Source organism: Flavobacterium sp. HTF (genome assembly GCF_003105115.1).
GTDB lineage: Bacteria > Bacteroidota > Bacteroidia > Flavobacteriales > Flavobacteriaceae > Flavobacterium.
Genome location: NZ_QETH01000037.1, coordinates 1 through 41520 on the forward strand (window position 1 = coordinate 1; position 41520 = coordinate 41520).

Annotated in this window: 25 protein-coding genes; 9 read left to right on the top strand and 16 right to left on the bottom strand. The window is 38.3% G+C overall.

Annotation, left to right across the window (positions count from 1 at the left end; translation table 11 throughout):
* The first annotated feature begins 513 nt into the window (after positions 1 to 513).
* A complete protein-coding gene (locus DCO46_RS12565; protein WP_116752875.1) occupies positions 514 to 1497 on the top strand; it encodes a hypothetical protein in 984 nt (327 codons plus the stop codon).
* A 74-nt stretch (positions 1498 to 1571) separates the two neighbouring features.
* Here the strand turns inward: DCO46_RS12565 and pdeM are convergent, their stop codons facing one another.
* The 4 genes from pdeM to DCO46_RS12585 all read right to left on the bottom strand — a co-directional run bounded on the left by pdeM (position 1572) and on the right by DCO46_RS12585 (position 7489).
* Positions 1572 to 2207, bottom strand: a complete 636-nt coding sequence (pdeM, locus tag DCO46_RS12570) for a ligase-associated DNA damage response endonuclease PdeM (protein WP_116752876.1) — start codon at positions 2205 to 2207, stop codon at positions 1572 to 1574.
* Positions 2208 to 2213: 6 nt separating this feature from the next.
* Positions 2214 to 4673, bottom strand: a complete 2460-nt coding sequence (locus DCO46_RS12575; RefSeq protein WP_116752877.1) for a ligase-associated DNA damage response DEXH box helicase — start codon at positions 4671 to 4673, stop codon at positions 2214 to 2216.
* A gap of 55 nt (positions 4674 to 4728) precedes the next feature.
* Positions 4729 to 6330 (bottom strand): ATP-dependent DNA ligase, encoded by a 1602-nt coding sequence (locus DCO46_RS12580; RefSeq protein ID WP_116752896.1) that lies wholly within the window; start codon positions 6328 to 6330, stop codon positions 4729 to 4731.
* Between the two features lie 142 nt (positions 6331 to 6472).
* Entirely contained in the window at positions 6473 to 7489 is a 1017-nt protein-coding gene (locus tag DCO46_RS12585) for a ligase-associated DNA damage response exonuclease (RefSeq protein WP_116752878.1), read from the bottom strand.
* Positions 7490 to 7735: 246 nt separating this feature from the next.
* Between DCO46_RS12585 and DCO46_RS12590 the strand changes: the two genes are divergently transcribed.
* On the top strand, positions 7736 to 8107 hold the full coding sequence (locus DCO46_RS12590) for an STAS/SEC14 domain-containing protein (protein WP_116752879.1): 372 nt from the start codon (positions 7736 to 7738) through the stop codon (positions 8105 to 8107).
* A 16-nt stretch (positions 8108 to 8123) separates the two neighbouring features.
* Here DCO46_RS12590 and DCO46_RS12595 read toward each other — a convergent pair whose 3' ends face one another.
* The 6 genes from DCO46_RS12595 to DCO46_RS12620 form a co-directional block, all read right to left on the bottom strand.
* Positions 8124 to 9347, bottom strand: coding sequence for a response regulator (locus DCO46_RS12595; protein WP_116752880.1), 1224 nt, complete (start codon positions 9345 to 9347; stop codon positions 8124 to 8126).
* 25 nt (positions 9348 to 9372) lie between these two features.
* Positions 9373 to 15741 (bottom strand): HAMP domain-containing protein, encoded by a 6369-nt coding sequence (locus tag DCO46_RS12600; RefSeq protein ID WP_116752881.1) that lies wholly within the window; start codon positions 15739 to 15741, stop codon positions 9373 to 9375.
* An 83-nt stretch (positions 15742 to 15824) separates the two neighbouring features.
* Positions 15825 to 16256: a response regulator gene (locus DCO46_RS12605; protein ID WP_116752882.1), complete on the bottom strand. Its 432-nt coding sequence runs from the start codon at positions 16254 to 16256 to the stop codon at positions 15825 to 15827.
* Between the two features lie 3 nt (positions 16257 to 16259).
* Positions 16260 to 17702, bottom strand: a complete 1443-nt coding sequence (locus tag DCO46_RS12610; protein ID WP_116752883.1) for an ATP-binding protein — start codon at positions 17700 to 17702, stop codon at positions 16260 to 16262.
* 156 nt (positions 17703 to 17858) lie between these two features.
* Positions 17859 to 18245 carry a response regulator gene (locus tag DCO46_RS12615; RefSeq protein ID WP_116752884.1) on the bottom strand — a complete coding sequence of 129 codons (387 nt, stop codon included), beginning with the start codon at positions 18243 to 18245 and terminating at the stop codon, positions 17859 to 17861.
* A 257-nt stretch (positions 18246 to 18502) separates the two neighbouring features.
* Entirely contained in the window at positions 18503 to 19159 is a 657-nt protein-coding gene (locus DCO46_RS12620; RefSeq protein WP_116752885.1) for a DUF6766 family protein, read from the bottom strand.
* A gap of 273 nt (positions 19160 to 19432) precedes the next feature.
* On the opposite strand from DCO46_RS12620, the gene DCO46_RS12625 reads away from it, so the two are divergent.
* Both DCO46_RS12625 and ligD read left to right on the top strand, forming a co-directional pair.
* Complete coding sequence (locus tag DCO46_RS12625; RefSeq protein ID WP_116752886.1) at positions 19433 to 19915, top strand: hypothetical protein; 483 nt, start codon at positions 19433 to 19435, stop codon at positions 19913 to 19915.
* On the top strand, positions 19902 to 22490 hold the full coding sequence (gene ligD, locus DCO46_RS12630; protein ID WP_116752887.1) for a DNA ligase D: 2589 nt from the start codon (positions 19902 to 19904) through the stop codon (positions 22488 to 22490). The genes DCO46_RS12625 and ligD overlap by 14 nt, the downstream gene beginning before the upstream one ends.
* Here ligD and DCO46_RS12635 read toward each other — a convergent pair.
* From DCO46_RS12635 to DCO46_RS12655, 5 genes are all read right to left on the bottom strand, one after another.
* The gene (locus DCO46_RS12635; RefSeq protein WP_116752888.1) at positions 22487 to 23257 is read right to left on the bottom strand and encodes a Ku protein; all 771 of its coding nucleotides are present in this window, start codon (positions 23255 to 23257) and stop codon (positions 22487 to 22489) included. The two genes, ligD and DCO46_RS12635, sit on opposite strands and share 4 nt — an antisense overlap.
* Before the next feature lie 193 nt (positions 23258 to 23450).
* Positions 23451 to 23885, bottom strand: coding sequence for an META domain-containing protein (locus tag DCO46_RS12640; protein ID WP_116752889.1), 435 nt, complete (start codon positions 23883 to 23885; stop codon positions 23451 to 23453).
* 108 nt (positions 23886 to 23993) lie between these two features.
* Complete coding sequence (locus DCO46_RS12645) at positions 23994 to 24380, bottom strand: DoxX family protein (RefSeq protein WP_207784968.1); 387 nt, start codon at positions 24378 to 24380, stop codon at positions 23994 to 23996.
* Positions 24381 to 24470: 90 nt separating this feature from the next.
* On the bottom strand, positions 24471 to 25574 hold the full coding sequence (locus DCO46_RS12650; protein WP_243416307.1) for a PepSY-associated TM helix domain-containing protein: 1104 nt from the start codon (positions 25572 to 25574) through the stop codon (positions 24471 to 24473).
* A gap of 57 nt (positions 25575 to 25631) precedes the next feature.
* On the bottom strand, positions 25632 to 28019 hold the full coding sequence (locus DCO46_RS12655; RefSeq protein WP_116752890.1) for a TonB-dependent receptor: 2388 nt from the start codon (positions 28017 to 28019) through the stop codon (positions 25632 to 25634).
* A 438-nt stretch (positions 28020 to 28457) separates the two neighbouring features.
* Between DCO46_RS12655 and DCO46_RS12660 the strand changes: the two genes are divergently transcribed.
* The 5 genes from DCO46_RS12660 to DCO46_RS12680 are packed head-to-tail and all read left to right on the top strand — an operon-like array spanning position 28458 to position 39677.
* The gene (locus DCO46_RS12660; RefSeq protein WP_116752891.1) at positions 28458 to 29036 is read left to right on the top strand and encodes a phage tail protein; all 579 of its coding nucleotides are present in this window, start codon (positions 28458 to 28460) and stop codon (positions 29034 to 29036) included.
* 39 nt (positions 29037 to 29075) lie between these two features.
* Positions 29076 to 29666 carry a phage tail protein gene (locus DCO46_RS12665; RefSeq protein ID WP_116752892.1) on the top strand — a complete coding sequence of 197 codons (591 nt, stop codon included), beginning with the start codon at positions 29076 to 29078 and terminating at the stop codon, positions 29664 to 29666.
* 58 nt (positions 29667 to 29724) lie between these two features.
* Positions 29725 to 30861, top strand: coding sequence for an ABC transporter substrate-binding protein (locus DCO46_RS12670; RefSeq protein WP_116752893.1), 1137 nt, complete (start codon positions 29725 to 29727; stop codon positions 30859 to 30861).
* A 14-nt stretch (positions 30862 to 30875) separates the two neighbouring features.
* Positions 30876 to 38777, top strand: a complete 7902-nt coding sequence (locus DCO46_RS12675) for a T9SS type A sorting domain-containing protein (RefSeq protein ID WP_165828934.1) — start codon at positions 30876 to 30878, stop codon at positions 38775 to 38777.
* 54 nt (positions 38778 to 38831) lie between these two features.
* A complete protein-coding gene (locus DCO46_RS12680; RefSeq protein WP_116752894.1) occupies positions 38832 to 39677 on the top strand; it encodes an outer membrane beta-barrel protein in 846 nt (281 codons plus the stop codon).
* A gap of 105 nt (positions 39678 to 39782) precedes the next feature.
* On the opposite strand, the gene DCO46_RS12685 is transcribed toward DCO46_RS12680, so the two are convergent.
* Positions 39783 to 41357: a Na+/H+ antiporter gene (locus DCO46_RS12685; RefSeq protein ID WP_116752895.1), complete on the bottom strand. Its 1575-nt coding sequence runs from the start codon at positions 41355 to 41357 to the stop codon at positions 39783 to 39785.
* Positions 41358 to 41520 lie beyond the last annotated feature (163 nt).

A 41520-nucleotide genomic window follows, 5' to 3' on the forward strand; every position in this document is an offset into this window, starting at 1 on the left:
ATTTAAAAACCTATCGAGGGGGGAATTGTGTGTAGGTTCAAAAAAGAGATTGTGTTATCTATAAAAGGAGTTTAAATAATTTTATTTTTCTAGTGCTCATATAATCTCTTTTTTTAAATGATGATAACAGAGAATGTTCCTATTATCGGAAAATAAATTATGTGGATATTGTGCAACTTTTCAAAAGGAATTAAGGCAAATTAAATGGGTACAAATAATGCTTCTTTACAGTGTTTTTTCTTTAACCATTTGTGAGCTAAATAATTACCTTCTCTCAAATATACGAAAAATATTGCTATTTTTTTTCGCATGTCAAAAATTAACTAAGTTATTTCTTATTTTTCATAATTGCTTTTTTTTTATCCATATGTTAAAATTTTAAAACACCTCAAACAGAAACATTTAATTATAAGTTATTTCTTATGATAAATTGGTAAAAAAGCGTGATTTTACTCTTTTGTAAGATTATACATTGACTTAAGTTTACTCTTCAACCTAAACAACCAAAAAGTCATGCAAAACAATCAAGACTCCTGCATCCCTAATGGATGGATTGGCGGATTCCCACCTGCAAATTCACCTATGCAATATCCCACAAGAGACCTGACCTCATTACCAATGTTGGGCAATATGGATAATATTAATTTTCTTCAGCGTCAGCTTGGGGTAAAATGGCCGGAATTTAGCTGGGAAACACAAAAAGGAAATGTCAATCCGCAAAGATGTTATCAGAAATTTGCGCCTTACATATCAAGAGTTGGTTATACCGACGAAGGAAGGGTTTACTCTGTTATTTGTCCTCAGCAGGGAATCTGGCTTAAAGATGAGATTTGCCTAAATGTAGAAGTAACCGTTACCGGGCAAAGAGGCTGGGTTAATGAAACTACAAAAGAAATTGCAGTTGATATGACTGTCGAAGGCAAAATTTGGTTTACACCAAGCGAACATCAGGGCGACAAAATAAAAGAAATATGGCCGTTACTGAGATACAGTCTTCCAACATTTCCTTTGGATAAAGAAAATGCGATCAGGGTGATTACCCATCTTCCGGGAAATCCAGATCAGCCGATTTTTCCGGTAAACAAAGGAATATCTCCTGAATTTATTAACCCGCCATTTGCATTACACGAAAGTGAAGCTTTTTCAACCGGATATATTGCCGTTGAAATTGGCGATATTAAAATGACTAAAGATCCTGTCGTTGACGATTTTAATAAAATCATCATGAGAGCTTTTAATCTGGGATCAGGAAATATGCTCCAACCGGGAAATATACTGTCGTGGAATCTTTGGTTTACCGAGCCTGCATTGGTCAACAAATTAGAATGGAAAAACCATGCAGAATACTGGCGAAAATCGATTGACGCGCATCATGGTTCGCCAGGAGGTGACGGCACAAACGCCAGATATTTTGATGGTACTTATTTTAATCCTGAGCAATATGCAATCGACGAAATTATTGAGGAGATTATTGCATATATCAAAAGCCATCTTTAATTTCCCTAAGAAATTAAACTAATAAAAAACGAGGTATTTCTAAATCTGGAAATACCTCGTTTTTTATTAGTAAGTTATTTTTTATTGACCAGAACAACTTCTTCATTAGCAATAGCATAAATAATATCTTCCTGAGAAGGTTTTACAATATGCTTGCCCGTAAATTCACCAAAAGCAGGCAAAATCATCTGATCATTATTCTGATAAAAACAGCGCAGTTTCAGGGATTGACCGCCCAGACCCCTCAAAATAACACCGGGATGAATGTGACCTGAAAAATTGAAAAAACCTTCTTTTGTTGTTGGATGATGTGTCAGCAAAAAAGCATCGATTTCCAGTAATGGTACAACATTGATTTTGATTTTCTCATAATGTTTTTTATTAATAATATCATGATTTCCGGCTACCAGCGTAATTTCACTAACGCAGCAGGAAACCCACTCTTCAAATAAATTCCATTCCTGATTTTTTGAACTGTGAAATAAATCGCCCAGAAAAATCAATTTTTCAGGAGCAAAGACTTCCACAATAGCGCTTAGTCTTTTAAAATTCTCTACAATGGCATTATTCGGAATGGCAACTCCGTGTTTCCTGAAATGGGAAACTTTTCCCAGATGCACATCAGAAATCAAAAGAAGATTCTTTTCTTTCCAGAATAGAGCACCGCTTGGATGCAAAATAAATATTTCGTTTTGTATGGTTGCAATCATATTCTATTACTTCATATAAGAAGCTGTCATTTTTTTTATTCGTTCTGCCAATGTTTCGCTCGAAAGCTTTTCCCTTAAACGGTCCGTAATGACCGGAAAACTAAACGGGGTCGGTTTTTTGCAGGCTTTCCAGACAATTTCCTGATTTTGGATGCGCTCCAAAGCCATAATCAAACGTCCTTCTTCCAGCTGATGCTCAAAGGTCTCGCGATACGCCTGTTGGAATAATAAATTATCGGGTTCATAATCCCTGAATACTTCAAACAAAAGCTGCGAACCGCTCTGAAGATGTTTTGCCTTGACCATTTTTCCGGGAAAACCGGTAAAAACCAATCCGGCAATTATGGCAATATCCCTGAATTTTCGTCTGGCCATTTCGGTGGCATTTAAGCTTTTCTGCAAATCATGATGCACATATTCCGTTGAAAACAGATTGTTATCCAGAACATTCTGCATGTCAATTTCCTGATCAGAAAGCAATTCAAATCCGTAATCATTGTATGCCAGCGAAAAACTGATAGGTAAAAGCAAACTGATTCTGTATGCCAGTAAACTTGCTAAAGCTTCATGTACAAAACGACCTTCAAACGGGTAAAAAATAGCGTGATAACCTTCTCTGGTTTTAAAAGTTTCAATCAGGAATTCATCTGCATTCGGCACAATAGATTCTTTTCTTTGTCTTGCAAATAACGGCTGTAAGGCTTTTAGTTCGGGAGACAAATCATCCGTATTGGCCCTGTATAATTCCTGACGCATCAACTCACTCATCTGGGCCGAAAGTGCCATTCGGCCGCCCATCCAGCTTACTATTTTAGAAATCTTTTTGGGATCTGCTTTTCGTACCAAAACCTGCATATTCCTGATCTTAAACAATTCAAGTCGTTTTCCGGCAAAAATAAAAGTATCACCGGGCTTTAATTTGGTTATAAACCATTCTTCAATAGTTCCCAAATAACCTCCGGTCATGTATTTTACATTCAGCACCGAATCTCCAATTATAGTTCCGATCTGCATTCTGTGGTGCATGGCAATCAGGCGGCTGTTAATTTTAAAACGGCCGTTTTCTTCAATTTCTACTTTTTTAAATTCATCATAAGCCTGAAGGCTCTGGCTTCCGTTGGTAATAAAATTAAGGATCCAGTTCCAGTTTTCTTCGGTCATCGCCTGATAACAGAAAGTTCCTTTGACTTCTTCAAAAATTTCATCAGGAAAAAATCCATCTGAAACGGCGAGTGTATTGAGGTACTGCACCAAAACATCCCAACTGTTCAGGTACGGAATTCTGTCTTCGATAATATTGTGTTCCGCTGCTTTTTTTAATGCAGAAGCTTCAATTAGTTCAATAGCATGTGTTGCCAGAAAATAAATGACACTTTCTTTTCCGGGCTGGTGACCGCTACGCCCTGCCCTTTGCATAAAACGCGCCACTCCTTTTGGGCCTCCAACCTGAATAATAGTTTCTACCGGAGCAAAATCTACTCCCAAATCAAGGCTTGAGGTACAAACGACAACTTTTAATTCTTCATCCCGAATTGCCTGTTCTACCCAAAGTCTTGTTTCCCGGCTTATACTTCCGTGGTGCATGGCCATTTCTCCCGCAAATTCAGGATACTTTTCCAGCAGTCTTTGAAACCAAATTTCGCAGGCCGAACGCACATTGGTAAAAATCAGTGTTGTTTTACTGGCTTTTACAATTTTGGCAACTTCATCAATCAAATGCAATCCCATATGTCCGCGCCACGGATAAGTTTCCATCTTGTCGGGAATTATAGAAACCACTTTTATTTTTTTATTGATAACTGCCTTGATCAAAACCGAATTCCGATAGGCTTCAGAATCAATTCCGAGTAAAACTTCCTGTGCCTGCTGTAAATTTCCTATGGTCGCCGAAATACCCCAAATACGCAGATTCGGAGCGATTTTTTTTAATCTTGACAAAGCCAGTTCGGTTTGTACACCCCGTTTGGTTCCCAATAATTCGTGCCATTCATCAATTACAATCGCGGTGCAGTTTCCAAATATTTTATCATATCCTTTGGCTGCCAGCAATAACTGTAAACTTTCAGGAGTTGTTACCAGTAAATCCGGCATTTTTTCTTTTTGCTTTGCCCTTTCTCCGGCTGTGGTATCTCCGGAACGAATTCCGACCGTCATTTTAATATCCAGATCATTTACAACACGTTCCGCAGCCTGTTTTATTTCTACTGAAAGTGACCGTAATGGTGTGATCCAGATCGCTTTTAGTCCGGGAGTATGTTTGGTTTTATAATTTGGATTTTTCCGGATGTAATTCAAAATAATCGGTAACCAAAGCGCATAGGTTTTTCCGCTTCCGGTTGGAGCATTTAATAAGCCGTTTTTACCCTGCAGAAAAGCTGTCCAGGTTTGGGTCTGGAAAGGAAATGGTTTCCATCCCTGCTGATGAAACCAGTCATTTGCTATCGCAAAAAGTGCTTCTCTGTTCATTTTATATTTTTTATGCAATTTTGTTATTATCCTTCTTTAAAATATAAAAAAGGGTTTAAACAATCATACTTTTCAAATCTTCTATCGAATTGGCTTCGTCAATTTTTTTGTCATGCCGCCATCTTAGGATTCTCGGAAAACGGGTGGCAATTCCGCTTTTGTGCCTTTTGGAAAGTGCGATTCCTTCAAAACCAATTTCAAAAACTAATTGAGGCGTCACACTTCTTACGGGGCCAAATCTTTCTAATGTATTTTTTTTAATCCAGTCGTCCACCATTCTGAATTCGGCATCGGTTAAACCGGAATACGCTTTTGCGAAAGTGACGAGTTCGCGCTGGTTATCTTCATTTTGCTGCCATAAGGCAAAAGTATAATCGGTAAATAAATTAGAGCGTCGTCCATGTCCTCGCATCGCATAGGTCAACACGGCATCTATCGCCAAAGGTTCAATTTTCCATTTCCACCAGTCGCCTTTTTTTCTTCCCACCTGATATGGAGAGCCTTTTCGTTTAATCATTAAACCTTCGCTTCTCATTTCACGTGAGCGTAATCTTTCTTCCGTCAGTTCTTCCCAGGTAGAAAATTGTACCCTTTCTGAAAGCTGCAGCGGAATATCATGATGTTTGATATCCTGATATAATTTCTCCAATAATATACGTCGTTCTTCAAAAGGCAGATTTCTGATATCCTCACCTTTCCATTCTAATAAATCATATGCTTTTATAATTACAGGTGATTTTTTTAGAATGGCAGCCGAAACGGTTTTTCGTCCTATTCTCGTTTGCAGATCGTTAAAAGTTCCAATTTCATTTTCTATAAAAGGGAGAATTTCGCCATCTATAACCGTTCCATCGGGAATAACACCAATAAAAGAACCAAATTCAGGATATTTATCTGTAACTAATTCTTCACCCCGGCTCCACACATAAATTTCATTTTCACGAATAATCGTCTGGGACCGAATGCCGTCCCATTTATGTTCGGCGCTCCAGTCTTCCGGATTTCCTAAGTCTGACGGCTCTCCTTCAATGGGATAAGCCAGATAAAACGGATAAGGTTTTGATAAATAATCGCTGCTTTTTTCATCCAGAATTAATTCCTGAAACGTAATGGTATTGGGATTCCAGTCGCCCATTAATTTATATGCCAGGGCATCTTCATCGATATTTTCTGCTTTAGAAAGGGCTCTGGTCATTAACTTTTGACTCACCCCAATCCTGAAACTTCCGGTAATTAATTTAGTAAAAACAAATCGTTCGTAATAATTCAGTGCCAGCCAGTTGGTCTGCAGGTATTCTTTTTTTTCGGTATCGGTTTTCTTTTTTAAAGCAATGATTTCCTGCAAAAATTCAGTCAGGCTCCTGTCAGAATGTTCTTTTGTTGTCGGAATCACCAGGGCAATGGTTTCTGCCAGATCGCCTACGATATGATAACTTTCTTCAAAAAGCCATAGTGGAATACCAGCCAGTTCATTGGCCCATAAACGCAGTAATGTAGTATTGACTGGTCTTGGCGGCCGCCGGTGCGACAGAATGGCTATAGTCCATACCTTATCTTCATCGCTTGCATTCCGAAAATAATTCGTCAACGCATCGACCTTTACCGACGTTTTATTAGAACTATCCAGTGTTTTTATGAGTTCGGCAAAGTTTTTCATCTTTACTGTTTTTCTGTTGAGTTTATATTGGTACACTGATGAAACGGATTCGCTATCGCGAAAACGCGGATAAAAACTGATTTTTATTTATTCTGAACAGATAGAATCCGTCTCATCTGCGTTACAATTACGCAGTTTGAAATTATTCTTCTTCTTTTTTACTATCCATTTCGCCGGATTCACCTTCGTATTGTGTATGGGCTGTTCTGGCGTCGTAACCCAGTTCCTGTAAGTATTTTGAAAAAATATCAGAATAGCCGTGTGTACAGATTACTTTTTCAGCTCCGGTTGCTTTTATGCTTTCCAGTAATCCGGTCCAGTCGCAATGATCGCTTAAAACAAAGCCGCGATCTACGGCACGTCGTCTTCTGGCTCCGCGAAAAGCCATCCATCCGCTTGCTGAACCTGTGACAAAAGGTGTCATTCTTCTAATCCAGGTACTTCCGTGTGCGCTGGGTGGTGCGAGGACAATATTTCCGAGTAAATCTTCTTTTTTCGTTTCGGGGGTTACGCGAATTGTTGGAGGAAAATCAACCAAAGGCCGTAAAACCTGAGTCATATTTTCGATGGCTCCGTGCGTGTAGATCTTTCCGATATCGGTATCTAAATATTTTAATAATCGTTGTGCTTTTCCCAGTGAATACCCAAAGAGTATCGATGTTTTTCCTTCGGCACGGTTTTCTGCCCACCAGTTATTGATATCGGTGATAACTTCTGACTGCGGAAGCCATTTAAAAGCCGGCAATCCAAAAGTACATTCGGTTATAAAGGCATGGCATTTGACGACTTCGTAGGGTACCGAAATTCCGTCATCTTCTGTTTTATAGTCTCCTGTAAAAACCCATACTTCTCCTTTATACTCTACCCTAATCTGTGCTGAACCTATAATATGCCCGGCAGGATGAAGGGAAAATTTAACTCCGTTGATGGTAAAGGTTTCGTTCCAGTCTTTGCCTGTAACACTGATATCTCCAAGACGATGTTTTATGATGGGAACATTGGTGTGATGCGTGATATAATTTTGATGTCCCCAGCGCGAATGATCGGCATGCCCGTGTGTAATAATGGCGTTGGTAACCGGACGCCACGGATCGAGGTAAACATCTGCCTGCTGGCAATAGATTCCTTTGTCGTTGAATGCTAATAGCGGTGGGGTCATATATCTGATTTAATTTCAGCATTTTGCAATTTGGTACAAATAGCCATTTTTGTGAAGATTAAATTTAGTTCAGATATAATAAAAAGAATTACACGATTAAAAGTTGTTATTACAAAACTTCAATCCGTAATTTCAGGAGAGTTAAACGAAAGGCCAGGTTATAATTTTATAAGATTCCGGGGCTTTAAATATAAAATCAGAAAAAGCTTATAACCTACTTTTATATAAACTTTAAAAGCAGATATAATGATACAATTAATACCTAATACGCCAAATAATATTGTTGCATTCCGCGCTACGGGAGAAATTACAAAAGAAAATTATCAAAATGTTGTTTTCCCGGAAATAGAACGTTTACTAAATCACATTAACCACATAAATTTTCTTTTGGTCCTGGATACCGAACTGGAAAACTTTACAACCGGGGCCTGGATTCAGGATGCCCTTTTAGGACTAAAAAATATTGCAAAATGGAACAGGGCGGCCATCGTAACTGATTCTGATACCATTATTTCTTTTACGAACGGATTTAGCTACATCGTTCCGGGAGAATTCAAAGGTTTTAAAAAATCTGAATACGACGAAGCCATTACCTGGGTTTCTGAAGAAGCGCTTTAAAAATTAATTCTTACTTTCAATAAGGGATATAAATATTAAAGGTAACCCCTTTCATGGGTTCTCCGATAGCATCAACATGGCCATTGTGATTGTCAACTATTTTTTTGACAATCGCAAGCCCGATGCCGGTACCTTCGTATAAATCACGTCCGTGAAGTTTCTGAAAAACACCGAATATCTTTTCGTTATGCTGTGGTTCAAAACCTATTCCGTTATCCCCAAAACTAATATGGCAGTAATTTACCTCTTTAGATAATTTTTCAATCTGAATATCATCACCATTCACCAGACGGCTTTTTATTGTGACTTCCAAAGGCAATTCCGGTTGCGAAAACTTAATGGCATTATGAATTAAATTTTCCATAAGCTGTATAAACTGAAAGGGAATCACTTTGGCTTTATCATGAAAATCGGTTCTAATAACGGCCTTTTTTTCCAATAAGTTTTCATGTAAAGCTTCTTTCACATCATCAATAATGGCATTAAGGTCAATACTTTCAAACTTTCTGTCCACAAGGGTTGCCCTTGAAAAAGTAAGGAGACTATTGATCAATTCGCGCATCCTGTTAGTCGCATACAGGATTCTGTCAAACTTTAACCTGCCATTTTCGGATAAATTCGGATATTCATTCGAAAGTATCAAATTGGTAAAGGTTTGTATTTTTCTGAGAGGCTCCTGAAGGTCATGACTGGAAATATAGGTAAAAGCATCAAGCTCCATGTTCTTTTTCCTAAGTTCTTCCGCATGTTTTGCTATTGCAGCATTTTGTACGGCAAGCTCATTATTCGCTTTTAAAATAATCTCGTACAGTGCGTTTGTCTCTTCTTCTTTTTTCTTTAATTCCTGATTTTTCCTGAACAATTCCGTAAAAACCATGACTTTGGCCTGCAATATTTCAGGAGATAAAGGTTTAATCATATAGTCCACCGCTCCGGACTGATATCCTTTAAAGATATATTCTGTGGTGTTCATATTCGCCGTAAGGAAAATAATCGGAACATGTTTAAGTTTATCACTCTGACGGATAAGTTCAGCGGTTTCAAAACCATCCATTAATGGCATCTGAACATCCATCAGTATAATGGCAAAATCCTGATTTTTCAGAAGAATCCGCAAGGCATCCTTTCCGGATGTTGCTTCAACAAACTGATAACCACGATCAGCCAGGACGACTTGCAAAGAAAGTAGGTTTTCTTTTTTGTCATCGACCAGCAGGATTTTAATTGCATTGTCTTCCATTACATTTTAAATTGAATTAAAATTATTATTTAAGCCATACACGCATGAGCGAAGACAATTGCTCTACGTTAACGGGTTTTGTCATATAATCTGAGGCTCCTGATTCTATACAACGCTGCCTGTCACCTTTCATAGCTTTTGCTGTTACTGCAATAATAGTTAAATCTTTATGTTTTTCATCTTTTCGAATACGTTTCATGGTTTCGTAACCGTCCATTTCCGGCATCATAATATCCATAAGGACAATATCAATCGATTTGTCTTCATTTAAGATGTCTATAGCTTCCTGACCGCTTTCTGCACTGATAACGTCCAGTCCGTAACGTTCGAGGGCAGTTGTCAGGGCAAAAAGATTACGGACATCATCATCGACCAGTAATACTTTTTTGCCCGGAAGAACATCTTCTTTTAAATAAAACGATTCTATGGTCTCTTTCATTGTATCAGGTAATTCTTTGTGTATACGGTGCATAAACAAAGCGGTCTGATCAATCAGTTCATCCAGAGAATTGGCACTTTTGGTAATAATGCTGTGAGCAAATCTGTTTAGTTTTATTTTTTGCTTTTTGGTGACATCTCCGGCTGAATGTATAATAATCGCTGTTTCCTGTCCTGCCAGGTTATTTTCCAGATCGGTTATAATGTCAAGACCATCTGCATCCGGCAATTTTAAATCTAATATAATACAATCAAACGAATGTTCACCTATCAAAGCAACAGCTTCTGTAGCCGTTTTGGCGCTGTAAACCGAAATATCATCTCCATTTACGGCATTTAATATTCTGTCAAGTTCTGTCTGATTGTCGTCTACTACAAGCAGGTTTTTTGTTTTTTTGTTTTTAAAGTCATGAATGTCATTGAACAAATAAGTCAGTGAATCATTTTTTACGGGTTTAAGGAAAAAGTTTCTTGCACCGCGCTTCAGTCCTTTATTTCTTTCGTCTTCTCCGGAAATAATATAAACCGGAATATGGCGAAGGTTGAAATCGGTTTTTAGCCTGTCCAGGATTTTCCATCCGCTGGTATCCGGCATATTCAGATCCATTGTTATAGCATCGGGATTAAACTGATTTATAAAGTCAATTACATCATTTCCTTTTGTGGTTACAATGGCTTTAATTCCGTTGATATGAGCCTGTTCCAGCATAATTTTTGCAAAAGTCAGGTTGTCTTCGGCAATCAGTAATACTTTGTCGTCCGGCTTAATATCAGTCCTGTCATCGCCTAACTCATCTACAAAGAATAAATCAATATCGGATCGGTTGAATTTTTCTGAAGGCAGTGATTTTATACGTCCTTTTACATCTGTTTCTTCATTTACATCAATATTTTCTATTTCAGAAAGACGAACGTATTTCAGAGGAAGGAAGAGTGTAAATTTACTTCCTACATTGGTCTCACTTTCAAGTTCGATGCTTCCTCCCAATAAGTCGGAAAGTCCGCGGCTGATGGATAATCCTAATCCCGTACCTCCGTATTTACGGCTGGTAGAGCCTTCTGCCTGTTGGAAAGCTTCAAAAATGATGTTTTGTTTTTCTTTGGAAATACCAATACCGGAATCTGAAATTTCAAAAGCTACTACGGCTTCTGCATTGTCAAGACTTGCATTTGCGGTCTTCCAGTTATTATTTGCTTTGTATATTTTAAGCTGAACTTCTCCTTTTTCCGTGAATTTAAATGAATTTGATAAAAGGTTTTTCAGAATCTGATTTAACCTTTGTGAATCGGTTTCTATCTGCTCCGGAAGCTGGTCATCCATGGTAATTTTAAAGCGGAGGTGTTTCGCTTCAGAAATTGGATTAAAAGTAGATTCTACAAATCGGCTGATTTCATCAAAACTAATTGGGTTGTAATCTACAGAAATATAACCTGACTCAATTTTAGACAAATCGAGAATGTCATTAATTAACTGAATAAGGTCATCCCCGCAAGAGTTGATTGTTTTTGCAAACTGGATTTGTTTTTCGGATAAGTTTCCGTCTCTGTTTGCAATCAGTTCGTTTGCCAAAATCTGCAAACTGTTCAGTGGTGTACGAAGCTCGTGCGACATATTTGCCAAAAACTCCGATTTGTATTTGGATGTTAAAGTCAGCTGATCGGCTTTTTCTTCCAAAGCTTTTCTCGCTACCTCAACCTCCTGGTTTTTCAACTCTACTTCTTCTTTTTGGTTGGCGAGTAAGAATGCTTTTTCTTCCAGTTCTTCGTTGGTATTTTTCAATACTTCCTGCTGGCTTTTCAGCTCTCCTGCCAACGATTGGGATTGTACCAGAAGTTCTTCTGTTCTTGAATTCGATTCAATCGTATTCAATACAATACCGATACTTTCTGTCAGTCCCTCAAGGAAGTCTAAGTGTGTCTGACTGAATGTATCAAGTGACGCTAATTCAATAACGGCTTTAAGTCTTCCTTCAAACAAAACAGGAAGGATAATCACGTCCTGTGGTTTGGCATCTCCCAATCCTGAATTGATTCTGATATAATCTTTTGGAACATTACTCAAAATAATTCGCTCTTTTTCGATCGCCACCTGACCGATAAGTCCTTCTCCCATTGCATATTGCATTGGGGAATTTTTTCTTTTGATGTAGGCATAAGAAGCAATCAGATTCAGTTTAGAATCCATAAAATCTTCATCTTCCTGTAAAATATAAAACAATCCGTGCTGTGCCGTAACTACTGTAGCAAGCTCAGAAAGGATTTTTTTGGTCACCGAATTAAGTTCTTTCTGCCCCTGAAGCATTTGGGTAAACTTCGCCAAATTCGATTTCAGCCAGTCTTGTTCCTGATTACGTAAAGTGGTTGCTTTCAGGTTCGAAATCATCTGGTTAATAGTATCTTTAAGTGCTTCAACTTCTCCTTTTGCTTCAACACCAATTGTTCGTGTTAAATCCCCTTGTGTTACCGCAGAAGCCACCTCCGAAATCGCACGTACCTGCGTGGTTAAGTTTGCAGCCAGCTGATTTACGTTTTCCGTTAAGTTTTTCCATGTTCCCGATGCTCCCGGTACATTTGCCTGTCCTCCCAGTTTTCCTTCTGCTCCTACCTCACGTGCAACAGTGGTTACCTGATCAGAGAAGGTGGCCAGTGTATCAATCATTTCGTTGATGGTATCTGTCAGTTGTGCTACCTCTCCTTTGGCATCAATGGATAGTTTTTGTTTCAGGTTTCCTTTTGCTACAGATGTTACTACTTTTGCAATTCCACGAACCTGACCCGTTAAGTTAGAAGCCATTACGTTCACAGAATCTGTTAAATCTTTCCAGGTTCCGGCAACACCTTTTACTTCAGACTGTCCTCCCAGTTTTCCTTCGGTACCTACCTCACGCGCCACACGGGTTACCTCAGAGGCAAATGAATTCAGCTGTTCCACCATGGTATTGAAAGTGTTTTTCAAATCCAGGATTTCTCCTTTTACGTCTACGGTAATTTGTTTTGAAAGGTCACCATTGGCAACCGCTTTGGTTACATCGGCAATATTACGTACCTGATCCGTCAGGTTAGACGCCATCTGGTTCACCGAATCCGTTAAATCTTTCCAGGTTCCTGCAACTCCCGGTACGAAAGCCTGCCCTCCCAGTTTTCCGTCAGTTCCTACCTCACGCGCCACACGGGTTACCTCAGAGGCAAATGCACGAAGCTGATCCACCATCGTATTTACGGTTTCTTTCAGCTGAAGAATCTCTCCACGTACGTCTGCCGTAATTTTCTTGGACATATCCCCGTTTGCCACGGCAATCGTTACCTCGGCAATATTACGTACCTGTGTTGTCAGGTTACCCGCCATCTGATTCACCGAATCGGTCAAATCCTTCCACGTTCCGGCAACACCCGGTACATTAGCCTGTCCTCCCAGTTTTCCTTCGGTTCCTACCTCACGGGCCACACGGGTTACCTCAGAAGCAAACTCCCTTAACTGGTCCACCATCGTATTTAAGGTTTCCTTTAACTGAAGGATCTCACCACGCACGTCCACAGTAATTTTACGGGACATATCCCCGTTGGCAACGGCAATTGCCACATCGGCAATATTACGTACCTGAGCGGTCAGGTTACCCGCCATCTGGTTAACGGAATCTGTTAAATCTTTCCAGGTTCCGGCAACTCCCGGTACGTTGGCCTGTCCTCCCAGTTTTCCTTCTGTTCCTACCTCCCTCGATACCCTTGTTACCTCCGAAGCAAAGCCTCGAAGCTGATCCACCATGGTATTAATCGTATTTTTTAATTCTAAGATTTCTCCTTTTACGTCAACGGTAATCTGGAGCGATAAATCTCCTTTTGCTACCGCTGTGGTTACCTCGGCGATATTACGTACCTGACCTGTAAGATTCGATGCCATCTGGTTTACCGAATCGGTCAAATCTTTCCAGGTTCCACCAACACCTTCTACCTGTGCCTGTCCTCCCAGTTTTCCTTCGGTTCCTACCTCACGTGCCACACGGGTTACCTCAGAAGCAAATGAGTTTAGCTGCCCCACCATCGTATTAATGGTGTTTTTAAGCTCGAGGATCTCTCCTTTTGTATCTACGGTAATCTGGCGTGATAAATCTCCTTTTGCTACGGCTGTGGTTACCTCTGCAATGTTACGTACCTGTCCGGTCAAGTTAGATGCCATCTGGTTTACAGAGTCCGTTAAATCTTTCCAGGTTCCTCCAACTCCTTTTACTTTTGCCTGTCCTCCCAGTTTTCCTTCTGTTCCTACCTCAAGTGCCACACGGGTTACCTCAGAAGAAAAGGAGTTCAGCTGATCCACCATCGTATTAATGGTTTTCTTAAGCTCTAGGATCTCTCCTTCGGCAACGGCTGTAATTTTTTTAGAAAGGTCACCATTTGCTACCGCGGTGGTTACCTCGGCAATATTACGCACCTGACCGGTTAAGTTAGATGCCATCTGATTTACCGAATCGGTTAAATCTTTCCAGGTTCCCCCAACTCCTTTTACTTTTGCCTGTCCTCCCAGTTTTCCTTCTGAACCTACCTCACGTGCCACACGGGTTACCTCGGCACCAAAGGAGTTCAGCTGATCCACCATGGTGTTAATCGTATTTTTTAGTTCCAGGATTTCTCCCGCAACGTTTACTGTAATTTTTTTAGATAAATCTCCTTTTGCTACCGCGGTGGTTACCTCGGCAATATTACGTACCTGACCTGTTAAGTTAGATGCCATCTGGTTTACAGAGTCCGTTAAGTCTTTCCAAACACCACCAACCCCTCTTACTTTTGCCTGACCTCCCAGTTTTCCTTCTGAACCTACCTCTACGGCCACACGCGTTACCTCAGAAGAAAAGGAGTTCAGCTGATCCACCATCGTGTTAATGGTATCTTTTAGTTCCAGGATTTCTCCTTTTACGTCAACGGTAATTTTCTTCGAAAGATCTCCTTTTGCCACCGCGGTGGTTACGTCTGCAATATTACGTACCTGACCCGTCAGGTTACTCGCCATCTGGTTTACAGAGTCCGTTAAATCTTTCCAGGTTCCTCCGACTCCTTTTACCTGCGCCTGTCCTCCCAGTTTTCCTTCGGTTCCTACTTCACGTGCCACACGGGTTACCTCAGATGAAAAGGAATTCAGCTGATCCACCATGGTATTGATGGTATTTTTTAATTCTAAAATTTCTCCTTTTACGTCAACGGTAATTTTTTTAGAAAGGTCACCTTTTGCCACCGCAGTGGTTACATCTGCAATATTACGCACCTGACCTGTCAGGTTACTTGCCATTTTATTTACAGAGTCGGTCAAATCTTTCCATACACCGCCAACTCCTCTTACTTTTGCCTGACCTCCCAGTTTTCCTTCTGTTCCTACCTCTCGTGATACACGGGTTACCTCCATTGAGAAAAGGTTCAGCTGTTTCACCATTCCGTTTACCTCTTTTGCAATCCTTAAGAATTCTCCCTGCAACGGGTTTCCTTCAATAGAAAGGGGCATTTCCTGTGTCAGATTTCCTTTTGCTACCGAGGTGATTACGTGTGCGATTTCGATTGTAGGATGCACCAGGTCTGATATCAGTGTATTAACCGAATCAACACAGGAACTCCAGGAACCTCTTGCACCGTCGAGTTGAACGCGGTTTGTCAGTTTTCCTTGTTTACCAATGCTTTTTCCCACTTTCTGGAATTCAAAAACCATACGTTCGTTAAGATCGATGATTTCGTTCAGGGTGTCACAAATAGATCTTTTCGTGCCATTCTGATCGGTTGGAAAACGTTGTGTAAAATTTCCGTTTTTTACTTTCAACAGAATTTTTAAGAATTCTGCATCTGTCAGAATTGACTCTTCGTCCTCATCTTCTTCTTTCTTTCTTTTTGTTTTCGGAAGCTTTTCTCCGGACACAACCGGAAGCACAATCACTGCATCCTGATTCTCTTCGGTTTTATTTATTTTTACTTTTTTCATTTCTCAACTCTTTATCGAATGATTAAAAAAATCTGACACTTTTATGATAACTGCTTACTCTGATTAAGCATTACCGGTATATTTTAATTACTTGCATCAAGTAATATTTTTCTCAAATGAAATTGTACAAAGGCATCCATAGAATCTGATCTTTTTGTATTTTCAGTATAATTAAGCGGTTTTATAATGTAACCGGAAATCCCGAGTTTTTCAGCTTCTGAGCGGTCGTTTATTTCTGAGGAGGTTGTCATTATAAAGACTTTTAGATCTTTTAACTGATCATCTTCCCGGATCACTTTCAGAAATTCTATTCCGTTCATTCTGGGCATGTTGATATCCAACAGAACAACATCCGGCCTTAAACCCACATTTGGGTCCCTCAAAAGCCTTAATGCCTCAATTCCGTTGTAAGCGGTGTGCAATTCGTATTCACTTTCTATTTTCTTTAAAGATCTTTCTACACTTATTATATCGAGCTCATCATCTTCAATAAGTAAAATGGTTGGTTTTTTCATAACTTAATTATTTCGCCAGGTAAAAATAAATTCGGTACCTTTTCCTAATTCTGATTTAAGGGTAATATATTCCTGCTGGTCATCAATTATTTTCTTTACAATTGCCAGTCCCACTCCGGTGCTTTCTTCTTCATTTTGCTCACGTAGTGTCTGAAATATTTCAAATATTTTCTGATGATACTCCCGGGCGATTCCGATTCCGTTATCCTTTACCGAGAATTCATGAAAATGCATAAAGGTCTGACAGCTTATCTGAATCACTCCGTTATCATGTTGCGTGTATTTCACAGCATTGCTGATCAGGTTTGTAAATACCTGTTCTAATTTGATTCTTTCCGTAACTAAACTGGGGAGCATTCCTATTTCCAGTTTAAAGTTTCTGGGAACAATAGAATCTGCAATTTCCTGCACCATTGCATTGGTGTCAATATATTCGGGAGGTACTGTCACGTTTAATCTTGCAAAATCAAGTAAACCATTGATCAGCGCTTCCATGCGTTTTGTTTTCTTCGGAATAATTTTGAGATATCTTTTTAGTTCCGGTGATAATTCGTCTTCAAGATCTTCTTCTATCCAGCTTACTACATTATGAATACCGCGAATGGGGGCTTTGAGGTCATGAGAAACCACATAAGCAAATTTATTTAGCTCGGCATTTCTGTTTTTTAGTTCATGGATATTTTTATCCAGCTTACCGGACATGGTATTTAGCGAAGTTGCCAGTGCTGTCAGTTCATCGTTTCTGGTATCTTTTACAATTGTAAAATTTCCTTTTGAGATATTTTCGGCAAGGCGTACCATCGATGTGATCCTTTTGTTCGTTACATACATGATGAAGATAGTGCTCAGTACACCCACAGTTATGGTCAGAATAAGGAAAATCAGCGAAAATGCACGTGCATTTCGTAATGATTCCAGTAACATATCTGTGTGATGTTTCCTTGTTTTGTATTCTATTCTGTCAAATCGTGTAAATTTTTTGGCAATATCATCGTTTATTTTTTTTCCAACATATTTTTTAAGTGAGCTTTCAAAGAGATTTTTGTACGCATCCGGTCTTTCTGTACGGGACTTTATAATTTGCTCAGAATAACGCTGCCAGCTGTTGTGCAGTAAACTTATAGAATCTAAAATCGAACGCTGTGTATTGTTATTTCCAATACGCAGCTCCTGGTCTTTTATTAAATCGGGAACTTTTTTAAGGCCTGTAAAATAAGAATCCAGAAATGCCTCATCATCTGTAAGCAGGTAACCCCTGAAGGCACTTTGCATTTCGATGATTGTTTTGTGTGTTTTATTGGAATTACGAATAATTTCTTCGGATCCGGCAAGAAACTGAGAATTGAGATATACTTTTTTGGATAGCCTGTAATTGGTATACGAATCTGCTACGGACAATAAAATTACCAGCGTAAATGCAACAAGAATTTGGGTCGATAATTTCATTTAGGTAAAATTAAAAGCATATCACAATCATAAGTCCTTAAGTGTGTAATAAAAATAGTAAAAAAAATAAAATTTCTGCTTATTAATTTTCAGGTTAAACGACAGGCAAATTTGTATACCTGTAACCTATCCGTTACAGTATAATTACACCGTACTTTACACAGCTGCCAAAGTATATTTACTCAAAATATCCTTTAAATCATTAAAGTTATTGGGTTTTGAAATAAAATCCTGGGCACCATAATCTTTGGCTTCGTTGATGATGTGTTCCAGCTGCGAAGTAGAAAATATGATAATGGGGATTTCTTTTAATTTTTCCTGTTTTTTTATTTCTGTCAAAAACTCAATGCCGGACATGATAGGCATATTCAGGTCCAGAAATATAACATCGGGTTCAATTTCATATTTCATCAGCTTTCTAAGTGCTTCTACCGGGTCATATATCGCCATATAGCTGGCTGAAGAAATTTCTTCTAATGCTTCCATGAACAATTCACAGTCATCAGAATCATCATCGATCTGTAGTATATTTTTATAAATCATACATTTAATCTAAAGTTTTAATATAAAATCTAAGGAAAGCAAAAGCTTGATAATAAGTACTTTTTAATTCAGGACATCTTTAAGATTTCTTAATAAACATTCTAATTTAAAAAAATATACAATATGATAATCATTTCGAAATACTGTAAAAACAATTATAATATCACGTCAGCATATCAAATGTACTACATTTTATTAGTTAATTTCCTCTTGTTTATTATTTATAATTGGCGTTTTTTGAGATTTTCTTGACTTTTTTATCCTCCTGTTTCAGCATTTGGCGCATCAACGGGTTTTGATTGTGATGAACCTTTCTGGCGCAGGAAAACAGACAATACAATTATGGCAAAAACAGAAAGGAATTCGCTTTGCCAGTTTTGAAACGATTCAAACCAGAACCGGGATTGCCCCATATATTCCAAAACAGAAACAGCCTGCTCGCCTTTAAGAATATTTTGAGTATTCTCATCTTTTATACTTCCATAAAAATGGATAAAAAATGAAGCTATAAACAAAAGCAGCAGACTTATGGTAAGTGAATTTTTGTATAATTGTAACCAGAAGCCTCCTTTTTTTACAGGCCAGGGAGCATCTTTTCTGCCTGGAGACGGTTCTCTGTCTACCTCTTCTTCGCCATCAAAACCTTTTGATTCGGAAGATCCTTTTTGCCTAAGAAAAATAGTAAACCAGACAAACAATCCCATCTGCAAAAATTCACTTTCCCAATTTTCAAACGTCGATTCCAAAAAGTGACCGGTAGTAAAATATTCACTAAGTGTAACTATCTGACCACCATTTTCTGCCATTTCCTTGTTGTATTCTTCAATACCAAAAATAACCTGGCCTGCAAATGCACCGATAAAAAGAAGCAAAAAAACAATGGAGAGACTGTTTTGATGTATAAATTTTTTCATAATTTATGTTAAAAAAAATTACTTTCAGTAAAAATTCTTCACAAATGTATAATCCAGTACAGTCAACATTTTATATAATTCACTCTCAATGTTTATAATATTGTAATTCGGAAAAAACCTGCAAAACTTTAAAAACCAAAAACAGCAAAATGCATAGTGCTCATAATTATATAATTACAGATATTAATTGTATAAATAAAAATCTGTTGATGCCTTTAACTTTATAATCAATGATTTTAAATTATTTCCTCTGCAATTCTAAAAAACTGATTTATGGATTTCTATACTATTTTGCAAGTTTTAATAGTTTCAATTGCCGCGACATCTGCCATGACGTTGTTCAGCTATGCGATATCGGCTGCTTTTAGGGAATTGTATAAAGAACCGGTTTTACTTACTTTTTTGCTGACTCAAATGAAGCTGGAATTGTCTGCGCAAACAAAGAAAACAATTGCCTGGCTGATACATTATATAATTGGTCTTTTATTCGTTGTAGGCTACCATTTACTCTGGATTTATAATATTTTGGAATTATCCGTTCTGAATGCATTTCTACTGGGTGCCGTCTGCGGTATCATTGGTATTCTGGGCTGGGTTATCATGTTTAAAATTGCCCGATACAAACCTGCAATTGATTTTAAAGGGTATTACATACAGCTGTTTTTTGCACATGTTGTATTTGGACTGGTTGCCGCAGCGACCTATTATCTTTCAATAACTATTTTACTATTAACAAATACATATGTCATTATCTAAATACAATCAGAAACGGGATTTTAAGCAAACTCAGGAACCAAAAGGGAAACTTGGGAAGTCGGCAAATGAACTGATATTTGTGGTACAAAAACATGCAGCATCACATTTACATTATGACTTCAGGCTTGAAGTGAATGGTGTTCTCAAAAGCTGGGCTGTTCCCAAAGGGCCTTCTATGAATCCGGATGATAAACGCCTGGCCATGATGGTTGAAGATCACCCATACAGTTATAAAGATTTTGAAGGCAGTATTCCCGAGGGAAATTATGGTTCCGGAAATGTTATTGTTTGGGACAACGGAACTTATAAGCCTGATGAAGAAACCAAATCTGCGGAAAAAACTTTATTGGAAGGCATTAAAAAAGGACGCCTGAGTTTTATTCTTAAAGGAGAAAAACTGAAAGGGGAATTTTCTCTTGTACAATTAAAAGGAAAACAGGAAAATGCCTGGCTTTTGATAAAGAAAAAAGACAAGTACGCCAGCGATGCTGATATATTAAAAAAAGACAAATCGGTGCTGTCCAAAAGAAGCCTTGAGGAATTAGAAAAGAATGCTGAAAAAATGGCTCTGTCAGCCAAAGAAAAATCAAAAAAAACAGTTTCGGATATTGAAGAAACAGCATTGAATTCGGCTTCGGCTAAAAAAAAACCAGCAAAACCAGGGACTGTAGCTTTCATAAAACCGATGCTTGCCAAAACAACCGAAAAACCGTTTGATGATGAAGCATGGGTTTTTGAAAATAAGTATGACGGATACAGGGCAATTGCTGTTATAAATTCTGATGAAGTTAAATTATTTAGCAGAAATGAACTCCCGTTTAATTCTTATTTCGAAACGATTGCAGAAGATTTGAAAAAAATTGATCATGACGTTGTTTTAGATGGCGAAATCATTGTGGAAGATGAGGAAGGAAAAGCTGATTTTCAATTACTGCAGAATTATATTAAAACGAAAAAAGGAAATTTAAAATACTATGTTTTTGATTTACTCAGTCTCGACGGAAATCCTGTAACAGAGTTATCGCTGCTGGAACGCAAAGAATTACTCAAAATCCTTTTTAATAAATATGCTTTTTCCAATACTTTCTATTCTGAACATATTACTAAAAAAGGAAAAGAACAATTTGAACTTGCACTTAAAAATAAGACGGAAGGTATTATAGCCAAGAAAGCCAGCAGTACATATCTGCCGGATAAACGAACTAATGACTGGCTCAAAATTAAGGTGAGCAATATAGAAGAAGCGATTATTATTGGAATAACGGAACCTAAAAATTCCCGAAAATATTTTGGTGCCATATTGCTCGGACAATATTATGGAAAAAGACTTCAGTTTGTCGGTAAATGCGGTACCGGATTCAACGACGAAACTTTAAAGGACTTATACTCAAAACTGAAACCTTATTTTGTTCCGAAATCACCTTTGGCAGAAAAAGTAAATCTCAGAGATAAAATTCAATGGGTAAAACCAAAATTAATCTGCCAGGTAAAATTCTCCGAATGGACACAGGATAAACATCTCAGACATCCTGTTTATCTCGGTCTTAGAATAGATAAGAAAGCGAGTGAAGTTTTTGTACCATCCAATACGGTTACTCCTCAACAATCAAAAAAAGAAACTATGGAAACTACAACCAAAAGCAAAGAAACTGAAAATGATTTTGACCTTAAAATTGGCAAAACCACTTTGCACCTGACCAATCAAAACAAAATATATTTCCCTGATGATCAAATTACAAAAGGTGAAATTGTTCAATATTATAATGAAGTATCAGAATTAATACTGCCTTATTTAAAAGACCGTCCGCAATCGATGAACCGTTTTCCGAACGGAATTAATGGCCCGAGTTTTTATCAGAAAGATGTTGATGTCGATAAGATTCCGGCCTGGCTAAAAACCAAGAAAGTATTTTCAGAATCCAATGATGAATATCTGGATTATCTGATTTGTAATGACAAACAAACGTTACTTTATATGGCAAATCTGGGATGCATTGATATTAATCCGTGGAACTCGACTCTGAAACATATTGAAAATCCGGACTGGCTTGTCATCGATATTGATCCCGAAAAGGATGATTTTAAAGAAGTCGTAAAAGTGGCACTTACCGTAAGGGAAGTAATGAATGAGCTCGAAACCGAGAGTTACTGCAAAACTTCGGGAGCGTCGGGACTTCATGTGTATATTCCGTTGGGTGCGCAATATGATTATGATACGATCAAAATACTGGCAGAAATGATCGCGCAGGAAGTACACAAAAGACTTCCTGAAACGACTTCGCTTGAGCGTACAATCAAAAAAAGAAACCACAAAATTTATATCGATTTTCTGCAAAACAGACGCGGACAAACACTGGCAGCTCCATATTCTGTTCGCCCAAAACCGGGTGCTACTGTTTCAACTCCATTGCAATGGGATGAAGTAAACGATAAGTTACATCCTTCACAATTTACCATTAAAAATGTGTTGAAACGTTTTGAAAAAACCGGTGATTTATGGCAGCCTGTAATTGGCAAAGGAGTGAATATCAAAAAGATTCTTCACAAACTTGAAAACCGAAACAGGGAGAATTAAGAAGATTTTTTCTTTTTTTCCAGACTGGCCTTCAGCATCTCCATTAAATCGTCACTTTGTTTGTGTACGACTTTTAATTTAGGTGCTGCGCTTTTTTTGCCTTTTGCCTTGTTTTTGATAATTTTCAGAAGCTTGTCTGTATATTCGTCCTTGAAGCCACTGATGTCGAATTTTTCGGTAAGCTGTTCTATTAGCTTTTCTGCCATATCCATTTCTTTTCCTTTTTTGGAAGCTTCAGGAAGTTTTATTTCTGATGTATCCCTGATTTCCTGTTCAAAACGAATTCGGTTTAAAAGGATAAGGTTTTTATACGGTTTTAAAATCGCCAGGCCTTCTTTGTTTCGCATTACAAAACTCGTAACGCCCACTTTTCCGGATTCCTTAAGAGCATCCCTGAGCAAAGCATAGGCTTTCATCGCTCCTTTGTCCGGTTCCAGATAATAGGGCTGTTCATAGTAGATACTGTCAATTTCTTTTTCGAAAGCAAAACTTTGTATGTCAATGGTTTTACTTTTATAAGCATCTGCCGCTGCAAAATCTTCGTCTTCGAGAACTACGTATTTATCGTCGATTTTATATCCTTTTACAATGTCTGAAAATGTAACTTCCTTACCGGTAGTTTCATTCACTCTTTTGAATTTTATATTAGAATGATCTGATTTATCCAGCATATCCATATCAAGGCTGCTTTCTTCTACTGCAGAAAATATTTTTATCGGAATATTTATTAATCCAAAACTGATTGAACCTGTCCAGATTGATCTCATGATGTCGCTTTTTAGATGAATTATTAATTTTCAAAAAGTCGGTACTTTTTGACTCTATTAAAATTAATTCATAGTAAGCTTCTGTATTTTATATGATTACGAACTGATTATTACAAAACTTCAACAGCATAAGGCACAAAAAAAAAGGGGACTGAATCATCAATCCCCCTTTTCTGATTTTTTAAATCAAATATTATTTAGCTACTTTTTTGAATCGCATCATCGGAACATCTACCATAATCAGATTCAGTTTTCCATCTTTATCAATAGAGTAACTTGTTGTTTTTTTGATTTGCTGTAAAAATTGCTGTTCTCCTCCTCCTTCACAAAACATCATTGTTGACGGACCCGGCTCTCCAAAAGTCAGCGATTTTCCGCTTAGCGTAAATGGTGCGCTGTATCCGTTGCAGCCATTGTTACCATATGCGTTTTTCTCTTTTTCATCAAAAGTAAGCTGTGGCTTTTTGTTCGGATATAATCCTTCAAAAGCAATTCTTGGACCCGAAATATATTCCAGTTCCCAGGTAGTGCCATAAATACCGGCGTCTCCTTTTGAATCTTTTGATGCCATACAGGAATTAAATAATAATGTTGAAATTGAAAGAATAGCGATTATATAATTTTTCATAAATGTCTTTTTAATATTAATAAAATGGTTCTCCTGAGATTAAAGTTACCTATAAAATTTTAAAAAGCATTTTTAAAATGATGATATTTAACATAAACTTTAAATCAGCTAGTCCCATTTATTGGTTGTAGAAACAGCATATTTTCCTGCACCTGTAAAGAACAATGCAATTGCTCCTAAGATATACAGCATCAGTAATTCGTTGGCATAACCTCCGTGATCACTAATAGAAAAAAGATCCTGAGCATGTGCAACGGCAATTGCCACAATACAGTTAACCGCAAAAACCAACGAAGCTATCTTAGTACGCCAGCCCAGCAAAATAGCCAATGGAGCCAAAACTTCACCAATATAAACGGCATATCCGATTGCACCCATATTTTCGGTTAAAAACGAAATTCCGTGCAGTATTTTTGCAACTCCGTGAAAAAGCATTAAACCTCCAATGCTAATACGTAGAACCAGTAATCCAATGTCTGTGTTTTTTGAAATCATAATAAAATTTTGTTTTGGTTTGTAATTAATTCAAAAATTAGGTTTGTCATTCAACTAAAATACAAATTTTTATTTTAAGAAAACCAAACGCTACGCTTTGGCTTTCTTCGACTTTTTCTTCCCTTTATTCCACCAAATCATAAATCCGGTTATGGGCAGCGATGCTCCAATCAAACTGACAATACTCCAGATTATTTTACCTCCCAGACCAAAGAAAGTTCCGGTATGCAAATCATGGTTGCTGGCTTCATAAACGTCTGCCGCATTATTATCCTTATAAAGTTTTGTTCGTAATAATTGTCCCGTTTTTCCATCAAAGAAAATTGTATTCTGATTTCTTGCCGTTGCCCATTTATTTGGGTAAATCATTCTCAACCGAAGTTCTCCGGTTTTGCGAACAGAAAATGATATGGAAGTTGCTCCCGGATATTTTGAGTTTGCCGTTTCATAAATAGCATTATATCGTTCGGGAATTGTAGTCGAGTCAATTTTTGCCGTATTTACTACAACTTCGTCTCCTTTTCTCAGTTTTGAACCTGTTACAAAACCGACTGCTTTTTTAGAGCCTTCAAATGCAAAATACGTTCCTGAAAAAGCGATCAGAAGTAAAAATATGGAAGCATAAAATCCTAAAACCTGATGCAGGTCATAATTGACTCTTTTAAAAGAACCGCTCCATTTTATTTTTAGCGATTGTCTGACTAACCTCATCTGATTCGGAAACCACAATATCAGTCCTGTTATCAGTATAATAAGGAAAATAACAACCGACCAGCCCTGGATAAATTCGCCAACTTCACCCAATAATAATGTACGGTGTATTTCTAAAACGGTATTGAGCCAGTCTGCTCCTTTTTGGTTAACCAGGCTTCCGTCATACGGATTAAAGTAAAACGTTTTTTTCTTTTTATTCGAAATCTGAACCGTAGCATTGGGTTCTTCTTTATTTATTTTGACTGCAGTAATCTTCTGTTTGGGTTCAAGCTTCTGGTAATTTTCGATTATAGGTTTAAGACCAACAAAGTCTTTTTGCTGAACAGGTACATGAAGGTATTCCTTTTGTGTAAAATCGCGGATTTCTTCTTCAAAAACATACAGAAATCCAGTTATGCTTACTATAAAAACAATGAGGCCCGATGCTAAACCGAGCCACAAATGTATTTGTCTTATTGCTTTTTTAAATCCTTTGGTCATAATGTAAAATAAATTCCAAATGTAGATAATATCGTGTGAAATGACTAACCTGAATTTTTAGAATTTCAATGTAATATTACCTGTAACCCTGGTCGGATTTTGCGCCGCTAAACGGTATGACCAGTATTTTTCATTGGTAAGGTTATCAACTTTTAATCCTAACCTGAATTTTGGTCTGTCATAAAACAGAGAGGCATCCAAAACGGTATAAGAAGGAATACTGAATTTAAAAGCTGTTGTATTGGTCTGATAGTATTCGCTGCCGTAAATTCCTCCAAAACCTACTCCAAGTCCTGAAAGTGATCCTTCAACCAATCTGTAACTTGCCCACAGGTTTGCTGTTCGTGGGGAACCGGCCGTTGTAGGACGTAAACCCTGAATAGTTGCATTTGCTTTGGTATATTCACTATCATTATAAGTATAACCTGCTACAATGTTTAGTCCACGAATAGGGTTTGCAATAAGTTCTGCTTCAAATCCCCTGCTAAGCTGTGTTCCGTCCTGAATCTGGAAACTACCACCTGTATTAATCGGGTCATCGCGGGTTATATTGGTCACTTTAATATCGTAATAACTTAAAGTAGCACTGATTTTATTAAAGTCAAATTTAACTCCCCCTTCTAACTGATTTGCTTCATTTGGTTTGAACGTATTTCCGTAAAAATCGGAACCGCTGACATTATTAAATCCGTTCATGTAATTTCCGAAAACAGAAACTTTTTCTTTAACAATCTGATAAACGGCTCCAAATCTTGGAGAAAATGCAGTCTGATTATAATTTCCGACAAGAGAATCTTTGCTTGGATAATAAACCCCTTTGTTAATGTAACGGTCTACCCTCACTCCTGCCATTACAATTAACTTATCGGTAATATTCAGTACATCCGATACATATGCGCTATACGTTCTTTCGTTATTTGATACAAAATTATTATACGTGGCTGCAGCTAACAACGGCTGTATTTTAGAAATATTGAAGTTGTTGTAAGCATCGCCGGGCTTTTTAAAGTTAATTGCCGGCATGTTTACCGTTGCATCATTACGGGTTGCACGAAGACTGTAAAAATCAAAACCAGCAACCACTCTGTTACGCAATTTTCCTATTTTAAAATCTCCATTAAAGTTTTGCTGAATGTCTGTACCGTAATAAGGATAATCCTGGTTTGTAACAGATTGTCTCAAAGTTTCATTACTCAGCATAGTCATTGCCACAACATTTCCTTCTGTGGATGATCTTGTGCGGGAAACAATTGTCTGAGAGGTCCATTCGTCTGATATTTTATATTTTAACTGTGCAAATATATTGTACTGCTGACCTGTATAATTTACAGTATTATTGGCAAAAGAAAGATCGTATGGAATTCCTAAATCTTCTATGCTGTGTGCTGTCGCATCGGCTTTGGTATAAGGCGCTAATCGTGTAGGCGAAGTTGCTTTTAGCGTGCTGAATTCAGCATCAATAAGCAACGTCAGCCTTTCGTTTACTTCATAAGAAAAACTTGGTGCAATAAAAAAGCTTTTATTGAAACCTGCATCCTGAAAACTTCTTTCACTGTGAAAAGCAGTATTAATTCTAAAAAGTGCCGTTTTGTCCTCATTAATTGGCGTATTTATATCGGCTGTAAAACGATTTAAATCCCAATCTCCTGTAGAATAAGAAACCTCGCCTTTAAAGTAATCAAAAGGTTTTTTGGTCACCCTGTTAAACAATCCTCCAAAAGAAGAAATGGTACTTCCAAACAAAGTTGCCGATGGGCCTTTGATTACCTCAATACGCTCTAAGTTTGCTGGGTCAATTGAGTTATAAGTAAAACTCCCTACTCCGTTTCTTACTAATTGCGGTGTTGCAAAACCTCTTGAAATATTAGTGGTTCTTCCCTGATTTCTAACCTCAGCAATACCTGCACCCGGAACATTTTTAAAAGCACTGTTATAATCTGTTATAACCTGCTCTTTCATAAGTTCCTTACTTACAATAGTATAAACCTGTGGATTTTCCATGTTTTTAAGTTTCATTTTAGAAACCTCTTCGCTCTCTTTTCTGGCAAAACGGTTTCCTCCGGAACTTACAATTACTTCTTCGAGTTTTTGGGAAGTATAGGTTAACTCGAAATCAAGCGTGACATTCGGATTGTTCTGATCAACTGTTACTGAAGCCGGAGAAGATTCGTAACCATTTCTGTTTACTTCTACTACGTAACTTCCAAAAGGAATATTTTTTAATTCGTATGATCCATCAGAATCAGTAGTTGCTTTTTTATTTAAATCGGTAATTTTTACTGTTGCGCCCTGTACAGAATTTCCGTCTTTTAAAAGGGCCTTACCCGAAATTGTTCCTGTGTTTGATTGAGAAAAAGCTGTTTCTGAGCAAAAAAAGACTGCAAAAAAAGCAAGCAATAGTTTTAATAAAGTATTGTTTTTAAATGCTTTAAAGGTTATTTTCATTTGAATTGTAATGGTTTATTCTTATTTAGACTGGATACAAATATAGAAATAAGTGTTAATTTTTAAAAATTGTAATAGTTAAAAAAAATATTCTTTAACAATATGTTAAAATATGCTATTCCTTTCATTTTGGAATTAAAAAGCAATTGTTCCCGGGACCTCCTTATTTCACTGATAGAATTAAAAAAAAGTATAGCCTCTTCTAAGTTGATAAACGCCTGAAAATTTATCCAAAACAGTAAAGAAGGAAAATTCTAACAAAATAAGCGTTAAAATCAGGTATAAATACTCTCCTACAAAATCAGGCCTTTAGCTATTTTTGATAAAGTATTTTATTACAAATAAGGCATACTCTGTGTCAAACTACCAAAATGACTTTATTATTTGTAAAAAAAGACTGAAAAATCCAATTAACAATTTAACCAAAAACAAACTATTATGGATGAAATAATGGGAACCATTAAAATTTTTGCTTTTTCTTTTGCGCCAAGGGACTGGGCGCTCTGTAATGGGCAACTCATCTCAATCTCACAAAATACCGCTCTTTTTTCATTAATAGGTACAACCTATGGCGGAAACGGGCAATCTACATTTGCTTTACCGGATTTAAGAGGCCGTACTATGGTTGGCGTTGGTCAGGGCACTGGTTTGCCAGTAATTGACTGGGGAGAAGTTGGCGGAACAGAGAGCAATACTTTAAATAATACCACTATGCCTCAACATATTCATGGTATTATTCCTTCAGATGTTGCAGTAAAAGTTAATGTCATTACAGGAGGTACAATAACTAACGAGGCTGATAATGGCGGTAATTCCTTTTCAAGTGGAGGATCAACAGCAAACATTTACAGCGAACCCGGAGGTTCTACTACTATAAGCAAAGTCGCAGGCGTAACGAATACTGTTTCGGGAAGCTCTTCTTTTATAGGAGGTAATATCCCTTTTTCTATCAGAAGTCCGTATCTGGCTATGAATCATTGCATATTGCTTTACGGCATTTTCCCTTCAAGAAATTAACAAACTCAAAAAATACTAATCACTAAAAATAAAATAACAATGGAAGAATATTTAGGAACTATAAAAGCATTTGCATTTGGTTTTTCTCCAAGAGGCTGGATGTTTTGTAATGGCCAGATTATATCAATTGCACAAAATACTGCATTATTTTCATTGCTCGGAACAGTTTATGGCGGAAACGGGCAAACCACATTTGGCTTACCTGATTTAAGAGGACGTAGTGTAGTGCATCCGGGAACAGGTCCAGGACTTTCAAATATAACTCAGGGAGAAATTGGCGGAACAGAAAATGTCACACTTACTCAAAACAATTTACCAATGCACGCACATGCTCTTGTAGCCGGAACCGGCGCAGGACAGGTTAATTTTTCTACAGTAATTAATGCTTTAGCAGGTGGTACTATAACTAATGAATCTGATAATGGTGGTAACTCATTTGCAAGTGGAGGATCTACAGCTACGATGTATAGCGAACCAGGCGGAACAGCTACACTTGTTGGCGGAGTGACAACAACTTTAACAGGAACTACTGCTATAGCCGGAGGGAGTATTCCTTTTAGTATAAGAGACCCGTATCTGGGTATTTACATGAGTATAGCTGTAGAGGGTATTTTCCCTTCAAGAAATTAATAAACTCATTATTCTGACAGAGGTAATTTATTTTACCTCTGTCTCTAAATTCAATTTTATGAATAACGAAATCAAAATAGGCATCTTAATTCCGAAATCACAGCAATATCCAACTATGGATAAAGAATTTATGAGAGGTTTTAAACTTAACAACCTCAATGTAAAATTCTTTGTAGAAAGTATTGGTATTGGTGCTGATGAAAAAATGATTATTGAAAAAATCCAGAAATTAAATTTTCAGGAAGATGTTTCTATAATTGTTGGCCTTTTTGGACATAATAATATGGTACAGGTTTATGAATATGCCTCAAAGAATGACATTTTTTTAATAGCCTCTGATCTTGGAGCCACGCTGCCTTATGGCGCTGCAACTCATAAAGGGGTTTATATTAATTCATTGGCTTTGACCGAATCCTGTTATCATTTGGGTAATTATCTGACGTCTAAAAATTATCAGAAAATTGCCTCTTCAACCTCTTATTATGATTCAGGCTACGGAATGTTATCAGCTATTGAACATGCTTTTAAAGAAGGCACAAATTTTTCAGGACACTATGTTACTCCTTTTGTTCCCAGAGAAGATGAGGCAGTACATATGAACCATTCTATTACAGCTCAGGAACCTGATGCTGTTTTTGCGTTCTATAGCGGATTATATGCTGAAGAAAATGCTGATTTTATTAATCAAAATAAGATCACACATCAATATCCATTTTTTGTTACTCCCTTTTTTATTAATGATAAAATCATTGAGCAATACAAACAAAATCCCCATGATTTATACGTCGTAGGATCGTGGATTCAAAATAACAGTGCAAATTCGGATTTTGATACTGAATACAAAAAAGCTTATTCAGAAAATCCGTCTTCATTTTCAATATTAGGATTTGAGAACGGACTTATATTAAAAAATGTCCTTTTGAATATTAAAAATGAAATTCAAATTAATGCATTAATAGACGAAGTAAACCAATTGAATATTGTCGGTCCAAGAGGAACAATTCAGTTTGACCAGGCGACCAACCGTACAATATTTAACCACTATATATACAAATTAAATTTAGATTCTTTAAGTAATATAAGCTTTAGCAAAATAGAGACATTAGTAAATGATGGACATTTTATCAAGGCTATTACTTCTTATAATGAGCCTGTCAAATCTGGTGGCTGGCAAAATGCTTACTTATGTCATTAACTAAAACACATGTTATGAAAAAAAAATTACTATTATTAATCATGCTTTTTTGTACCTTTTTTGTACACCAAAAAGCAAATTCCCAAGTCACTCTTAGTGCAGGAGATATAGCCTTTATTGGTTATAATACCAGTCCGTTAGATGGTTTTTCTTTTATTACTTTAAAAGCAATTCCAGCCGGGACTATAATCTATTTTACCGAACAGGGATGGAACGGAAATGCTGTAAACCCAACATGGGTATTAGGCAGTACTGAGCCTCATTTGATTTGGACAGTACCGTCATTAACCCCGGCAGGAACAATAGTTTCGCTAATGGAAACAGTAACCGGCGATACATTTACACTGGACGGAACAACAAATCTTGGTCTTGCACCGGGTTATACCACATTTAATCTTTCCGGCGGTGACCAAATTTTGGCGTATCAGTCTTCAACCGGCGTAAAACCTGTTTCTCCTGCATTGCCAACTTTTATTGCTGGTGTAAACGGTGATTATAACTCCGCTGATTATGATGCGACAACTACCTGGAACCTTCCGGGGACTACTGGTGGTAATTCAAGTGCTTTACCACTAGGTTTAACTAATGGAGTAAATTGTATTTCTTTATTTCCTGCTCCAGGGCCTGAAGTAGCCAATAGCAAACTAAAATCAAGTGTTACACTTGTTGGAACTTCTGCACAGGTATTGGCCACAATTAACAATCCTGCAAACTGGGATCATCAGGATAATGTTGCAGGAAATTATACAATAACACCTATCAGTTATCCTACTCCGGTTGTAACTGCAGCTTCACCTCCAACCGTTACCACAGATGTAGCAACAAATGTAGGGTCAGTAAAAGCTACTATGGGAGGAAAAATAACAGCAACTGGTGGAGATGCTACTATTGTTAATGGAATTGTTTGGGGAACAGCAACAGCTCCAACCATTTCCAATAATGTATTTCCACTTGGAACCGGAACAGCAGACTTTAGCGGGACGGTAGGATTATTTCCTCCTTCGACACTTATTTATTACAGAGCCTATGCTACAAATAGTGGCGGAACCGGTTATGGTGCTGAGTTTACCTTTACAACTGGCGCAGCTCTAAGTACTTCATCAACATCACAAACAAATGTATCTTGTAATGGTGGTGCAAATGGTACAGCAACAGTTGTTGCAACAGGTGGAAAAACCCCATATACATATTCATGGTCACCATCTGGTGGTACAGGTGCTACTGGTGTTAATCTGGTACAAGGAAGCTATACCGTAACAATTACGGATGGTGAAGCAACGCAAATCACACGAAATTTCACCATAACCCAACCAGCTCTTCTTAATCTTCTTACAGGAAATCAGACTAATGTTTCCTGCTTTTCAGGTGCTAATGGTACAGCAACTGTTGCTCCCGCAGGTGGAACACCGGGATACACTTATTCATGGTCACCGTCTGGCGGAACAAATGCTACTGCATCCGGTTTATCAATAGGTACTTATACTGTTACTGTAACGGATGCCAATTCTTGTCAGGCAACCAGATCTTTTACTATAACACAGCCAGGTACTGCTCTTGATGTCACTTCAGGATCTCAGACAAATGTTTCTTGTTTTTCAGGTACTAATGGTACAGCAACGGTTAACCCTAGCGGAGGTACTTTTCCTTATACCTATTCATGGTCTCCTTCAGGAGGAACAGCTGCCAGTGCTACAGGTTTAGCACAAGGAACTTATACGGTAACTGTGACGGATGCTAATGCTTGTCAGGCAACAAAAACATTTACAATATCACAGCCGGCATCAGCTCTTGTTGCAAGTGTCGGTTCTCAGACTAATATATCGTGTAATGGAGGCGTAAATGGTTCAGCTACAGTAAGTGTTTCAGGAGGAACACCTGGATATACTTATTCATGGTCTCCATCCGGAGGTACTGCTGCAACTGCAAACGGATTGTCTGCAGGAACTTATACGGTAACCGTGACCGATGCTAATGCCTGTCAGGCAACACAAAGTTTTACAATCACGCAACCACCTGTACTTGTAGCTTCACCCGTATCACAAACTAATATAGCTTGTAACGGAACCGCAACCGGAGAAGCTACAATAAGCGCAACCGGAGGAACTGGTTCATACACCTACTCATGGTCTCCATCCGGAGGAACTGCAGCATCTGCAACCGGATTGACAGCAGGAACCTATACTGTAACAGTTACTGATGCTAATTCATGTACTGCTACACAAAGTTTTACAATTACACAACCTCCAGTACTTTTTGCTTCTGCTGCAAGTCAGACAAATGTATCTTGTTTTAATGGAGCAAACGGAACTGCGACAGTAAGCGTTACCGGAGGAACACCAGGATATACGTATTCATGGTCTCCATCCGGAGGAACTACAGCATCTGCAACCGGATTGACAGCAGGAACGTATACCGTAACGGTGACCGATGCCAATTCATGTACAGCAACACAAAGTTTTACTATCACTGAACCAGCTGCAGCACTCACTGCATCAATAGGATCGCAAACAAATGTATCTTGTAATTCAGGAACAAACGGAACAGCTACAGTAAGTGTTGCCGGAGGAACGCCTGGATATACGTATTCATGGTCTCCTTCTGGAGGAACTGCAGCATCTGCATCTGGTCTTTCAGCTGGTACATATACGGTAACCGTAACGGATGCTAATGCTTGTCAGACGACACAAAGTTTTACCATCACAGAACCTTCTGTATTGGTAGCTACTCCTATATCACAAACGAATATAGCTTGTAACGGAGCCACAACTGGATCTGCCACAGTAAACGCTACCGGGGGAGCTGGATCCTATACTTATTCCTGGTCTCCTTCCGGAGGAACTGCAGCATCTGCAACCGGATTGGCAGCAGGAACTTATACCGTAACTGTTACCGATGCAAACAGTTGTTTTACAACACAAAGTTTTACAATAACTGAACCTGCGAGTGCTCTCGTAGCTTCAGATGGAGGTCAGACAAATGTTTCCTGTAATAATGGAGCAAATGGAACTGCTACAGTAAGTGTAACTGGCGGAACACCCGGATATACCTATTCATGGGCTCCTTCAGGAGGAACTTTAGCATCTGCAAACGGATTAACAGCAGGAACTTATACCGTAACTGTTACTGATGCAAACGGATGTACTGCAACACAGGCTTTTACCATCACAGAACCTGCTGCATTAGTAGCTTCTAATGGAGGTCAGACAAATGTTTCTTGTAATGGAGGAACAAACGCAACTGCTACAGTAAGCGTAACCGGAGGAACAACAGGATACACTTATTCATGGTCTCCTTCAGGAGGAACTTCGGCATCTGCAAGCGGACTTTCTGCCGGAACTTATACCGTTACAGTTACAGACGCTAATGCTTGCCAGACAACACAAAGTTTTACAATAACTGAACCTGCTACATTAGTAGCTTCAAATGGAGGTCAGACAAATGTATCTTGTAATTCAGGTACTAATGGAACAGCTACAGTAAGTGTTACCGGAGGAACTGCCGGATATACCTATTTATGGTCGCCAGCGGGAGGAACTGCTGATACCGCAACCGGACTTACAGCAGGAACTTACACTGTAACAGTTACAGATGCAAACGGATGTTCTGCTACACAAAGTTTTACAATCACAGAGCCTTCTGCACTTATAGCTACACCTATATCACAAACTAATGTAGCTTGTAATGGGACTGCAACGGGATCTGCTACAGTAAGCGCTACCGGAGGAACAGGTGCATATACCTATTCATGGGCTCCTTCTGGCGGAACTGCTGATACAGCAACTGGTCTTACAGCAGGAACTTATACCGTAACGGTTACTGATGCAAACGGATGTACTGCAACACAAAGCTTTACAATAACTGAACCTACAGCTCTTATTGCATCAGCTACAGGACAAACTAATGTTTCTTGTAATGGAGGAGCAAACGGAACTGCTACAGTAAGTGCAACTGGCGGAACACCGGGATATACGTATTCATGGGCTCCTTCAGGTGGAACTGCAGCATCTGCAAACGGATTGTCTGCAGGAACTTATACAGTAACAGTAACAGATGCCAATGGTTGTTCTGCAACACAAAGCTTTACAATTTCAGAACCTGCAGCACTGGTTGCCACTGGTTCACAAACAGATGTTTCTTGTAATGGAGGATCTAATGCAACTGCTACGGTAACTGTTACCGGAGGAACAGGTGCATATACTTATTCATGGGCACCTTTTGGAGGAAATTCTGCTACTGCAACCGGGCTTTCTATCGGAACTTATACAGTTATAGTTACAGACGCTAATTCTTGTCAGACGACACAAAGTTTTACAATCACAGAACCTGCTCCATTAGTAGCTTCTATGGGATTGCAAACTAATGTTTCCTGTAATGGAGGAGCAAACGGAACTGCTACAGTCAATGTAACTGGCGGAACTGCCGGATACACTTATTCATGGTCGCCTTCAGGCGGAACTGCTGATACCGCAACCGGACTTACAGCAGGAACTTACACTGTAGCAGTTACAGATGCAAACGGATGTTTTACAACACAAAGTTTTACAATCACAGAGCCTTCTGTACTTATAGCTTCTCCTTTAGCACAAACTAATGTAGCCTGTAACGGAGCTGCAACAGGATCGGCAGCAATTACAGCAACTGGGGGAACAGGCGGATATACATACTCATGGTCTCCATCAGGGGGAACAGCCGATACAGCTTCAGGATTAACTGCCGGAACTTATACCGTAACGGTTACAGATGCAAACGGTTGTTTTGCAACACAAAGTTTTACAATAACGGAACCTACAGCGATTATTACTTCAGTAAGTTCACAAACAAATGTTTCCTGTAATGGAGGAGCAAACGCAACTGCTACAATTGTTGCAACCGGAGGAACACCTGGATATACCTATTCATGGGCACCATCTGGAGGAACTGCAGATACAGCAACAGGGCTTTCTGCCGGAACTTATACCGTAACAGTAACAGATGCCAACGGTTGTTCTGCAACACAAAGCGTAGTAATCACAGAGCCTGCAATAATTATTACTTCTGTAAGTTCACAAACAAATGTTTCTTGTAATTCAGGATCAAATGGATCAGCTACAGTAAGTGCAACTGGCGGAACACCAGGATATACCTATTCATGGGCACCATTTGGCGGAACTGCTGATACAGCAACCGGACTTTCTGCCGGAACTTATACCGTAACCATAACAGATGCAAACGGATGTTCTGCAACACAAAGCCTTACTATTACAGAACCTAATGTACTTGTAGCTTCTAACGGAGGTCAGACAAATGTTTCTTGTAATGGAGGAACAAACGCAACTGCGACAGTAGTTGTAACTGGGGGAACAACAGGATATACTTATTCATGGGCACCGTTTGGCGGAACTGCTGATACAGCAACAGGACTTGCTGCCGGAACTTATACGGTAACAGTAACAGATGCAAATGGTTGTACTGCAACACAAAGTTTTACAATAACAGAACCTACAGCAATTGTAGCATCTGCAACATCAATTACAGATGTTAGTTGTAATGGAGGAGCTAATGGATCTGCAACAGTAAGCGCTACCGGAGGAACAGGTGGATATACCTATTCATGGTCTCCGTCAGGCGGAAATTCAGATACAGCTTCCGGATTAACTGCGGGAACTTACACAGCAACAGTAACAGATGCTAATGGTTGTTCTGCAACACAAACTTTCGTCATCAATCAGCCTGCTGCACTTGTTACTTCTGCATTATCACAAACTGATATCACTTGTAATGGTGGTGCAAACGGATCTGCAACAGTAACTGCAAGTGGTGGTACCGGAGCTTATACTTATTCGTGGTCGCCATCTGGTGGAACTACTGATACAGCTACTGGATTAACTGCCGGAACTTATACGGCTACAGTAACAGATGCAAACGGATGTTCTGCAACACAAACTTTTGTTATCAGTCAGCCTAATGCACTTTCTGTTTCTGTAAATGTGCTGACAAATGTATCTTGTAATTCAGGATCAGATGCAGCTGCTACAGCAGTTGTAACTGGAGGAACTGGTGTTTACACTTACTCATGGTCACCATCTGGAGGAACTGCAGATACTGCAAACGGACTTTCAGCCGGAACATATACAGTTACGGTAACAGATGCAAATGGTTGTACAGCAAGTGAAACTTTCACTATTAATGAGCCTACGGCAATTACTGCAACAATTACACAAACAAACGTTACCTGTAATGGAGGTAATGACGGATCTGCAACTATTAACGTAACAGGTGGTTCAGGAAGCTATACTTATGTGTGGTCACCTGCAGGGGGAACTGCAGATACAGCAACAGGACTTTCTGCCGGAACATATAGTGTGACAGTAACAGATGCAAACGGATGTTCATTAACGCAAACAGTAACAATTATAACTACTCCGGATAATAATGCTCCGATACCAACTGTTGCAAACCTTCCGGTTATTAATGGGTATTGTTCTGTTTTATCTGCTGAAATAGCTATTCCTACTGCAACTGATAATTGTGTCGGAACTATTAACGGAACTACATCTTCACCATTAAATTATACAACTGAGGGTACTTATGTTATCACATGGAGTTATAATGATGGAAATGGAAATACAACAACTCAAAATCAAACTGTGAATGTTCTTGCTTCACCATTAAGTGCCGTAACTTTCAGTGATGCTGACTTTACTTTTGATGGAAGCGTGCACACCATTCAGGTTGCTAATCTTCCGGTTGGAGCAAATGTTTCCTACACTACAACACCAGCGAGCGGAAGCTTAAATGGTGCAACAAATGCAGGTAGTTATACTATTACAGCAATTGTTAATCCGTCAACAGCGGCGCCAAATTGTTCGCCAGTTACTTTGACAGCAAACCTTACTATTGATAAAGCAGCACAACAAATTACTTTTGATGCCATACCTGTAAAAGTGCTTGGTACAAATAATACTTTTGATTTAGATGCTACTTCAAGTTCAGGGTTGCCTGTTCGTTATTCTTTCACATACACTTCTGCCCTTCCTCCGGCTACAGTTTCAGCTGCAGGTCAGGTAAATATGTTAAGAACCGGACAAGGTATTGTAACTGCACACCAGGATGGTGATAACAATTATCTACCAGCTGCAACTGTTTCGCAGATTCTGACTATCATGAACAACAATGCTGATATTACAAAACTTACTATCGGTGGTGTCGTTTATAACAATCCTCCAAAACAAATTATTCATTTGATGTTGTGCGGAGAAAACAGTATCAATATTACTTCTTTAAATGATACAAATGCGACTATCAGTCCATCTGCTAATTTTACGCTTCCGTTACCAAGACCGGGGATTTACAATCAGACGATTACAGTAACTTCACAAGACGGATCGGTAGTTAACAAATACAATATTACCATTATAAAACCATTTAGTTTCTATGATATAGTGCGCCAGAAATTCAATAATGTCTTACTGGTAAACAACAATCCGCAAACAAATGGAGGTTATGATTTTGTTGCCTACGAATGGTTCAAAAACGGTCAGTCAATTGGTACAGGTCAATATTATTCAGCCGGGAACAGTACAAATAACCTTTTGGATCCTGCTGCCGATTATATGGTAAAATTAACTACCAGAGATGGAAAAGTACTTCAGACTTGTTCAGATAAAGTGACATTACAAAACACTCTTGAGGCGAAACTTTATCCGAATCCAACAGAAGCTGGAAAAGTAGTAACTGTTGAAGCTGATTTCCCTGAAGATCAATTAAAAGATATGCAGATAAGCTTATACTCTGTTTCCGGTCAATTAATCAAAACACTGAAATCATCAACAGTAAAAACTGAAGTTCAGTTACCGGATAGCACAGATGGCAATATGTATGTTGTTGTAATTGAAACAGCAGACTTTAAAAAATCTCTAAAAGTAATTGTAAAATAAATAAAATCTGCCAACGCTGTCTTTTGATTGCGTTGGCATAAAATAATTTTTAAGATGAAAAAATATACAATAAACTATATAGCATCATTATCAATGATTACTATACTTTTAGGCTGCTTAAACAGTTATGGTCAGGATAAAAAGCATGAATTCTCTGTTGCCGTTGGCGGTCCTTTTTCATACATCGATGCTGAAACTGCCGGTAAAATTGTAGAAGGAAACGGATTCAATGCCGGACTTCGTTATTCTTATTATCTAAACGAAGGTTTAAGTATCGGAATCGGAGCAGAATACCAATCTTATAATTCTGATGTAAGTATCCAGGCATTGTATGGAAGATACATGACTGTAGATGAAGATGGTGAAAATTTTCAATTTAGATACAGAGCAACAAATTTAAGAGAAGAGCAAAAATTAGGATACATCAACATTCCTCTTCATATTCAGTTTGAAACTCCCGGAACGACAAAATTCTATATTGCTGCCGGCGCCAAAGTAGGATTTGCCATAAACGGCAGCTACGACTCCAGTATACAAAATCTAACTACAAGCGGATACTATCCGCAATATAATGTAGAATTATTTGCTCCTACTTTTGCCGGATTTGCGAGTACAAATGATGTAAGAAGCGGTAAGCAGGATCTTGATACAGACGTTTCGTATTCTGCTACCATTGAAACCGGTGTAAAACAATTACTGGGTGATAAAAACTCCGTTTACATTGGTCTTTACCTTGATTATGGTCTCAACAATATTTACGACAACGAAAAGAAACCTTTAATAGAATATAATGCTGAAATCCCGGTACAGCTGCAACAAAACAGTGTATTAGATTCACCATTCGCCCATAACGTAAGATTAGTTTCTTACGGACTTAAATTAAGATTTGCAATTCGTTAATTATTATTTGGTTAAATTATTCTTAGATTCATTAAAACCAGTAAAGTACTCTTTACTGGTTTTTTTATATAATTCTAATCACTTTTTTTTATGTTGCGGTTTACATTAGATATACCGTAATCGCTCCTCTTCCAGATCCAGATATTGCAATTGCTTTCTAATAATTTCTTCATTCAGGGTTTCCTCTTCCTTGTTTTTATTTAAAAGCCAAATCCTTTGTTCGCTCAATATTTCTAAATAAACTACTTTACATTCTTCTGCCATTGTCGCATCATTAGCCATTTTTTTGTTGTCTTCCCATTTGCGGGCCAACTGTTGCAAAGAAGGTTGTTTTTCAAGCAATTCACTATAATTGGAATGTAAATGTTCTAAAGCTTTTTCTGCCAGCTGCTGACGAATCAGAAGTTCTGTTTCTTCTTCAGGAGCCACCTGATCGGGATCAGACATGTTTATTTTCTTAATTAAAAAAGGAAGCGTTATTCCCTGAATCAGTAAAGTCAGCAGAATAACAACAAAAGTGATAAAGAGAATTAAATTTCGCTGCGGAAATGGATTTCCATTATCAAGATGTAACGGAATAGACAAGGCAGCCGCAAGCGAAACTACTCCGCGCATGCCCGACCAGCCAATTAACAACGGAACCTTGTACCCCGGATGCCTTCTGTCTGCCACTTTGATAAAATTACGGGCAATCAGCGTTACCACTACCGCACCATAAGCCGATATAATTCTGGCTACAACCAGTACAACCGTAACCAATACCCCGTAACCAATTGCTGATGAAAGACTCACATCTCCCAAACCTTCTGTAATTTCGGGTAAATCCAGTCCGATTAATAAAAATACAATTCCGTTTAGAACAAAACAGAAACTTTCCCAGACATTTAAACTTCTTATGCGTGAGCGGCTATCAAGAAAGCTATGTCTTTTATAGGATAAAAATAAACCCCCACTCACAACAGCAAGAACACCGGAACTGTGTACTTCTTCAGCACCAATATACATTAAGTAAGGAGCGAGAAATGTCAAAGCAATATCGATGTTAGAATCTGTTGGCAAATATTTATGCGCTTTCATGAAAATTAAACCAATAAGTAAACCAATTCCAACACCGCCAATTAACATCCAGCTAAAGCTCATAGCGGCTTCGTACCAAATAAACTGACCTGTTGCAACGGCAATCATGGCAAAACGAAAAATAATCAGTGAAGAAGCGTCATTCAGCAGACTTTCTCCCTCTAAAATAGAAGAAAGCCTTTTCGGAACTTTTACAAATTTCAGGATAGCACCCGCACTTACGGCATCCGGAGGAGAAACAATTCCACCCAATAAAAAGCCTAAAGCCAGTGAAAATCCAGGAATAAAATGGTTGGCTGCAAAAGCCACAGACAAAGCCGTAAGGAATACAACCACAAAGGCAAAACTACTAATGATACGCCTCCATCGCCAGAGTTCCTTCCATGAAATCGTCCATGAAGCTTCATACAATAAAGGCGGAAGAAAAATGATAAAAAGTAATTCGGGCTCAATATGAAGAATCGGAACTCCGGGAATAAAACTGATTCCCAGTCCGGCTAAAACTAATAATACAGGATAGGTCACTTTTATTTTGTTGGCCAGCATAATCAGAAATAAGATGACAACAATAAGTGCTAAATAAAATGGGAAATTTTCAATCATTTTTGGTCTGCTTAGTTAATTATGAGTAAAGATATACAATTGATATATTTAGTTTTTTTGTTTTTTATAAATTATAGATCCTGGACAGTAACACAGATAAAACGGATTCGCTTTCGCGAAAGCGCGGATGGCACGGATTTTTTACTTTCATAAAAAAAGAAAT

Coding starts and splice junctions, on each gene's coding strand:
- DCO46_RS12565 (WP_116752875.1), top strand. CDS start 514: ATGCAAAACAATCAAGACTCCTGCATCCCTAATGGATGGATTGGCGGA.
- pdeM (WP_116752876.1), bottom strand. CDS start 2,207: ATGATTGCAACCATACAAAACGAAATATTTATTTTGCATCCAAGCGGT.
- DCO46_RS12575 (WP_116752877.1), bottom strand. CDS start 4,673: ATGAACAGAGAAGCACTTTTTGCGATAGCAAATGACTGGTTTCATCAG.
- DCO46_RS12580 (WP_116752896.1), bottom strand. CDS start 6,330: ATGAAAAACTTTGCCGAACTCATAAAAACACTGGATAGTTCTAATAAA.
- DCO46_RS12585 (WP_116752878.1), bottom strand. CDS start 7,489: ATGACCCCACCGCTATTAGCATTCAACGACAAAGGAATCTATTGCCAG.
- DCO46_RS12590 (WP_116752879.1), top strand. CDS start 7,736: ATGATACAATTAATACCTAATACGCCAAATAATATTGTTGCATTCCGC.
- DCO46_RS12595 (WP_116752880.1), bottom strand. CDS start 9,347: ATGGAAGACAATGCAATTAAAATCCTGCTGGTCGATGACAAAAAAGAA.
- DCO46_RS12600 (WP_116752881.1), bottom strand. CDS start 15,741: ATGAAAAAAGTAAAAATAAATAAAACCGAAGAGAATCAGGATGCAGTG.
- DCO46_RS12605 (WP_116752882.1), bottom strand. CDS start 16,256: ATGAAAAAACCAACCATTTTACTTATTGAAGATGATGAGCTCGATATA.
- DCO46_RS12610 (WP_116752883.1), bottom strand. CDS start 17,702: ATGAAATTATCGACCCAAATTCTTGTTGCATTTACGCTGGTAATTTTA.
- DCO46_RS12615 (WP_116752884.1), bottom strand. CDS start 18,245: ATGATTTATAAAAATATACTACAGATCGATGATGATTCTGATGACTGT.
- DCO46_RS12620 (WP_116752885.1), bottom strand. CDS start 19,159: ATGAAAAAATTTATACATCAAAACAGTCTCTCCATTGTTTTTTTGCTT.
- DCO46_RS12625 (WP_116752886.1), top strand. CDS start 19,433: ATGGATTTCTATACTATTTTGCAAGTTTTAATAGTTTCAATTGCCGCG.
- ligD (WP_116752887.1), top strand. CDS start 19,902: ATGTCATTATCTAAATACAATCAGAAACGGGATTTTAAGCAAACTCAG.
- DCO46_RS12635 (WP_116752888.1), bottom strand. CDS start 23,257: ATGAGATCAATCTGGACAGGTTCAATCAGTTTTGGATTAATAAATATT.
- DCO46_RS12640 (WP_116752889.1), bottom strand. CDS start 23,885: ATGAAAAATTATATAATCGCTATTCTTTCAATTTCAACATTATTATTT.
- DCO46_RS12645 (WP_207784968.1), bottom strand. CDS start 24,380: ATGATTTCAAAAAACACAGACATTGGATTACTGGTTCTACGTATTAGC.
- DCO46_RS12650 (WP_243416307.1), bottom strand. CDS start 25,574: ATGACCAAAGGATTTAAAAAAGCAATAAGACAAATACATTTGTGGCTC.
- DCO46_RS12655 (WP_116752890.1), bottom strand. CDS start 28,019: ATGAAAATAACCTTTAAAGCATTTAAAAACAATACTTTATTAAAACTA.
- DCO46_RS12660 (WP_116752891.1), top strand. CDS start 28,458: ATGGATGAAATAATGGGAACCATTAAAATTTTTGCTTTTTCTTTTGCG.
- DCO46_RS12665 (WP_116752892.1), top strand. CDS start 29,076: ATGGAAGAATATTTAGGAACTATAAAAGCATTTGCATTTGGTTTTTCT.
- DCO46_RS12670 (WP_116752893.1), top strand. CDS start 29,725: ATGAATAACGAAATCAAAATAGGCATCTTAATTCCGAAATCACAGCAA.
- DCO46_RS12675 (WP_165828934.1), top strand. CDS start 30,876: ATGAAAAAAAAATTACTATTATTAATCATGCTTTTTTGTACCTTTTTT.
- DCO46_RS12680 (WP_116752894.1), top strand. CDS start 38,832: ATGAAAAAATATACAATAAACTATATAGCATCATTATCAATGATTACT.
- DCO46_RS12685 (WP_116752895.1), bottom strand. CDS start 41,357: ATGATTGAAAATTTCCCATTTTATTTAGCACTTATTGTTGTCATCTTA.